A 54,358-nucleotide genomic window follows, 5' to 3' on the forward strand; every position below is an offset into this window, starting at 1 on the left:
CGCCGGTAAAAAAAGCCGCGGCGAGTTGATTTCGTGTTTTTTGCTACGGCTTGAAGACAATATGGAAAGCATCGGACGCGGCATCAACTCGGCTTTGCAGCTTAGCAAACGTGGTGGTGGTGTGGCGCTGATGCTGACCAACATCCGCGAACATGGTGCGCCGATCAAGGGGATCGAAAACCAATCCTCCGGTGTGATCCCTGTGATGAAACTGCTGGAGGATTCCTTCTCCTATGCCAACCAACTTGGCGCACGGCAAGGCGCGGGCGCGGTGTATCTCAGCGCGCATCACCCGGATATTTTCCAATTCCTGGACACAAAACGTGAAAACGCAGACGAAAAAATCCGTATCAAAACACTGAGCCTTGGTGTGGTCATTCCCGACATTACCTTTGAGTTGGCAAAGAAAAACGAGGATATGTATTTGTTCTCGCCCCACGATGTAGAAGGAGTTTATGGCGTCTCTTTCTCGGATATCTCGATCACAGAGAAATACGCCGAAATGGTAGATGACAAACGCATCCGCAAAAAGAAAATCAACGCGCGAGAATTCTTTCAGACGCTGGCAGAAATCCAGTTCGAGAGCGGCTATCCCTACATTATGTTTGAAGACACAGTTAATCGTGCAAACCCAATTGCGGGGCGGATTGCGATGTCGAACTTGTGTTCGGAAATTCTGCAGGTGAACGAGGCCAGCACGTTCAACGACGATCTGGGCTATGATCACTTGGGCACGGATATCTCGTGTAACTTGGGCTCTCTGAATATCGCCAAAACGATGGATGGCCCTGATTTTGGCGCGACGGTGGAAACATCAATTCGCGTTCTGACTGCCGTTTCTGAGATGTCGGAAATCAATTCTGTGCCCTCCGTGCGGCGCGGCAACGATGAAAGCCATGCCATCGGGCTGGGGCAAATGAACCTCCACGGCTATCTGGCGCGGGAGCGCATTCACTATGGCAGTGCAGAGGGTGTCGAGTTCACCTCTGTCTATTTCGCTGCCGTGTCCTATCACGCAATCCGCGCATCTAACCTTTTGGCACAAGAAAAGGGTGAGAGCTTCATAGGGTTTTCGGACTCGGCATATGCGACTGGCGACTTCTTTGACAAATACACCACACATGACTGGCTGCCCGTGAGTGATACGGTAAAGGCATTGTTCAAGGGCAAAGACCTACCCACAAAAGCAGACTGGACAGAACTACGCGGACTGGTGATGAAATACGGACTGTATAATCGCAACTTGCAGGCCGTGCCTCCCACCGGTTCCATCAGCTATATCAACAACTCAACCTCTTCGATCCACCCAATCGTCAGCAAGATCGAAATTCGCAAGGAGGGCAAAATCGGACGCGTCTATTACCCCGCGCCGTTCATGAACAATGACAATCTGGAGTTCTACCGGGATGCCTATGAAATAGGGCCGGAAGCGATCATTGATACCTACGCCGCCGCAACAGAGCATGTTGATCAGGGTCTGTCGCTGACCTTGTTTTTTCCGGCTGAGGCCACGACACGCGATATTAATCGTGCCCAGATCTATGCTTGGAAAAAAGGTATCAAAACCATCTATTACATCCGCCTGCGTCAGACCGCCCTAGAGGGAACGGAAGTCGACGGCTGCGTATCCTGTACATTGTGAGAACCCAAATGAAAGATACTCCCGACATCACCGCCGTTCCCCGTGCAATCAACTGGAACCGCATTCAGGACGATAAAGACCTTGAGGTCTGGAACCGCCTGACCGTCAATTTCTGGCTGCCCGAAAAGGTGCCGCTTTCCAATGACGTGCAAAGCTGGGCCACGCTGACGCCTGAAGAGCGCACCCTGACGATCCGTGTGTTCACAGGGCTGACGCTGCTCGACACCATCCAGAATACCGTGGGTGCGCCTGCGTTGATGCCCGATGCGCAGACGCCTCATGAAGAGGCCGTGCTGACCAACATTGCTTTTATGGAGGCCGTTCATGCGCGCTCTTATTCGTCGATTTTTTCGACCTTATGTTCGACCAAAGAGGTTGATGAAGCTTTTCGTTGGTCGGAAGAGAATCCGCACCTTCAAGCCAAGTCAAAGTTGATCCTGCAAGAATACAGCTCTGCAGCAGACCCGCTAAAGCGCAAGATCGCATCGGTGTTTTTGGAGAGCTTCCTTTTCTATTCGGGCTTCTATTTGCCGATGTATTGGTCAAGTCGCGCCAAGCTGACCAATACCGCCGACCTGATCCGGCTCATCATCCGCGACGAAGCGATCCATGGCTATTACATCGGCTACAAATTCCAGCGGGCCACCGAAACACTGTCGCAGACAGAGCGCGACGCCCTCAAGGATTTCGCTTTCTCTCTGATGTTCGAACTCTACGAAATCGAAGCGCAATACACCGCCGAGCTTTATGATGATCTGGGCCTCACCGAAGACGTAAAGGCATTTTTGCACTACAACGCCAACAAGGCTCTGCAAAACCTCGGCTACGAGGCGCTGTTTCCCGGACAAGTCTGCGAGGTAAATCCGGCGATCCTCGCTGCCCTCTCCCCCGACAGCGAAAATCACGATTTCTTTTCAGGGAGCGGGTCATCTTATGTCATCGGCAAGGCTGTCGCTACGGAAGATGAGGACTGGGATTTTTGAGGGAACAGAAAGGTGGATGCCGCACGAACCGATCTAACTTTTCTGATCAAGCTGGCGCTTCAAAGCTTCCGCAAGAGCTGAACCCAAGGCTCCATCGGTGCCTGCCGCTTGCGTCCGCGCCGCCTTGGGCTTCGTTTTGGCATTGGCTTTTGGCTTTTCGGGCGCACGTCGATCCTTTGTAGAATCCACGCTATTGTCTTTGCGCATGGTCAGGCCGATGCGTTTTCTCGGCACGTCAACTTCTGTGACGCGCACGCGGACGACGTCACCGGCTTTGACAACCTCATGTGGGTCTTTCACAAAGCGATCAGCAAGTTGGCTCACATGTACCAGACCGTCCTGATGCACGCCGATATCTACAAAAGCCCCAAAGGCCGCGACATTTGTCACCGTGCCTTCTAGCGACATGCCTGGTTTGAGGTCGGTAATGCTGTCAATCCCTTCGGAGAAGGTTGCCGTCTTAAACGCCGGGCGCGGGTCGCGGCCCGGCTTTTCGAGTTCCGACAGTATATCGCGTACTGTGGGCAGCCCAAAATCGCCATCGACAAACTGCTCGGCCTTCAAACCTGCAAGGGCCTTGCTATCGCCCATAATTTCCCTGACATCGCGCCCACAAGCCTGCACGATTTTGCGCGCCACACCGTAAGCCTCGGGGTGAACCGATGACGCATCCAGCGGCTCTTTCCCTTCGGTGATGCGCAAAAATCCAGCGCATTGCTGAAAGGCCTTTGGCCCCAATCCGCTGACTTTCAGTAGGGCCTTGCGGTTTTCAAAGGGTCCGTTTGCATTCCGGTGCACGACGATGCTTTGTGCCAGTGAGGGTCCAAGGCCCGCAATATGTGACAGCAGCGGCGCCGAGGCCATGTTGAGATCGACACCAACAGCGTTCACCGCGTCTTCGACAACAGCGGCCAAAGATTGGGCAAGCTGGCGCTGGTCGACATCGTGCTGGTATTGTCCCACGCCGATGGCTTGTGGTTCGATTTTCACCAGTTCGGCGAGAGGATCCTGAAGCCGCCGAGCAATTGAAACAGCCCCGCGGATCGACACATCTACATCCGGAAATTCCTGCGAGGCCAATTCTGATGCGGAATAGACAGAAGCGCCCGCTTCAGAGACAATCACAGGCGTTGGCCGCGCAACCCCTGTGGGCAGATGCTTCAACACATCAGCGACCAACCTTTCAGACTCTCGGCTCGCTGTGCCATTGCCAATCGCAATCAAGGCGACGTCATGCTTGCGGATTAAGTGCAGCAAGGTTTCCTCGGACCCGCGCAGATTGTTGCGGGGCTGGAACGGATAGATTGTGGCCGTGTCCAATAACTTGCCCGTCTCATCGACGACCGCAATTTTACAGCCAGTTCGTATACCCGGATCGAGACCCAATGTCGCGCGTGCACCTGCGGGCGCGGCCAGCAAAAGATCACGAAGATTGCGGGCAAATACCTCAATCGCTGTGGCATGTGAGCGGCGGCGTAAATCCGTCAGCAACTCCATAAACATTGTCAGGCTGAGCTTGACGCGCCATGTCCAGGCGGCGGCCTCTCGCAACCACAAGTCTCCGGGCCCTTGACCGCAGATGCCGATTTCGGCGGCAATGATAGCATTGATGCGCGCAAGGCCCTCATCATCAGCAGGCCCGATATCGACGGTGACAATTTCTTCCTTTGCAGCCCGCAAAATTGCCAGCGCGCGGTGCGAAGGGATCGTCGCCCACTTTTCGGTATGGTCGAAGTAATCCGAAAATTTGACGCCAGCCTCTTCTTTCCCTTTGCTCACGCGAGAGAACACCAGGGCTTCTTGTTGCATCACCTGCCGCAAACGGCCCAGAAGGGCGGCGTTTTCGCCCAGTTCCTCGGCCAGAATATCACGCGCGCCATTCAGCGCGTCTTTTTCGGTTGCGACCGCCTCGGACAGATAGCCGCCTGCAAGTTTGGCAGGGTCAGCAGCGCGATTGTCGAGAATGGCGCGCAAGAGTGGCTCCAACCCGTTCTCGCGGGCGATCATCGCTTTTGTGCGCCGCTTGGGCCTGAAGGGAAGGTAAAGGTCTTCAAGAACGGCCTTGGTCTCAGCGCCAGTGATGGCGCGGGACAGTGCATCGGTCAGTTTGCCCTGGTCCTTGATCTCCCCAAGAATGCTGGCGCGTCGCTTCTCTAGGTCGCGCAGATAGTCCAGCCGTTCAGCCAGAACGCGAAGCTGAGTGTCGTCGAGGCCGCCAGTTACTTCCTTGCGGTAGCGCGCTACAAAAGGAACGGTATCACCGCCATCCAGAAGCGCGACCGTGGCGGTTACCTGTTCGGGGCGCGCATTGATCTCGGCGGCTATATTGCGGGCAATGCGTTCTGCAACGGCGTTCATGACTGGCTCTCCAAAGTGTTCGAAGTGCCGTGATAGCGTCAAAGCAAAATAGCGCCAAGCCCAAGAAGTCGCTCAGAAGCTAGCAATGTAGACATGCTGGTCTTTCGGGATAGGCGCGCCAGTGTCTGTGGCTGCTGCTAAGCCAGCGCAGAGCGCGGCGAAGCGGGCCAGTCAACGCGCCGCCCTTCCCACGATAGACAGCCAGTCACGTGACTGCTTTAATGGCGGTTGTGAAACTCAACAGAAAGTCCGATATGGCCGCTCTTCCCGCTTCGATCGACGACACGATCGCAATGCTCGCCAAACAAGACTACGTCTGTGGCCGTGCATTGGGCACTGTCGCCTTCCTTTCGCTCAAGCTTGGTAAACCGCTGTTTCTCGAAGGCGAGGCAGGCACCGGCAAAACCGAGATTGCCAAGGCTCTCGCCCACTCCTTGGGCCGCCGCCTGATCCGCCTGCAATGTTACGAAGGCCTTGATGTGTCCTCCGCACTCTACGAATGGAACTTCACCGCACAAATGGTCGCGATCCGCACCGCCGAAGCAGCGGGCGAAGCTGACCGTACATCGCTGCAAACCGAGCTTTTCTCACCTGACTACCTCATCAAGCGGCCCCTGCTTGAAGCGCTCGAGCCGCACCCGGAAGGCCCCCCCGTTCTACTGATCGACGAACTCGACCGCACCGATGAGCCGTTTGAAGCCTTCCTGCTTGAAGCCCTGTCAGACTTTCAAGTCACCATTCCCGAGCTCGGCACCATCAAAGCTGGCGAGCCACCGATTGTCATTCTCACGTCCAATCGCACACGCGAAGTGCATGACGCCCTCAAGCGCCGTTGCCTCTACCATTGGGTTGATTACCCGCAGTTCGAGCGCGAGGTCGAAATTCTCAAGGCCCGCCTGCCGGAGTGCACTGAAAAGCTCACCCGTGAGGTCGTCGCTTTCGTGCAGGCCTTGCGCGGCGAAGACCTGTTCAAAAACCCCGGAGTAGCCGAAACGATCGACTGGGCGCGCTGTCTCATCGCGCTTGATGCTGTCGCGATCACGCCTGATGTCGTCGCCGACACGCTTGGCGCGCTGCTCAAGTATCAGGACGATATCGCCAAGATCACAGGCTCAGAAACCGCGCGACTGCTTGATGAAGCCCACGCCCAACTGTTGGCAGAGTAATGCAGGCGCTGCCGGACACCGAAGGCAAGCTGGCCGAGAATATTATTCACTTCGCCCGCGCTTTGCGTAAGGCGGGCGTCAATGTCGGCCCCGCGCAAGTGCTTTCGGCCATCGAGGCAGTGCAAACAGCAGGTTTCACCCGCCGGGAAGACTTTTATAACACCCTCAAAGCCACGCTCGTCTGTCGCCCCGAGCAGTTTCAAACCTTTCATCAGGTTTTCACCCTGTTCTGGCGTGACCCCGAGTTTTTGCAAAAAATGGTTCGATCCATGCTGCCTTTGTTGCAGACGATGGGCAGTGACGCTCCGGAGGCCAAAGCCGCCCAACGCCGCGCCGAGGACGCGCTTGAAGAGGGCAAGCACGAGGCGCCTGATGATATGCCCGAGCGTGACGTGCTCGAGATGGACGCGCAGATGAGCCTGTCGCAAACCGAAGTGCTCCGCAGCCTTGATTTCGAGCAGATGAGCAACGCTGAGCAGGCCGCAGCAGTCGCGGCGATCAGCAAGCTGACACTGCCCGCCAAGCCTGTCAAAACCCGTCGCACAACACCCTCGCACATCGGGCGCCAGCCCGATGTGCGTGCTCTGCTTCGAAATGCTCTGAAAAGCGGCGGTGAGTTCGGCCCGCTACCTAAAAAGGCTTTGCGCACCCGCCCGCTCAACCTCGTGGTGCTGTGTGATATCTCCGGCTCCATGGCCACATATGCGCGGATGATGATGCACTTTCTGCACACGCTTGTTTGGGCGCCTCACTCGGACTGGGGCCACGTCCACGGTTTTACGATGGGCACACAGCTCACCAATATCACCCGTGCCTTGCATCGGCGTGACGTTGATGATGCCCTCAAAGCCGTCGGACACGACGCGCCCGACTGGCAGGGCGGCACGCGGCTTGGTGACGCGCTGCATGCCTTCAATCGCGATTACTCGCGTCGTGTTCTGGGGCAAGGGGCTGTTGTGCTGCTGATCACCGACGGGCTTGAAACTGGCGGCACCGAGATGCTCCGTAAAGAAGCCGAGCGCCTATCGTTGTCGTGCAAACGCCTCGTCTGGCTCAACCCGCTTTTGCGCTTTGACGGCTTTGCCCCTAAGGCCGCAGGTGTGCGCACACTTTTGCCATTGGTCGACAGCTTCCATGCCTGCCACAACGTTGACAGCCTCGCCGAGTTGTCAAAGGCGTTGGGTGCACCCTCACAAAAGTCCGAGTTTATTGCTCAGCTTTAAGGCGAAAACAATCACTTGCTAAGAATCGCTGCAGGCTTACACTTTGAAGTCTTGATTTAGATTTTTCGGGGAGGAAAAACCTAAATGGATATGACGGGAGAGCATACCATTGCCGCACCACGCGAAGCGGTATGGGCCGCGCTCAACGACGTTGAGGTGCTTAAGCTCTGCATCCCCGGATGTGAAGAGATAGAACAAACCTCACCGACCACGATGGAAGCCAAAGTTGTCCAGAAGATCGGCCCAGTTAAAGCCAAATTCGCTGGTGCTATCGAGCTTCTCAACATAGATGCCCCCGCCAGCTATACCATCAGAGGTGAAGGCAATGGCGGCGTTGCAGGCTTTGCCAAGGGCGGCGCTGATGTGGTGCTGCAGGAGGTGCCCGAAGGCACGCTTTTGAGCTACGAGGCCCACGCTCAGATCGGCGGCAAACTGGCCCGCCTCGGCAGCCGTCTTATTGATGCCACAGCAAAAAAGTTGGCGGCGAAGTTTTTCGACAATTTTCAAGAACACTTAAACGGACCCGACACGCCGGAGGAGGGCTAGGCGGGGCCAAAAAGGGAGGACCATATGACAAAAGTAAATATGACAGTAAACGGCAAAGCCGTCTCGCGGAATGTCTCCGGCGAGACGCTTCTGTCGGAGTTTCTACGCGAAGACCTGCGCCTGACCGGCACGCATATTGGCTGTGACACATCCCAATGCGGCGCTTGTGTTGTGCATATTAATGGCAAAGCTGTGAAGGCTTGCACCACGCTTGCTGCGGCCACAGATGGCGCGGATGTCACGACAATCGAGGGCCTCGCCAACGGCGAACTGCACCCTATGCAAGCCGCCTTTAAAGAGCACCATGGGTTGCAATGCGGTTTCTGCACACCGGGCATGATCATGTCGGGCGTCGATATGGTGAACCGCTACAAAGCCGAGGGCCGCGAGCTGACAGCCGAGGCCGTGCGCCACGAGTTGGAAGGCAATATCTGCCGCTGTACGGGCTACCACAACATCGTCAAGGCTGTGCAAGACGCAGCCACAAAAATGTAATCTGACAAGGGAGGACAAGACATGGCTAATGGAGCTACCGGAATTGGCGCCCGCGTCAAACGCAAGGAAGACAAACGATTCATCACGGGGAAAGGTAAATACACCGATGATGTTCGCATGGAAAATCAGGCATACGCAGCCTTTGTGCGCAGTCCGCATGCGCACGCAAACATCAAGAGCATTGATAAGTCAGCCGCGCTGGCCATGGAGGGCGTCGTTGATGTGCTTGACGGCCACCAGCTAACAGGCGACGGCATCGGCAACATCATCTGTGGCTGGGCTGTCACTTCCAAAGACGGCTCGCCGATGAACATGGGGGCATGGTCGGCGCTGGCGACACAGAAAGTCCGCTATGTGGGCGACGCTGTCGCGGTTGTCATTGCCGATACGCAGCAACTCGCGCGCCTCGCAGCAGAAGCTGTCGAAGTCGAGTATGAAGAGCTGCCCGCTGTGGTGAAAGCCGATAAATCTCTCGCCAAAGGCGCACCGGAGATTCACGAGAACGCACCCGGCAACCTGATCTACGATTGGGAGATCGGTGATGAGGCAAAAGCGGATGCGGGCCTCGCGGCTGCAAAGCACATCACCGAAATGGAGATCACAAACAACCGTCTCTCGCCCAACCCGATGGAGCCGCGCTCGGCTGTGGCCACATATGACGAGGCCGAAGAGCACTACACGCTCTACACCACCTCGCAAAACCCGCATGTCGCACGCCTTGTCCTAAGCGCGTTTTATAACGTCGCGCCCGAGCATAAACTGCGCGTTATCGCGCCCGACGTCGGGGGCGGTTTTGGCGCGAAAATCTACATTTACCCCGAAGAGATCACCTGTCTCTGGGCGTCAATGAAAACAAACCGCTCGGTCAAGTGGACGGCGGACCGCTCGGAAGCTTTCATCACCGACGCGCATGGCCGTGACCACATCAGCACTGCCAAAATGGGCTTTGACGAAAACGGCAAGATCACCGGTTTCAAAGTCGACACAATTGCCAATCTCGGCGCTTACATGTCACTCTTTTCCAGCTCGGTTCCGACTTATCTCTATGCCACGCTTCTGTCAGGGCAATACGATATCCAGAACCTCCACGCCAACGTGCGCGCTGTCTACACCAACACCGTGCCGGTTGACGCCTACCGTGGTGCGGGGCGGCCTGAAGCTTGCTACCTCATAGAGCGGATGATGGAGACAGCGGCGCGCGAGCTTGGTATGAAGCCCGCCGAACTCAGGGCGAAGAACTTCATTCGCGAGTTCCCTCATGAGACACCCGTTATCATGACGTATGACAGCGGCGACTTTGACGCGAACCTTGCCCAAGCCGAAGAAGCCGCCGATGTGGCGGGGTTCCCGGCGCGCAAGGCAGAGGCGGCCAAACGGGGCAAGCTGCGCGGCCTCGGATACTCCTGCTACATCGAAGCTTGCGGCATCGCGCCTTCGGCGGCCGTTGGCGGCCTTGGCGCGGGCGTCGGCCTCTGGGAAAGCGCGGAAGTGCGGGTTAACCCTGTGGGAACAATCGAGATCCTTACAGGTTCACATTCACACGGCCAAGGCCATGAAACAACGTTCGCCCAGATCGTCGCCGAGCGGTTTGATTTGCCGATCGACAATGTTTCAATCGTGCATGGTGACACTGATAAGGTGCAGTTCGGCATGGGAACTTACGGCTCGCGCTCCGGCGCTGTCGGCATGTCCGCTATCGTCAAGGCGATGGACAAAGTCGAAGCCAAAGTCCGCAAGATCGCGGCACACCAGCTTGAAGCTTCCGAGGACGACATCGTCATCGAAGGCGGCGAGGTGAAAGTTGCAGGCACCGACAAGGCGCTCGGCTGGCATGAAATCGGGCTGGCGGCCTACACGGCTCACAACTTGCCGCCGGAGATGGAGCCGGGCCTCAAGGAAAGCGCGTTCTACGATCCGTCGAACTTCACGTTCCCCGCAGGCACCTACATTTGCGAGGTCGAGGTTGATCCGGAGACAGGGAGAACAGAAGTGGTGCAATTCACCGCCTCTGACGACTTCGGCACCATCATCAACCCGATGATCGTTGAAGGCCAGGTGCACGGCGGGCTTGCCCAAGGCATCGGTCAGGCGATGATGGAGCAGGTCATCTACGACGATGACGGCCAGCTCATCACCGGCTCGTATATGGACTATACGATGCCGCGCGCCGCTGATCTGCCGTTCTATTCGGTGCATCATGCGTCCACAACATGCCCGGGTAACCCGCTCGGCATGAAGGGCTGCGGTGAGGCGGGGGCCATCGGCTCTCCACCCGCCGTGATCAACGCGATCACCGATGCGATCGGCAACAACAACCTCAGCATGCCTGCGACACCGCAGAATGTCTGGAACGCGTTGCAAGCTGTCACAGCTTCGCAAGCGGCAGAGTAAGGGAGGACAGAGTATGTATCCGACAAAATACCACAAAGCCGCAAGCATCGATGACGCGGTAAAAGCGCTGGGCGCGGGCGAAGAGGCAATGATCCTCGGGGGCGGACAAACATTGATCGCAACGATGAAACAACACCTCGCCGCCCCGAGCGATTTGGTTGATGTTCGTAGTATCGAGGGTATGGTTGGCGTGTCGCTAGATGGCGACATGCTCGTCATCGGCGGGGCGACAACCCACGCAGAGGTGGCCAGCAGCAAGGAGGTGCAAAAGCACACCCCCGCGCTCGCGAGACTGGCAGGCGGTATCGGCGACCCCGCTGTCAGGCACGCAGGAACAATCGGCGGATCGGTCGCCAATAACGATCCGGCAGCCGACTATCCGGCAGCTCTTTTGGCACTCGGCGCAACGGTGGTGACAAACCAGCGCGAAATCGGGGCGGATGATTTCTTCGACGGGCTGTTCACCACAGCACTCGACGAGGGCGAAATCATCACGGCCGTGAAGTTCCCCAAAGTTGAAGCCGCAGCCTACGCCAAGTTTGCGCAACCCGCCTCTCTGTTTGCACTTGTTGGGGTGTTCGTCGCTAAAACTGCAGATGGCGTGCGCGTGACGGTTACGGGCGCGGGCGATGAAGGCGTGTTCCGCTCCGAGGCGCTCGAAGTGGCGCTGACGGCGGACTGGTCGGAAGCTTCGGCAAAAGGCGCTGACGTTTCAGCCGACGGGCTTATGTCCGATATCCACGGAGCCGCCGCTTACCGCGCGAACCTTATCAAGGTTATGGCTGCCCGCGCGGTATTGGCATCTTAAAAAGACGTCGCCACGCGCACAGCGTGGCGACGCCTCGGTAGACATTGCAACGTTCGCTACGATAAGTTCAATACGTTGGTCGTGTCCGGCATCAAGCTTCCTTAATCACTTACCACTCAGCAATTAATCTGGCGGACGCAGTCACACGAATGCACCTCACAAGATACAGGACACTGTGCCGGTAGCTTAGCTTGCTGTCCTTTTGCGTCGCGAGGCTTCACTCGGTTGAGCATAGAAATATCAGCCAATCCTATGCCGTTGAGGAGAAGTGCATGCTTAAATTTCAGAAGCTTATTTCGGCTATTAGAAGGGGGGGAATGGCGGACCGAGGAGGATTCGAACCCCCGACCCCCTGATTCGTAGTCAGGTACTCTATCCAGCTGAGCTATCGGTCCGTGAGGGTGAGCAATTAAGCCCTGTGCTTTGGCTTTGCAAGCAGCTTTTCGTAAAAAAACAAAATTTGCTTGTTCGGCCTCTCGGTGAGCTAGCAAGCGACCTTATGGTATTGTTGTTTTATCGGGGGAGGCGAATTGTGAAGCTTGTGCCGTTTTCGTCTGACCGTTCCAACAATAGTTCCCCGCCGTGTCCGCGGATCAGCTCGGACGCGATCGCAAGTCCAAGCCCGGAGCCGCCTTTGCGCGCGCCGCCGTGGAAGGCCTCAAACAGATGTTTGCGCGCCTTCTCGGGCAGCCCTGGGCCGGTGTCGCTCACGCTGATCTCCAGCATCTTGTCAGCCTCTTGCGCCGCAACGCGCACCTCGCCGCTTTGGCGGGCGCTCTCAAGTGCCTGGCGCGCGTTGCGCACAAGGTTGCTGATCACGCGATAAAGCTGTTCGCTGTCAGCCCTGACAGTAAAACCTTGCGGCACAGTGTCGATAAATATGATTTCGCCGTCGCTGCGTGTGAGTTGCTCGGCTTCAAACACATCCTCGACAAGTTCTTTCAGGTTCACTTCGCCCAGCTTGGGCGCGGGCTCCTCGGCCTTGCCGAAGGTCAGCGTGGTTTCGCAAAGCTTCACCGCGCGGCTGATCGAGTTGACGAGCTTGGGCGCCATCCGCTTTACCGCCGGGTCTTCGCTCATTTCGATACGGTCGGTAAAAAGCTGTGCGGTCGTCAGAATGTTGCGCAAATCATGGCTGACTTTGGCCACAGCCGAGCCAAGCTGCGCGAGGCGATCCTTTTGTCTCAAGGCACTGGTCAGTTGGGTTTCAAGGCTTTGCAGCGCTTCCTCGGCCTCGCGCAATTCCGAGACACTGGCGGAAGGCTGGATAATCCGGTTGGCATCTTCAGGGTTGGCTGCATAGGCCTGAATATCCCCGACAACGCGCTTGATCGGGCGCACAAGCAGCATCCGGACGGCAAGGAAAAGCAGCACCGCCGTAAATGCAGAAATCACTGCGGACATCAGCAAAATGCGCAGGCCGTAATCAATCATTGCGGTGCGCAAACCGTCGGTTACCATCGACACCTCGATGAGCAGACCGGCCTCGCGAACAGGGTTCCCGATCACGCGGATCACACGGTCTTCGGTGTCAAACAGTCGTGCCATAGCATCGCGTATGAGGACAAAGGCAGAAGCTTCGCGCAGATCATATGTTGCATGAATAGGTCTCGGCATCGGAGACGAGAGGATCAGTTGGCGCGCTTCGTCGCGCCGTAACACCACGTTAAACACCTCGGCATTGCGCAGGAGTTCTTCTTCAAGATCCGTGTCAATCATATCATCGGCCAGCAGCACCAGCGAGGCGATCTGCGCGCGCTCAAGGCGGCTCAGCAGGTAGTCTTCCCGAAACCGCGCAATCGAAGGCACAAAAATCAGGATTTCGGCCAGCATCACAAAGATGACGGTCAAAACCAGAAAGCGCCCTGACAGCGTGTTGAGCATAGCCTGTGTTACCTCTTACGGCAGAAAGCGCTGTACCGCGCTGACGACCCTTTTGATCATCTTACTCTCAAATAGCCGCGGAGAGAAATAGGCCCCTGCGACGCGCTTGTTGATTTCACCAATAGTGGGGTAGGGCGCAACCATAGCTGCGATCTGGCTCATTTTCATGTTGTTTGCCAGCGCCAATGCCCAAGTGTTGATAAGCTCGCCCGCCTGATGGCCCACAATCGTCGCGCCAACAGGGCGGCCCTTCACAATCATCACCTTGATAAACCCCGTTGTCTGCCCCTCGGCAATCGCACGGTCATTGCCAGCATACTCGAAGCGCACAACCTCAAGCTTGTCGCCGTGCTGCGCACGCGCACCTGCTTCGGTGAGGCCAACTTGTGCCAGTTCGGGTGCTGTGTAAGTCGCCCAAGGGATGTGGCTGTGCTTGGCTTTTGCAGGCAGCCCGAACAGGGCAGAGCGGATGACGATCCCCGCATGATAGCCCGCCACATGGGTAAACTGCATCCCGCCCGCCACATCGCCAATCGCATAAACACGGCGGTTGGTCGTCTTGAGGGACGCATCCACCTTGATGCCCGTTTTGGTCGGCTCAATCCCTGCGGCTTCAAGGTTCAGTTTGTCGGTGTTGGCCTTGCGCCCCACCGCCATCAGAAGGTGTGTGCCCTTGAAGATGCGGCCGTCCTTGGCCTCAACTTCAATCGCGCCTGCTTCTCCGCGAATTTCTGCTGCCAGTGCATCTTCCTCAATCACAATGCCCTCGTTACGCAGGCGTTCAATCAAAACCGTGGCCGCTTCGGGGTCATCTTTGCCCAGTGCCTTCGCGCCTTCAATCACCGTGACCTGCGAGCCAAGTCGCTGATGTGCTTGCGCCATTTCCATGCCAATCGGCCCGCCGCCGATGATCAGCAAGCGCTCGGGCCTCTCGCGCAGTTCAAAGATGGTCTCGTTGGTCTCGTAAGGCACGCTTTCAAGCCCCGGTATCGGCGGCACAAGCGGGCTGGACCCCGTGGCAATCACAATCCGTCGCGCGCTGATCTCGTAGTCGCCCGCCTGCACTGTCTCGGCCCCCGTAAACGTTCCGTAGGCTTCAATCACCCGCACACCGAGGCCTTCAAACCGCTCCACAGAATCATGTGGCGCAATCGTGTTAATCACGGCGCGCACATGGTCCTTTGCAGCCTCGTAAGCCTTGGCCGGTGCACGGCCCTTGGCAAAAGCCGCCTTGGCCTCGGAGAGCAGCGCTTTGGAGGGCACACACCCATAGTTAAGGCAATCCCCGCCCATCTTGTGTCCTTCCAGAAGCACAACGCTTGCACCCATCTGCGCAGCACCCGCCGCAACAGACAGCCCGCCAGAACCCCCACCAATGACCAGCAGGTCTGTTTTGATCTTTTCCATGGAGATGTCCTTTCAGGGGAGGGCTGGCTTAAAATGCCTTGCCGCCGCGTATCGCCTTGATGCCAATCGGGAGCGCCGCCAGTACCGCAAGGCCGAGAATCGGCAAGAGAATATGTGGCTCGAAAATAATGCCCAAATCGGGGGTCTCACCGCGGGCAAACACCTCGCCCAGCCCCGCTCCAACCGAAGTGTAAACAACTGCACCGGGGATGATCCCGAAGAACGTGCTGATCACAAAGCGCCTGAGCGACACATCAAGGAAGGCTGGTAGTAAGTTGGCCACAAAAAACGGCACAGCCGGCACAAGGCGGATGAGAAACAGCATCGACCATTGGTTTTCGTCAATTCCGTCCTTGATCGCTTTGATCTTGCCGTCACTAGCCTCAAGCTTGGCCCCAAGTCGCGCACCAAGGCCCCAACGGGCCGCGAGAAAAATGAGGGTCGCGCCCAGAGTTGCTCCTGTCACATTGAACAATGCGCCGGGGAAGGTGGCAAAGAGAAACCCGCCGGTGAGTGTGGCAATCGTCGCTCCGGGAAGGGAGAAGGCAACAATCACAACATAAGCCGCAATAAAAACCAAAGCAGTCAAAAGATAGTTGGCATCGCGGAACGCAATCAGCGCCTCGCGGTTTTGTTGCAGTGCTTGAAAGCTGAGATAATCGCGCAAATAGACCGCGCCAAATATGGCTGCGCAGACAATAACCGCCAAAGGCAAAAGCCGTGCGGCAGAAGATTTCTGCATATCCGCGTCATTTGACATGTTTGTCATTGTCCATTTCCGGCTTTTTACTTGTAGAGCGCAACCTGCGCAGGTTTGCCGCAAAACCCAAGAGGACTCACAGGGCGTTGATCTTGTCATTGCGATTTTGTGAACATATCGGGTAAATCCTGCAAAACTGTAACATAGCACGTCAGGCATTCGCGGTTTTTGTTGCAATTTCCGCTGAATCCCTGCTCTACGGGTTTGACAGCCCCTAAACTGCCGCCTATAGAGCGGGCTTCAAGTATTCACCAAGCATCCGTGCGACTCGCACGCCTGCCTGACAATTCGGAGACGGAGCGATGAAACGCACCTACCAACCAAGCAACCTCGTCCGCAAGCGGCGCCACGGTTTTCGCTCACGCATGGCCACAAAAGCTGGTCGCAAAATCCTGAACGCGCGCCGCGCGCGTGGCCGCAAGTCGCTTAGCGCGTAAGCTGGCCTTGCCCTTTTTACAGGGCATAGGATTGCGAAAAAGAGATCAAACCGCTTGAGAGCCTCTCAGGCGGTTTTCACTTGTTCTGCCCTCACTTTGGCGCGAAAACCTCTCTCATGACAGCACCGCTCATCATCCTCAAAAAACGGTCCGAGTTTCTGGCCGCTGCCCGCGCGCAAAAGTGCGGCACAAAGGGCCTGATGCTTCAAGCCCGTTCGCGGGGCGATGAGGCTCCGATGCGTGTTGGCTTTACCTGCTCCAAGAAGGTTGGCAATGCCGTAGCGCGCAACCGCGCCAAGCGCCGCCTGCGCGAAGCTGCGCGCGCGGTCCTACCCGTCAATGGCCGCAGTGGGTATGATTACGTCTTGATCGGCCGCTTTGAAACAACAGCCAACCGCGATTTTGAGGCGCTCAAAGGCGATCTGGCCTATGCGCTCGGAAAGGTGCATGCATCATGACACCCCTTGCTTTCGTCATATCGCTGCCGGTGCGCTTTTATCGTCTCGTGTTCAGCCCGTGGGTTGGCCACGGCTGCCGTTATCATCCGACATGCTCGGCCTACGGCATGGAAGCCCTGCGCAAGCACGGCGGCATCAAAGGCACATACCTCATGGTCCGCCGCATCCTGCGCTGTCACCCGTGGGGCGGCAGCGGCATCGACAATGTGCCGGATTGAAGCGTCTCAATATCGCCTGTGAACCCGTTTCTTGATCATCGGGCGGCTCTTGATGCGCTCGCGCACAAAGACAAACAAACCTGACACCATAATCAGAGCGATTCCCGCCAAAACCAGCGGGGTAGGGAACTCGGCCCAGACCATCCAGCCCCAAAGTACAGCCAATGGCAGCCCCAAATATTCAAACGGTGCAACCGTGGCCGCACTTGCAAGGCGGTAGGCCTGCCCAAGGCAATAGCCGATGATTGCCGAGTTGAGTCCAAGCCCGAGAAATAGCCAGCGGTCTGTGCCCTCGGGCATAACCCATGCCCTTAACAGAAAGATCACGCTTTCATTGCTCGCGCCTTCCGTAAACCGCCCATCGCCTGCGACAAGGAAAAATCCGAGCGAGACAATGAGAAATATCCCCTGAATATAGACAGCCATCGCGCTGGCTTTGCTGGCCACACCCAGCTTACGGGTCATCAACTGGTTGAGCGCATAGGTCAGCGCGGCAAATATTGGTAGCGCCAGAACAACCAATGACACATCCGCTGGCGCGTTCTCTCCGCGCCACGCCAGCATCATCAGAATCACCCCGCCAAAGCCGATGACAACCGCGCCCAGCCGCCACGGCCCGACCTTTTCTCCAAGGATTGGGATCGATAAAAGCGTGATCATCAGAGGTGCAACAAAGAACAGCGCGGTGGCGTCCGCCAGCGGCAGCACAGCCAGCGCCGCAAAGTAACTCAGGTTTGAAACAACCACAAAAAGCCCACGCAGCAGGTGCAAGCCGGGGGTTTTAGTTCTCAAAATCCCCCAGCCGCCTTCGATCTGTACCAAAACAAGGCTAAAGAAAATTCCGATACCTGAGCGGATGAAAACCATCTCGTGCAGAGGGTAGCCACCCGAGAGAAGCTTGATCAGCACGTCATTCACGCTGATCGCCGTAATCCCTGCGATAACAAATAAAATACCCGCAGCAGGGCGGTTCAAAGCTTCCGTCATGACATGTCCTTTTGATAACCTGTTAACAGACCGCAAGCGACACCGCGCGCCGTTTAGCGACAAAAGCGCTTTCGCGGTTTCGCTCGGGTCAGCCGCGCAGTAGTGTCGGCACGCGAACAGGAGGGCAGGCCATGGCCATTGTCGAGATCAACGATCTGAAAAAAATCTACGAGGGCGGTTTTCAGGCGCTCAAAGGGGTGACCCTTGAAATTGGAGAAGGCGAGATCCTTGCCCTTCTCGGCCCCAATGGTGCCGGCAAAACCACACTTATCTCTGTGCTCTGCGGCCTCGTGTCGCCCACAGGCGGGCACGCGCGCATTGGTGGGTATGACATTGTTGCAAACTACCGTGAAGCGCGCCAGCTTGTCGGGCTTGTCCCGCAAGAAATTGCGCTGGAGCCGTTCACCAAAGTTATCGACGCGGTCCGCTTTTCGCGTGGCCTCTTTGGCCTCAAGCGCGATGATGCCCATATAGAGCGTATCCTCAAACAGCTCTCCCTATGGGACAAACGCAACAACCGCACCATGCAGCTTTCGGGCGGCATGAAACGCCGTGTGCTCATCGCCAAGGCGCTCGCCCACGAGCCGCGCGTGCTGTTTCTGGATGAACCCACAGCAGGTGTCGATGTCGAGCTGCGCCGCGATATGTGGGAAACGGTCGCCCAGCTCAAGGCCGATGGCGTCACCATTATTCTAACAACGCATTATATCGAGGAAGCCGAAGCCATCGCCGATCGCATCGGCGTGATCAACAAAGGCGCTCTTTTGCTGGTTGAAGACAAGACCGCGCTGATGGAGCGGATGAGCAGCAAAGAGCTGCGCATCTCCCTGCGCGCACCGGTTCAATCCGTGCCCGAGGCGCTCGCCGGTTACGGGCTTGATCTGGCCGATGACGGCGAAACTCTTGTTTATACCTACGATACAAAAGGCGAGGGCACAGGCATCACCGCGCTCTTGGCCGACCTTGCAAGCGCGGGCCTCAAACTCGCCGATCTCAAAACAAACCAGTCGAGTCTGGAAGACATCTTCGTAGGCCTCACAACTGATAAAGCGGAGGACGCCGCATGAACTGGTCAGCCGTCTGGACAATCTACACCGCCGAGATGACCCGCTTTTTCCGCACCTTCGTGCAAAGCTTCATCTCGCCGGTGATCTCTACATCACTCTACTTTGTGGTCTTCGGCACAGCCATCGGCAGCCGCATCCAGGAGGTTGAGGGCGTCAGCTACGCTGCCTTTATCGTGCCGGGGCTTATCATGCTCTCGGTCATGACACAGGCAATCTCCAACGCAAGCTTCGGGATCTATTTCCCCAAGTTCACGGGCACAATTTACGAACTTCTCTCTGCGCCCATCAATTTCTTTGAAATCGTGCTTGGCTATGTCGGTGCCGCTGCCACCAAGGCGCTGTTCATCGGGCTGGTCATCCTCGCAACAGCTTCATTTTTCATTGATCTTCAGATCGCGCATCCCTTCGCCATGGTTGCATTCCTCCTGCTCACCTGTCTCAGCTTTGCGCTTTTCGGCTTCATCATCGGTATCTGGGCGGGTAATTTCGAGCAGCTCCAGCTCATCCCGCTTCTGGTGCTCACGCCGCTCATCTTTCTCGGTGGCGCGTTTTATTCGATAACCATGCTGCCGGACATCTGGCAGAAGCTCTCACTCTTCAACCCAGTGGTTTACCTAATCTCCGGCTTCCGTTGGTCATTCTATGGCGCGGCAGATGTGCCCATCGGCCTCTCGCTTTTGGCCATTGCGGGCTTCACGGGGGCGTGTCTTCTCATCATCGGCTGGATCTTCAAGTCAGGCTACAGGCTCAAGCCTTGAGGCGTTAAAACCACATGCCACCCGCTTTTTTCACAAATCTTTTGCAGCGCGCAGGGGGGCTCCCTTGTTTACCCCTGCGCGCAGCTTTACATGCGACTGTATGATCATAAAACTGCCCTTCCTCAAAAAGCAGCCCCGCGTGGCCGTGATACGGCTCGCAGGCACTATCGCTTCAGGCACGCGCGGTTCTTTGTCAGACGAGGTTTTGGCCCCGCTGATCGAGAAAGCCTTTCGCAGAGGCAAACCCAAAGCCGTCGCGCTTATTCTTAATTCACCGGGCGGCTCGCCCGTGCAATCAGGGCTCATAGCCGCGCGCATCCGCAGGTTGGCCGATGAAAAAGAAATCCCCGTGCATGCCTTTGTCGAGGATGTGGCTGCCTCGGGCGGTTACTGGCTCGCAGCCGCAGCCGATGATATCTGGGCCGACGGCGGAAGCATCATCGGCTCGATAGGGGTCATCTCGGCAGGCTTCGGTGCGCATGAGTTGCTAGAGCGCCAAGGCATCGAGCGCCGCGTTTACACAGCGGGCAAATCCAAGTCGACACTGGACCCTTTCCAAAAGGAAAAGCCCGAAGACGTGAAGCGCCTCAAGTCACTCCTGGGGGATATGCACGCGCTGTTCATCGAGCATGTCAAAACCCGCCGCGCAGGCAAACTTGACGAAAGCGCAGACCTTTTCACAGGGGAGTTCTGGCTCGCGGGCCGTGCGCTTGAGCTGGGCCTGATTGATGGCATCGGCCATATCGAACCCAAACTCAAAGAGCTTTACGGCGAAAAGGTCCGCCTCATTCGCTACGGCCGCAGAAAGCCGCTGCTCGCACGCTTTGGTGCTCAGGTTGTCAATGACGGCTTGGCAGCTATAGAAGAGCGGGCCGAATACGCCCGCTTCGGGCTGTGAGCAGATGATTTTCAAGATAGTCACTCTCTTCCTTGTGGCCATGGGCGTTCTGGCCATGTTCGGTAAGCTGAAGGTTCCGGGTGCCAAAACAATCGCCGACAAGCGCTGTCCCAAATGTAAGCGCTTTCGCATCGGCAAGGGGCCATGCCCCTGCAAAACAAAAGGGTAACTCATGGATTGGCTACTTGCGGCTCTCGGTCTGGTGATTTTGCTTCTGGCAGGTGACAGCCTCGTGCGCGGCGCGGTCAATCTTGCGCTGCGTGTCGGTATTCCCGCTCTCATCGTCTCGCTCACTATCGTGGCTTTCGGCACATCCGCACCCGAGCTGCTTATCGCGATCAAAGCGGTGTTCGACAATGCGCCCGATATCGCCATGGGCAACGTCGTTGGCTCCAACACGGCCAACATTCTTATGGTTCTCGGCTTTCCGGCCCTTTTGGCCTGTATGCACACGTCAGAGTGCGACACCCGCAAAAATTACCTCTACATGATCGCCGGCACAGTGCTGTTTATTGCGCTTGCCTTCCGTGGCGTGTTCGATGCCTTGGCGGGCCTTGTGCTTTTGGCCGCCTTGGCCGCCGTTCTCGCTGACAGCTTTCTTCACGCCCGCAACCACCGCCGCGAAACCCGCGCCGCCGAAGCCGCCTTGGAAGAGGCCGAGCTTGAAGAACTCGAAGGCGCCGACCCTGATCTGCCCTGGTGGAAAATCATGGTCTTTCTCGTGCTCGGGCTTGTCGGCCTGCCGCTCGGTGCGGACATTCTTGTCAAAAGCTCGGTCAACATCGCGCGTGATTTCGGTGTCACCGAAACGGTGATCGGCCTCACGCTTGTGGCTCTCGGCACATCGCTTCCCGAGTTGGCAACAACAGTCATGGCCGCGCTGCGCCGTCAGGCCGATGTGGCCTTGGGCAACGTCATCGGCTCCAATATGTTCAACCTTCTGGCCATCATCGGTATTACCTCGCTGTTGGGGCCGATCCCTGTTGATAGCCAGTTCCTTCAATTTGACCTTTGGGTCATGCTGGCTTCATCACTCCTGCTGATACCTTTCGTCTTTCTCAAACGTGACATCACACGCAACTGGGGCATTCTGCTGGTGGCACTTTATGTCGTCTATATCGTGATTGTGGTCATGGCATGAGCGGGGCTGCTCTTGTCACAGGGGGCGCACAGCGCCTCGGCGCCGCCATGTCGCGCTATCTTGCCACACGCGGATATGCGGTTGCAGTGCATTACAACACATCGTCTGACGAGGCCGACACGCTCGTAACAGAGCTCACAGGGCAGGGCGTGCGCGCCGTGGCACTTGGCGCTGACCTGCTTGATGAAGCAGCCACAGAAACGCTGGTGGCGCGTGCGTCCAAAGCCTTGGGCCAGCCGCTCACCTGCCTCATCAACAACGCCTCGATTTTTGAATACGACACGATCCACACAGCCACCCGCGAAAGTTGGGATCGCCACATCGGTTCCAATCTGCGTGCACCCTATGTGCTCACGCAAGCCTTTGCCGCTCAGGCACCTGTAGCCCTTACGGATGAAAACGGTGAGGCGCTCGCCAGTTCTCTTGTGATCAACATGGTGGATCAGCGCGTGCGCAAGGTCACGCCCGAGTTCAGCACCTACACCATTGCCAAGATGGGGTTGTGGGCGCTCACCCAAACCGCCGCGCAAGGCCTCGCGCCGGCGGTCCGTGTCAACGCAATCGGCCCGGGTCCGACACTCATAGGCGCGCGCCAAACCGAAGCTCACTTCGCCAGACAGCGCGAAAATACAGTGCTCGGGCGTGGGGCAAATCCTGCCGATGTAACGGCTGCTCTTGGCTATTTTCTCGATGCGCCAGCCGTAACCGGCCAGCTTCTCTGCGTCGATGGCGGGCAGCATCTCGGCTGGAAAACCCCTGATGTTCTGGGCGTTGAGTAAGCACAAATGCTGCATGTGCAATGCAAGTTTTGCACTGACCTAAGGTCATGTCATAAAAGCTTAAGAAAAACTTAACAAAACCAAAGAGTTGCCAAATTGCAATAAAAAACATAAGCAAAATCAATACCTTGAGAAAAAGCCTATTTTTTAGGCAGATCAAGCAAGGGGGCCAAAAACAAGGGAAAATCCCGCTTCGCCCTAGGTTATACGCAGACTTATCCACAGGAATAGTGGACAGCTTTCCTCTTGCCCCCAACGGGTTAACATTGCAGCACAACAGGCGAATCGAGACAAAGCAGAGATGAACGAAACAGAGCCGCAAAATACCCCGACAGGCCATAAGGTCATCGCTGATTACGTGAAGTCGCTCAGCGGTGCGCCGGGGGTTTACCGCATGCTCGATGCCCAGGCGCGGGTGCTCTATGTCGGCAAAGCGCGCAACCTCAAGGCGCGGGTTTCCAGCTACGCGCGTCTTTCCGGTCACTCTGGCCGCATCGCACGGATGATCTCCGAAACCGCGACCATGATGTTTCTCACCACCAAAACAGAAACCGAAGCGCTGCTGCTTGAGCAAAACCTCATCAAACAGCTCAAACCCAAATACAATGTGCTCCTGCGCGACGACAAGAGCTTCCCCAACATCCTTGTGACCGATCATGCTTTCCCGATGATCAAAAAGCACCGCGGTGCCAAAAAGGAAAAGGGTCATTACTATGGCCCCTTCGCCTCCGCCGGGGCCGTAACACGCTCGCTTGCGCAGCTTCAGCGCGTCTTTCTGTTGCGCAACTGTTCGGATGCCGAGTTTGAGGGCCGCACGCGCCCCTGCCTGCAATACCAGATCAAGCGCTGCTCCGCCCCCTGCGTGGGCAAGGTTACAGCCGTCGAATACCGCGAGCATGTGAAAGATGCCGAGCGCTACCTCTCGGGCCGCTCGACCGACCTTCAGGAGAAGCTCGCCGCCGATATGCAAACCGCTTCCGATGCACTGGAGTTTGAAAAAGCCGGCGCTCTGCGCGACCGCATCAAAGCACTTACCCAGGTGCAAAGCACCCAAGGGATCAATCCGCGCGCCACGGCCGAGGCTGATGTCATCGCGCTGCATATGGACAAGGGGCAGGCCTGCGTGCAGGTCTTCTTCATCCGCGCCAACCAGAACTGGGGCAACCGCGACTTCTACCCCCGTGTCGGCTCCGAAGAGATCGAAGCCTCCGAAGTGCTCGAGGCCTTCATCGGCCAGTTTTACGACAGCAAAGAGCCACCCCGCCTGCTTCTCCTTTCCCATCCGATCGAAAACAAAGAGCTTATGGAAGAAGCCTTAAGCGAAAAAGCAGAACGCAAGGTTGAGATTATGCTCCCGCAGCGCGGCGAAAAGGCCGAGCTCGTCGAGTTCGCTCTGCGCAACGCCCAGCAAAGTCTCGCGCGTAAATCTGCCGAAACCGCCACCCAGGCCAAGCTGCTCAAAGGGCTGGCTGAAGCCTTCTCGCTGCCCGCACCTCCGCAGCGCATCGAGGTTTACGACAACTCGCATATTCAAGGTGCACATGCTGTCGGCGCAATGATCGTTGCCGGGCCAGACGGGTTTATGAAAAACCACTACCGCAAGTTCAATATCAAGGGCGATGATCTTACGCCCGGAGATGACTTCGGTATGATGAAAGAGGTGCTCGAGCGCCGTTTCAAACGTCTGATCAAGGAGGATCCGCTCAAAAAGGAAGGCCTCTGGCCCGACCTTTTGTTAATCGACGGCGGCATAGGGCAAGTCTCCGCCGTGCGCGCGATCATGGACAAGATGGGCGTGTCAGAAATTCCCATGGTCGGCGTCGCCAAGGGGCTCGACCGTGACGCTGGCAAGGAAGAGTTCTATCGGACAGGCAAGCCGCCGTTTGCTCTCAGGCACAATGACCCCGTGCTTTACTTTGTGCAGCGGATGCGAGATGAGGCCCACCGCTTCGCCATCGGAACCCACCGCGCCAAGCGCAGCAAAGCCATAAGCGCCACTCCGCTTGATGATGTACCCGGCGTCGGAGCAACCCGCAAACGCGCGCTGCTCACCCACTTCGGCAGCGCCAAGGCCGTGAGCCGCGCAGCGCTGGCCGATCTTAAGGCCGTGGACGGCATCTCCGATACCATCGCCGAAACGATCTATGATTTCTTTCACGAAAAGGGCTAGTCTTCCCAAGCCTCTTTTGCGCGTGCCTCACGTTCAAGTCGACCAAGCTCGGCCTTGCGCAAGATCATCTCCTGAAACATGGGAGTCACCTGTTCGTCGTCATAATGCGAGCGGACCATGCCGCAAATGATTCCGGTCCAATATATCCTCAGGATCTTGTTGATCTTGGCCTGATAGCCGGGCCCCAGACTGCGAAACCACCGGAGCATATCCTCATCCAGCCGGATCGAAATTTTCTCTTTGCGGGAGGTCTGGCCAAATGCACTGATCGAGCCGGACCAGTCCTTCGGCAAAGAGCGCTCCACCCAGTCGCGGCGCAATTCCTCTTGCAAGGATTTAAGCTCGTCAAACATCTCGATGCGGGCGGTTGCCTTTGTCAGTCTTGGCATTCTCGGGCCTCCTTATGCGGTGCTTTCGCCACTCTGGCGCGCAAAGGTTAACAAGCACACAGCGCTGCGATCTGCCCTATGCGCTGTCCATACTGGCGTATATACAGCTTGCCCTACAGGTTGCCCCACGGTTGCCCGCAGCGAAGATTGCAGCTTTTCCCCTGCTTTGAAACGGGCTAGAAGGTTGGTTAATATGATCTGGAATATTCCAAATATCCTCACGGCTCTGCGCCTGCTCGCCGCCCCGGCCGTGGCGGTGATGTTTCTATATTTCACAAGGCCTTATGCGGATTGGTTCGCGCTTATCCTTTTCGTGACGGCTGCCGCAACCGACTGGTTTGACGGCTATCTGGCCCGCATGTGGAAGCAGGAGACAAAGCTCGGCGCGATGCTTGATCCGATCGCTGACAAGGCCATGGTCGTCATCGCCCTGATGATCATTGTAGGGTATTCCGACACAAGCTGGACACCATGGCTTGTGTTACCCGCTACCTTTATTCTCTTCCGTGAAGTCTTTGTTTCAGGCTTGCGCGAGTTCCTCGGAGATACAGCAGGAACGCTCAAAGTTACCAAGCTTGCCAAGTGGAAAACCACCTTACAAATGGTTGCAATCGCTGTGCTTTTCTCACGAGAAATCTTCGAGCATTACTTCGGCATGGCTACAATGGGCATGAATGATGAAATCATCGGTCAGGTGCTTTCCGGCAGTGAAGAAGATGTGTTTGGCATCCGCTGGAAGGCCTTTGGCGCCGCATGGGCCGGGCCTATCGGCATGATCTTGCTTTGGCTCGCGGCAATCCTTACGATGATCACAGGATGGGATTACTTTCGTAAATCAATCCCTTACCTGAAGGATTAAGCCATGGATGTGCTTTATTTTGCATGGGTGCGCGAACGGATAGGACTGCCACGCGAGGTGGTTGAGACAAAAGCAAACACTGTAGCCGAGCTTGTAACAGAACTAAGCGCGCGTGAAGAGCGCTACGCCGCTGCTTTTGAAGACCTTTCCGCCTTGCGCGTGGCCGTTGATCAGGAGTTGGCTGATTTTGACGCTCCCTTGAAAGGTGTGCGCGAAGTTGCGTTCTTCCCGCCGATGACGGGTGGATAAATGGATATTCGCGTGCAGGAAAACCCGTTCGATCTGGGTCAGGAAGCAAGCACCTTCTCCAGCAAAACAAGTGCTTCCGGCGCGGTCGTCACCTTCACAGGTATCGTGCGCGATAACGCCCGGAATTCGCTGGACTACATGGATATCGAGCACTACCCGGGCATGACAGAAAGCGCTCTGCGCCAGATTGCGGATGATGCGTTAACCAAATGGTCACTGGAAGACGCAATGATCATTCACCGAATTGGCAAAATGCGCGCGGGTGAAATGATCATGATGGTCGCCACCGCCGCGCGTCATCGGAAGGATGCGTTTGAAGCGGCCGAGTTTTTGATGGATTTCCTCAAATCCCGCGCGCCGTTCTGGAAGAAAGAAGTTTCAAAAGACGGCTCCGAATGGGTCGATGCCCGAGATGAAGACGAAGCCGCGCTTACGCGCTGGCAAAAATGAGTGTGTTAACGCTTTCTAACCGCACCGCACGCATTCTCTGGCTCGAGCGGCACGGGTTGCTGAAGGCTCCGACAGGCCCTCTTGATGTCCGCCAAATCGGTGAAGATCTTGGGTTCATCCAGCTTGACTCTATCCGCCATATCGAGCGCGCGCATGATCATATCATCTGGTCGCGCAATCAGAAGTATCGCCGCGGCATCCTAGATAAGTCACTGAAGAAAAGAGATTTCTTTGAGCACTTCACGCATGATGCCAGCCTTATTCCAATGGCTTTCCTACCGATGTGGCAGCGGCAGTTCCAGCGCCGTGCTGACAAAATTGTGCAAGCAGGCTGGTGGAAAAACATGCCCGACGCCGAAGGCCGCGCCGCTATCAAAGCCCGCATTGCTCGGGAAGGTCCGCTATCCACCAAGGATTTTGAAAGCGAGGGGCCACGCCCAAAAGAAATGTGGCAGCGCCCGCCGCACAAGCTCGCTCTGGATTTCATGTGGTATGCAGGCGAACTCGCAACATGCCATCGTGAGAAATTCGTAAAATATTATGACCTCGCCGAGCGGGTCTTTCCCGAGCATCTACACGCGCAGCGGCTTGACCATGAAGACCAAATCGACTGGCTCTGCCGCGCAGCTCTGGAGCGCCTCGGTTTTGCAAGTGCAGGAGAGATTCAGCGGTTCTGGGATGCTTGCAGCGCGGCTGAGGTGAGGGGCTGGCTGGCCCAAAGCGGGACAGAGCTTGTCCAGGTCAGCGTCGAACTGGCCGATAAAAGCAAGGCCCTGCTCTGGGCTATGCCAAGTATCGAAGCGCACCTTGAGACACTTGGTTCGGCCAGCGGCGGGCTGCGTATTCTCAATCCGTTTGACCCTGCCATCCGTGACAGAACACGTTGCAACAAGCTCTTCGGATTTGACTATCGCAACGAGATATTTGTGCCTAAAGCCAAGAGAAAATGGGGGTATTATGTCTATCCTATCCTTGAAGGCACAAGGTTCGTTGGCCGCGCCGAGCTGAAGGCCGACCGCAAGTCAGGTATGCTAAAAGTGGCTCAGCTCTGGCCAGAAGCGGGCGTCAAATGGGGCGCCGCACGTCAGCAAAAATGGGTTGCTGAACTGACAAGGTTTGCACGGTTTGCAGGGCTGGAGTTAGCTGAAGCTTAGGTATTGGCTGAGCTGATCCGCTCGACATAAGCGCGCATTTCTTCGGCTTCATGACGCGCATCGCGTAGGCCTTCCATGGCAGCTGCAAGCTCGGCTTCTGTCTGGGAGAGCTGGTTTGTCAGCTCCGCTTCGCGCTGCTGCAAATAGGTAATCGCCTGATCGCGGGTCTCTTCGGCCTCGTGCAACTCTTGTGCCATCTTCTCCAGCTCCTCCATGTCGCCACGCGACACCCGCGTGAAGCGGTGGACAAGCCAATTGACGAACCAACCCATGCAAAAGGCAATAAACAGGATGATCGCTGTCGCGATAATAAACTCGGTGCGTGTCATTCGTCTTGGCCCTCGCTCGATGCCGCTTCTTCATCGGCTTGTTCGTCGGTGTCTGATGCACCAGTTTGCTCGATGCTTTCAAGCGTTGTTTCCGTGCTTGCCTCAGGCTCGGGGCGCACGAGCTTAAACTCAATGCGACGATTTGCTTCACGGCCTTCTTCAGTGTCGTTCGAAGCAATGGGCTGCATCTCGCCATATCCAACAGCTTCAAAGCCGCTTGTAATAATGCGCCTGTCGCGCAGGGCGTTCAACACGGCCTGCGCACGTGATTTCGAGAGGGTCTCGTTCATCTCTTCGCCACCTTGGCTATCGGTGTGGCCCGCGATCTCCATTGTCAGTTCCGTGCAATTCTTCAGAACTTCCGCAATCTCGTCGAGGGTGGCTCCGGAGCCCGCATCAACAGTCCCGCTGCCGGGCTCAAAGGAGATTTTCTTGATACGCAGGATTTCAGCGATTTTGGCTTCGCATTCATCAGGCGTCAGCATACTCGCGATTGGGTCAAGCTTTTCCAGATAGGTGACTTCAACAGAAAACCGTGCACCTTCCCCCAGCTTTTCGGAAAGCAGTTTGGTAATTTCGGAGCGGGCATTTTTGTTACCCGTGTTGCCGGCGAGGGTGATGTCTTCGGCTGTTACGGTTGCTGATCCGTTTGACAGGAGTGAAAGCGCCTCAAGCCCCGACAAGACCCGTAGGGGCCAATCGCCGGGCAGTGTTTCATCGGTGCGGGCACGGTTGCTGACCGTTGCACTCCCGAAGCGCGCGGTTGCAAAACTCTCGGCAGTTTGAGCGACGATTTCGTCGTTCAGGCGGCCGTTGAGCTGCACAAGGCCTTCGGGGCTCAAAGTCGCGACAAACTCGGCAGGACCCTGACTTGGGTCGGAGGGGTCAGGTGTGAGAACGGCGTGTAATGCAAAGACATCAGGCAAGCTGTTTTCCAGCGCTCCAACGATACGATCAAACTCGCGCTGATCTGTTCCCGCTGGAGAAATCAACGTGACATCCGCGTCAGAGAAAGTCACCGAGCCGCCCTTAAGCTCGGCAACAGCTGCTATTGCGAGAGATGCCGCATCCGCCCAATTCGGAGAGGGAACGCCTAGGCCCACACGGCATTCCACCTCGCCCTCAATCCCGGCTTTGCGGGCTGCCCCGATAATTTTGGAGCGGGATTCTTCTGTGTCGGCTGAACAGTTGTCAAAGCGGGGTCCGGCATCGTCTTGTAAATAACGTAGAGAAAACGGGGTAATGACAGGGCGTGGAGAAGATATATCAAAGCCCAGACGCAAGCCCGATGGCGCATTGCGCTTGAGCTGGCTTTCGATGCGCTGTTTCTTCTCTTCGCTCTCGGCCATTGCCGTAATCATCACGCGGCGCGCATCAATCGAGATTTTGGATCGGGGCAGAGCCTCAAGGGCTTCAAGGCCAAAATCGACAGCATTCTCCCAGCCGTCAGGGATGTCGTAATCGGCACTTTCGAGGAGATCGGCGATTTCGTCATCGCTCGAGATGCGCCCGAGGCGTTTGAGCAGGTCTTCCCGGTCTGCCCCTGTCGGGATCAGGCCAATGAGCGAAACTTCGTTGTCATTGCGCAAAATTTCGATTGAAAAGCGCGGAGCGGCGAGGGCTGCCAAAGCCTCAACATCCATTTCGTCAATCACTCGGGCGGCATCAACCACGCTGCCCGCTGTGCTGATCGCAATAAAGCGTTTTGCCTCGGAGGGCGCTGTTCCGATGAGCAGAACCTGAAGGCCGTTCGCCTCGACTTCCGCCCATGTAAGCTCTTTAGAATCAAGTGCTTGACGCACGCTGTATTCAGACGTTTCTTCAACCAGCGTTACAGCAAAAGTTGCCGCAAAGAAGGACAAAAGCGCCGCGCCTACGAACGTTCCGGAAAGAATGAGTATGGATGATACGCGCATTAGACCTATTAATCAGAGGTTACCCGAACTCTCTTAAGCCGTGAGAACAGGGGTTTCAATCACACTAAGAGCGCTACGGCGAAAAACAGCAAGGGGATGAGCCCTGCATCGCGGTTTGAGCGGAAGAGTTTGAGTAGAATTGCGTTATCTTCAGCGTCAAAAAGGCGCAGCTGCCAAAGCATGTGCCAACCCATAGCGCAGGCCCCGGCCAGAGCGACTGTCATGGAAAAAGGGCTGCTCGCACTGCTCAGCATCGCACCGATGATCGCGATGCCCAAAAGCGTGACAGTGGCGGCAAGGAAGCGGCTGAGCCACATGGGGCTCTGGCTGCCAAAAAGCCGCGCGGTTGATTTTATGCCGATGAGGGCGTCATCTTCGGTGTCTTGATGGGCATAGATAGTGTCATAGAACAGAGTCCACACAATCCCTGCAACATAGAGGTAGAGTGCGGGGGCTTCGAGTTCACCGCGGTGAGCTGTCCATGCGAGCAGGGCGCCCCAGTTAAACGCAAGCCCGAGAAAGATTTGCGGCCACCATGTGAAGCGCTTGGCAAAGGGATACACGGCCAATGGCACAAGCGCGAGTATGCCGAGCAATACGGCTGCTGTGTTGAATGTGAGGAGGATGAAAAAGGCGATAAGGGCTTGTAAGCACATCCAAATGGCGGCTTGGCGGGTGGTCACCTGCCCCGAGGGGATAGGCCGCGAGCGGGTTCGTTCAACTGCGCCATCAAAGTCGCGGTCGGTGATATCGTTCCATGTGCAACCCGCGCCGCGCATAAGCCACGCTCCCGCCCCGCAGGCGGCGAATATCCAGAGGTCATGCCAGGTGACGAGGCGGTCGTGCAGCATAGCCAACAGCAAGCCCCACCAGCAGGGGATGAGCAAAAGCCATGTGCCGATGGGCCTGTCGGCGCGCGAGAGGCGCAGGTAAGGGCGGGTGGCTATGGGGGCGTAACGGTCAACCCAATTGCCTTTCACGGCATCGGCAACTTGTCCGTTCTGCTCTGGCGTATTCTTTTCGCTGCTCATATGTTTTGGCCCATGACAGATGTAAAAATCAGATTGTTTGTAGATCACCCGCTGGGGGCGGGGCAATCGCTGGCTTTGGATAAAGCGCAGTCGCATTACCTTTTTGGCGTGATGCGTCAGCAGATTGGTGCGCAACTTGCTGTTTTCAATGGCAAAGATGGCGAGTGGTTGGCGGAAGTTTCCACAGCCAGCAAGCGAGGTGGCGAGCTTTTGTGCAAAGAGCAGCGCGGGCCACAGGTGAATCCGCCTGATCTTTGGTTGCTGTTTGCACCGATTAAAAAAGCGCGTACGGATTTTATTGTCGAGAAAGCCGCCGAGATGGGCGCGGCACGGATTGTGCCTGTGCAGACGGATTTCACCAATGCGGAGCGGATTAGACAAGACCGTTTGCAGGCGCATGCGTTGGAAGCGGCAGAGCAATGTGGCGGAACATTTGTTCCGGAAGTAGCTGATTTAATGAAGCTTTCTACCTTACTCGACAAGTGGCCTGCCGAGCGCAAGCTTATGTTTTGTGATGAAGGCATTGCGGGACAGACGGGCGCGCAAGAGGCTTTGCAGGCTACCGGGGCGGGGCCTTGGGCGGTGCTGATCGGGCCTGAGGGAGGCTTTTCTCAGGCCGAGCGCGCGCGGCTTCATGGTTTGCCATTTGCTTATCCAGTGAGCCTTGGGCCGCGGATTTTGCGGGCTGATACTGCGGCTGTTGCGGCACTGACTGTTTGGCAACAAGTTTTGGGGGATTGGGCATGAGTTTCATCAGACCAGAGGCCGAAAAATTCCTCAACAAATACAAAGAAGTGCTTGTCGCCACTTTTGCTTTTCTGTTGGGCGCCTACTGGGCGGCTTTCTCCTTTGGGTTGCTGCCATGGCTTGGCTACATAGTGATGGCAGCTTCGGGATTGTTGCTGTTTTCCTTCCTTCAGCGGGCCTGGTTTGCCCGTGGAGAAGGCGGGCGCGGGTTTGTCGAAGTGGATGAAGGCCAGATAAGTTATTTTGCGCCGGAAAGCGGCGGGATGATTGCAGTGCGTGAACTCACCGAGCTCACCTATGATGCGCGGCCCAATCCGCCTGTCTGGACACTTAGGCAGGCAGGGCTGCCGGAGCTCGTTATTCCTGCGAATGCCAAGGGCGCACCACAGTTGTTTGACGCCTTTGCCGCTTTGCCGGGCCTTTCTGCCGACAGGTTGCTTACGGCGCAGCGCGGCGCGAAGGATCACGCACGCGTGATTTGGCGCAAAGATGCGCTGACGCGCATTGACAGCCCGCGCCCGCGCCTGCACTCCTAACCCCTCACGCGAACATATCGGAGCTTACACATGTCTATCCCTCAGTCCGGCGGCGGCCCGATCGAACATTACGCGCAATTGGCCGAGTATATGGCCGAGGGGTGCAAACCCAAGAGCGAATGGAAAATCGGCACCGAACACGAGAAGTTTGGCTACTGTAAGGATACTCTCTTACCAATTCCTTACGAAGGTGAGCGTTCTGTGCGCGCCGTGCTGGAAGGCTTGCAGCACAAGCACGGCTGGAACCCTGTCTTTGAAGGCGAAAATATCGTTGGATTAGAAAAGGATGGGGCGAATGTGAGCCTTGAGCCGGGGGGGCAGTTGGAGCTTTCCGGTGCGCCTTTGGAGAATATTCACCAGACATGCGACGAGGTTAACATCCATCTCAAGGAAGTTAAGGATGTGGCCGACGCTGTTGGCGTGGGCTTTATCGGGCTGGGCGCGGCGCCTATTTGGACTCATGAGCAAATGCCGCTGATGCCCAAGGGCCGCTACAAGCTGATGAACGATTACATGCAAAAAGTCGGGACGATGGGCCGCGATATGATGCGGCGCACTTGCACTGTGCAGGTGAACCTTGATTTTGCCTCGGAAGCCGACATGGTGAAGAAAATGCGCGCGGCGATTGCGCTGCAGCCTGTGGCCACCGCGCTGTTCGCGAACTCGCCGTTTTTTGAGGGCAAGCCAAACGGCCACAAAAGCTGGCGTAGCCGCGTCTGGCGTGATCTGGATGATGCGCGAACCGGGATGGTTCCGTTTGTTTTTGAAGAGGGCTTCGGCTTTGAACGCTGGGTGGAATATGCGCTCGATGTGCCGATGTATTTTGTTTATCGCGATGGCAAGTATATCAATGCTTTAGGGCAGTCTTTCCGTGATTTTCTGAAGGGCGAACTGCCCGCTATGCCGGGTGAGATGCCGACACTTTCAGATTGGGCAGATCACCTGACAACCCTGTTTCCCGAGGCGCGGATCAAGAAATATATGGAGATGCGCGGGGCCGATGGCGGGCCGTGGCGCAGGCTCTGTGCGCTGCCTGCTTTCTGGGTGGGCCTCATGTATGATGACGGCGCGCTTGACGCGGCGCTGGACCTCACCAAAGGCTGGGATGCAGAGACCCGTGAGGCGCTGCGTGTGGCCTCGTCCGAGCAGGGTTTGCAGGCCGAAACCCACGGTGTGAAGATGTATGATCTGGCGCGTGAAGTGGTGACTATTTCGGAGGCCGGATTGAAGGCGCGAGGCCAAGCCGGGGCTGGTGGGATGATTCCAGATGAGACCCATTTCCTCAATGCGTTGAAGGAATCTCTTGAAAGCGGAGAAGTGCCTGCGGACGAGCTTTTGCGCCGATACGAGACAGATTGGGACGGAGATTTGAGCAGTATTTACGCTGATTATTCATACTGATTAAGGCAGCGTTCAGGCTGGTTAACACGCTTGAAAACCACCGATTCCGGGGGGGGTGAAATACGTGCACCACGCGTGCACGAAGCGTGCACCGGTTGAATCGCGTTGTTGTTAAGGGAAAATTAGGTAACGCACCGTACGGTATTCCGCACGGTGCGTTACATTTTTCAGGCGGTTTTTTCTGCGAGCACGTGGCGCAGGGTTGTGACGGCTTGGGTGAAGCCCAGGCCGAGGCAGAGGGCGGCGAAGCCGAGCATCGGCAAGAGCACGAGGTTGCCGGCCTCTTGAAACAGGGGCAAGGCCGCGCCGATGAGGAGGACTGAGCCCGCGCCGATTGCGGCGTAGCCTGTGGCCACGGTCACGGAGGCGGTGCGCGCGCGAAATCCTGTTTCGGGGCAGTCGCCGAGCATTTTGCCGATCTTGAGGATCATCAGGCTGAGCACGAAGACTGTGCCGAGGGAGGCTGCGAGATAGATGAGGGATGTTGCAAACATAGCGTTTCCTTTCAAGCTGCGTTGCGGGTGAAACGGTTGTAGAGCAGGCCGAACATCCAGCCCCAGAGGGGGGCGAATATGAGCCCGAAACCGAAGTAGAAAATTGTGGCCTCGACGATTTGCTCTTTGCCAAGGGCAAAGGCGGCGAAGGTTGTGAGGCATAAAGCGGTGAAGTTGCTGACGAAGGCGAGCGCGGCGATTTCGCCAGCGTTGCAGGGGGCGCGCGACAGATGCCAGATCAAGAGCGGAAGACCGAGCCCGAGATAGGCGGGCGCGCCTATGACAACTGCAAAAACCGGAACAACGAGCCAGAAGGTTGCGCCTGTTATGATGATCGGCGCGAGAACGAGCGCCGCGAAGAAGGCGGGCATGTGGATGCGCTGTGTCGGGTAAAGTAAGTGGCTTTTTGTGAGTGCGGACATTTCTGTAATCTCCGAAATTAGTAGGCAAAATTTTTGAACGTCAGGAGCCTTTCGGCAGGAAACGGGCGATTTTTGCGCCGAGCTTGAGGAGGGCTGTCTGGGTGCCACGCGGTAGTTTGGCGATCTCGGAATACCAGTCATCAAACTGTTGCATGGTATCGAGCGTTTCCGCGTAGCGGGCGCGGATGTGTTCGGGAGTTCCGTCGCTCCCGGCCTCGGCGGCGACGATGCGCAGGGCCTCAAGCGTCGGGACGTATTCGCGCTCGCGGCGGCCTTCGACCACGGTGTTGACCAGATCAAACATATCGCGGACGGAGTGAAAGTGATCCCGTCTGTCGCCAAGCTGACGGGAGGTTTTGACGAGCTTCCAGCCTTGCAGCTCTTTGAGCGCGGTCGAGACATTGGAACGCGCGAGGCTGAGTGTGTCGCAGATTTCCTCGGCGGTCATCGGATCGGGGGAGAGGTGCAAGAGCGCGTGGATCTGGGCAACGGAGCGGTTGACGCCCCATTTTGCGCCCATCTCTCCCCAGTGAAGGATAAAGTCTTGCATGGAGGGGGTGAGCTGCATGGCGAGTCGCTTGCTTCTGAAGTTTCTGTTGTGACAGAAATAAGTGACTAGACAGAAACTTGCAAGAGATTTGTAACTTTATTTTTTGCTGCCGAATTTGGGCTCTGTGCCGGCGCGGAGGCGGTCGATGTTGGCGCGGTGCGTGAAGAAGACCAGAACTGTGAGCATGATCCCGAGAAGCAGGACGGGTTGTGCGCCGAGCAGGGCCATCCAGACTGTCGAGGTGCTGGCGGCGGCGACAGCAGCGAGCGAGGAAATCCGCCAGATTGCGAAAGTGGCGAGCCATGTGGCGCAGCAGGCAAGACCCACGGGCCAGCTGAGCGCGAGCAAAAGGCCGAAGAACGTGGCAACGCCCTTGCCGCCTTTAAAGCCGAGCCAGACGGGGAAGCAATGGCCGAGGAAGGCGAAAAGGCCAGCGAGCTGAGCCGCATCTTCGCCTGCCAGAGCGCGGGCCAGAAGCACGGCCACGGCCCCTTTTGCGCCATCGAGAACAAGCGTGAGTGCGGCGGCGGTTTTGTTGCCTGTGCGCAAGACATTGGTTGCGCCGATGTTGCCCGAACCGATGGCTCGGACATCGCCGAGGTTCATCACACGGGAAATGAGCAGGCCGAAGGGAACCGAACCAAGAAAATAGCCGATGAGCGCCCAGAGGGCGAGGACGGCGGCGGAGTGTTCAATCAGGGGCATCAGCCGAAGACCTTTTTGCCAGCAACATACGTTGCGAAGACCTTACCTTGCAGGCGCTGCCCGTCAAAGGGGGTGTTCTTTGATTTGGAATGGAGTGTGGTTCTGTCGAGCACAAAGGGTTTGTCTGGGTCAAAGAGCATGAGGTCGGCGGGCGCACCTTTGGCAAGGCGGCCGGATTTTAGGCCGAGGCGATTGGCCGGATTGAGCGCCAGTGCCCGGAACAGTTGCGCCAGCGTGAGCCCGCCCGCATGGACAAGGCGCATGGCAGCGGGCAGCAGGGTTTCGAGCGCGACGGCGCCAGAGGCGGCTTCCTCATAGGGCAGGCGCTTGCTTTCTTCGTCTTGCGGCGTGTGCATTGAGCTGATGGTGTCGATGAGCCCGCTGGCAACGGCTTCAACCGTGGCGAGGCGGTCATCTTCGCTCCGCAACGGAGGCTTGAGCTTGAAGAAGCTGCGGTAGTCGGCCACGTCAAGCTCGTTGAGCGTGAGGTGATGGATGGATGTGCCTGCCGTGATATCAAGGCCGTTGTTCTTTGCGCGCTCAAGGGCGGGCAGGGCGCGGGCGGTTGTGATCTGGTCGGCGTGATAGCGTGCGCCGGTCATTTCAAGCAGCGCGATATCGCGGTCAAGGCCCATGCGCTCGGCCATCGGAGATACGGCGGGGAGCCCCCGAAGTGTGGCGAACTTGCCCGAGGTGACAGCGGCCCCTGCCGAGAGGATTGGCTCTTGCGGATGCGCGATGACGAGCGCGCCGAGGGAGCGCGCATAGGTGAGGGCGCGCTGGAAAACCTTGGTGTTGGTAACGACTGCGTCGCAATCGGAGAAGCCCACGGCGCCTGCATCGAGCAGGAAGCCGAGTTCTGTCATCTCGCGCCCCTCGCGGCCTTTGGTGAGGGCCGCGAGATGCAGGACATTCACGGCGCTGTCTTCATTGGCGCGGCGCTTGACGAATTCGAGCGCTTCGGGGGTGTCGATTGCGGGGGAGGTATCGGGGCGGATGACCATTGTGGTGACACCGCCGGCAGCGGCTGCGCGGGCAGCGGAGGCGTAGCTTTCTTTGTGGCGCTCGCCCGGCTCGCCGACTTTGACACCGATATCGACAATGCCCGGTGCGAGGCAGAGGCCTTTGCCGTCGGTGATTTCGTCGGCTTGGGGGGGCTCATTCCGGCCTGTGGCAGCTATTTTGCCGTTTTCAACGAGGAGCCAGCCTGTGATCTCGGTCTGGGCCTCGGGGTCGATGAGCCTGGCGTTGGTGAATAGGGTTTTCATATCAGCTCCTTGCGCTCAGGGCGGCGTCGCGGGTGCGCAGGATCTGGGCTGCGCCGGCGGCGGGGTCGGATTGGTATTTGATGAGGTATTTGTCGCCCGTCCTGGTGATGACTTGTAGCGCGGAGAGCATGGTGCGCGCGTCGGCGACATCGGCGAGCGGGATGATGCGCCCGTCAGGGCCGACGAGTTTGCTGTCGGTGAGTTTCCAGACCATGCCGAGTTGTTCGCTCATGGCATATGCGCCGCGCGCGCCGATGGCGAGGACGGAGCCGACAACGCCTGTCCACGGGTGCGGATTGCCGATGTAGAAGAGAATGCCGGACAGCAGCAAGGAGCCGATGGCGGCGAGCATGATGTGCTCACGGATATAGGTGCTGCGGGCGGGCGGGAACTCGGCGACTACAGTGCTCATTCGGCGTTCTCTTCGGCTGGAATATCGGCTTCGTCGGCGATCGTGCCCATAAGGGCGAGGCGCGCCATATCAATATCACGCTCGACCGTGCGGGGGCGGGTGAGGTATTTCATCAACACGGATTGCCCTATCTCGAGATCAATGCGCAGGTTTTTATAAAGCATACGCTTTGTGGCATGAATGTCGGCGAGATTGACAGCTGCGTTTTGCTCGGGTGCGTTGGTGTTTTCATAAATGAGGCGCAGGGAGGTGAGATGCCAGACATCGGTGCGGTGGCGTAGCCAGCTTGTGTAATCATCAAAGATGAAAGCCGAGAAGATGGTGGTGAATGCCATGATGGGCATCCATGTCTGTGGTGGCAGGCCGATGATGGGGCCGAAGAACAGGGCTGTGACAAATCCGATGAGAAGCGAGCGCTGGATAAAGGTCCAGATGTCGGGGGTGTAGGTTCCGAGGAAGGCCTCGTCATCCAGAAGTGTGGTGACGGGGGCGGGAAGATCGCGCTTAGACATAGGTGTCTTTCGGCGGCTTCTGGCGCAGGTTGCGGGCCAGTAGGTCCATAGCGGCCATGCGCACGGCGACGCCCATTTCGACCTGTTCCTGAATAACCGAGCGGGTGACATCATCAGCGATGTCGCCGTCAATTTCGACACCGCGGTTCATCGGCCCCGGGTGCATAACGATGGCATCGGGTCTGGCAGCGGTGAGCTTGTCGGCGGTGAGGCCGAAGCGGTGATAATATTCGCGCTCCGAAGGGATGAAACCGCCGTCCATACGCTCTTTTTGCAGGCGGAGCATCATCACCACGTCAACATCCTGAAGGCCTTCGCGCATATCATCAAAGACTTCGACGCCGAACTCTCTGATTTCGCTCGGCATCAGTGTGGGCGGGCCGATGAGGCGGACGCGGTTCTCCATTTTGCCGAGCAGCATGATGTTGCTGCGGGCCACGCGGGAGTGCGCGATATCGCCGCAGATGGCAATGCTGAGGCGGTGCAGGCGGCCTTTGGCGCGGCGGATTGTGAGCGCATCGAGCAGTGCCTGAGTCGGGTGTTCGTGGCTTCCATCGCCTGCGTTGAGGACAGCGCAGTTGACCTTTTGGGCGAGCAGATCGACTGCGCCTGAATTGGGGTGACGGACCACAAGCAGATCGGGGTGCATGGCATTGAGCGTCAGCGCCGTATCGACCAGCGTTTCGCCTTTTTTGATCGAGGAAGCGCCCATTGCCATGTTCATCACATCGGCCCCGAGACGCTTGCCTGCCAACTCGAAGCTGGCCTGCGTGCGGGTCGAGTTTTCAAAGAACATGTTGATCTGGGTGAGCCCTGCAAGGGCATCGGAGTGTTTGTGCGCCGAGCGGTTGAGTGCGACATATTGATCGGCCAGATCAAGCAGGGAAGTGATATCGGATTGGGAGAGCTGTTCGATCCCTAAAAGGTGACGATGTGCAAAGCTCATGCTCTCAGCTCCCTTTAAAACTGTGTGGCGTTATAGGCGCTGGGCTTTGCTTGCGCAATCGGTCATTCGCTGTTTTGGCGGCGCTTGTGATGGGGTAGGCTTGGCACATGGAATCGGCTCAGGATTATTACGCGATGCGCGCGGCGCTCGAATGGCAGGTAGAGCTTGGCGCGAATGAGGCGCTGAGCGAGGCGCCTGTGAACCGCTTCGAACTTGTCGAGAAGGTGAAGGCCAAGCCCGCTGTGGCGGCGGCTGCCCCCCAAGTGCAGAATGTGCATGTTGAAGCGCTGAAGGTGGATGCTGTGGCTGTGGCCCGCGCTGCGGCGGAGGCTGCGCAGGACTTGGCGCAGCTACGGGTCAAGCTTGAGGGCTTTGAGCATTGCGAGCTGAAACGCGGGGCGCGCAACCTTGTGTTTGGTGATGGCGCTGCTGACGCACGGGTGATGATTATCGGGGAAGCACCCGACCGTGAGGGAGACCGCGAAGGCAAGCCTTTTGTCGGGCAGGCAAATGCGCTTTTGGGCAAGATGCTGGGGGCGATTGGCCTGAGCCTTGAGGAGAGCGTTTACGCGACCACGGTGATGCCTTGGCGGCTTTTGAACCAGTCGGGGCCGAGCCCTGAAGAAGTTTCGATGATGCGGCCGTTTATGGCGCGGCATGTGGCGCTGGCAAAGCCCGATCTGGTGATATTGATGGGCAATATTTCATGTGATGCTGCTCTTGGGCAGCGTGGGATCACGCGGCTGCGCGGGACCTGGGCGGAAGCTTACGGTGTGCCGGCAATGCCGATGTTTCCGCCGGAGACGCTTTTGCGCCAGCCGCATTTGAAGCGTGAGGCATGGGCGGATTTGTTAGAGATTAAAGCGAGGCTGACATGAGCAGAATTGACGAAAACCGCGAGTTTATCCCTGTGCGGATCGCAGTTTTGACGGTGAGTGACACGCGCGAGCTGGCCGAGGACCGCTCGGGTAATATTCTGGCGGGCAGGATCGAAGAGGCGGGGCATGTGCTTGTCGCGCGCAAGATTGTCCGCGACGAGCGCGCCGATATTGCCGCCGAGCTGCGCGCCTGGGTGGCGTCTGGCGAGGTTGACGTGATTATCTCGACGGGCGGCACGGGGCTGACGGGACGGGATGTGTCTGTGGAAGCCCACAGGGACGTTTACGAGAAAGAGATCGACGCGTTCGGCACGTTGTTTACCATGATCAGCTTTGGCAAGATCGGCACGAGCGCTGTGCAGAGCCGCGCGACTGCAGGTGTAGCGGGCGGATGCTATTTGTTTGCACTGCCGGGCAGCCCCGGGGCGTGTAAGGACGGCTGGGACGAGATACTGAAGTGGCAGCTCGATTACCGCCATATGCCCTGTAACTTCGTCGAGATCATGCCACGGCTTGAAGAGCACAAGCGACGAAAATGAGCGATACTTTCGAGCCTGTCGGAGAGCAACCCGAGGTGATCGCCGTGCGGGTTGTCGCGCTTTTTGTGCGCGACATGAAGGGGCGTATCCTTTGCCAGTTGCGCGATGACCTGCCGCATGTGGCGGGAGCAGGGCTTTGGAGCTTTTTTGGCGGGCGCGTGGAGGCGGGCGAAAGCCTGCGCGCGGCTGCTGTGCGCGAGTTTCACGAGGAGACGGGAATGCGCATTGCCGAGGCCGATTTGAGCCCGCGTTCTATGATTGCGTCGAGTGTTTCTCCCGACTGGATGATCCATATTTTCGAGTTGGGCCAGCGCGTTGAACCGGGTGATGTTTGCCTTGGGGAGGGGCGGGTTTTGCCTTTTTGACCGAGGCGCAGGCGAAGGATTTTTCATTTGTGCGCACCTATGAACAGTTTTTTGAAAGTATTTTCGACTGAAATGCGCAGCAGAGGCGTATAAGTTCAGAGCGCGCTCTTTTTGTGGGGGCGATCAGGTATACAGAGGATGGTGGATGCGGTTTTTGCGGCGTGGATTGACGGGGCTTTTTATTCTGGCTGTGACACTCGGCTTTCTGGCCTATGGCGCGATATTGGTGCGGGGTGCTATCAATGACCGCATGAGCCGTGAAGCACGGGCGCCGCAGGCGCAGGAAAGGGTTTTTTCTGTGAATGCCCAGCGGGTTACGGGCGAAACACTGGTGCCTGTGATCACCGCATATGGCGAGGTGCAAAGCCTGCGCACGCTTGAAGTCCGCCCCGCTGTGAGCGGGACTGTTGTCATGATGAGCGAGAATTTCATCGAAGGCGGACGCTTTGCCAAGGGCGAAGTGATGCTCAGAATTGACGAAGCGGACGCGCAGTCTGCTTTCGAGCGGGCCGAGGCCGATGTGATGGACGCCGAAGCCGAGGCGCGGGACGCGGCGCGCGCGCTGGAACTGGCGCGGGACGAGCTTGTGAACAGTGAAGAGCAGGTTGCCTTGCGCGAGCGGGCTTTGGTGCGCCAGCAAGACCTGAAGGCGCGCCGTGTTGGCACGGATGCGGCAGTGGAGACAGCCGAAATTGCCGCGAGCACGGCCAAGGCGGCGGTGTTGACCCGGAGGCAGGCCATGGCGCAGGCCGAGGCGCGGGTGGACAGCTCGGCAACGCAGCTTGCGCGGGCGCGTATTGCATTGAATGAGGCGGAGCGCCGCCTTGCCGAGACGGAAATTACGGCCCAGTTTGAGGGTGTGCTTTCAGATGTGAGCGCAGTTGAGGGGCGGCTTGTAAGCACAGGCGAGCGGCTGGCCGAGCTTGTGGACGCGGAGGCGCTTGAAGTGGCCTTTCGCATTTCAACGCAGGATTACGCGCGGCTTCTGGACGACAGCGGACAGTTGAAGCGCGCTGCAATTCTGGCTGTGTTGAGCGATTTTGGCATCGACCTTTCGGCAAAGGGAACGCTGAGCCGCGCGGGCGCTTCCAACGCGAGTGGAGAGACAGGGCGTGTGCTTTTTGCACGGCTGGAGGCAGCCAAGGGCTTCAAGCCCGGTGATTTTGTGACAGTGAAGATCAGTGAAGAACCGATGGAAAATGTTTCGCTGATTGCCGCAACGGCGCTGGGTGCGGGTGACACTGTATTGGCGATTGGTGAGGACAACCGGCTTGAGCTTGTCTCTGTCGAGCTTTTGCGCAGGCAGGGCGACGATGTTATCATCCGTGCGCCCGCGCTGGACGGGCGGCTTATCGTTTCAAAGCGCACACCTTTGTTGGGTGCGGGAATCCGCGTGACCCCTGTTGAGGCCGCGGCCGCTGTGGAGGCGCCTGCTGCGCCCGAGCTTATCGAACTGACGGATGAACGCCGCGCGAAGCTTGTGGCCGCTATCGAGGCCAACAGCCGTATGCCCAAGGACGTGCAGGAGCGGATGCTGGCGCAGCTCAAGGAGCCGAAAGTGCCGGCAAGAATGGTTGAGCGGATTGAAAGCCGCATGGGGGGGTAGGATATGCGCGAGGTGGGGCTTATCGGCGGGATCATCTCGTATTTTACGCGCCACAGAACCGTGGCCAACCTGCTATTGGTGGCGATGATTGTTGCAGGGCTTGTGGCGACGCCACGGATGCGGGCGCAGTTTTTTCCTGATGTGGTTGTGGACAACGTGTCTGTCTCGGTGACATGGGACGGCGCAGGCGCCGAGGATGTTGACGCGGGCATTGTGCAGGTGCTCGAACCGGCTCTTCTGGCGGTTGAAGGTGTGGCCGAGGCCAATTCGACTTCACGCGAGGGTGTTGCGCGCATTGCGCTGGAGTTTGAGCCCGGTTGGGACATGGCACGTGCCGCCGATGATGTGCAGGCGGCGGTGGATTTTATCACGCTGTTGCCCGAGGAGGCCGATGAACCTCAGGTCAGCCGTGGTGTCTGGCGTGATCGTGTGACGGATGTTGTGATTACGGGGCCTGTGGGGGCCGAGCAGCTTGCGCGCTTTGCCGACGAATTTGTGGCGCGGCTTTTTGAAGGTGGCGTGACGCGCACAACCATCAGGGGGGTCGCGGGGCAAAAGACCAATGTGATTGTTGCCACACGCGAACTGATCAAGCATGACATCACCTTTGCCCAGATCGCGGCCGCGATTGGGGAAGAAGTGAAGACCGACCCTGCGGGAACTGTCACCGGAGCCAATGCGCGGGTGCGAACCGGTGTTGAAAAACGGAGCCCCGAGCAGATTTCGCAGATTGTGCTGAAGGCGCTTGAGGACGGCTCAAAGCTGACTGTCGGTGATGTGGCACAGATCGAGGTTGAGGGCGCTTTGCGCGGCGAGACGTATTTTGTAGGCGCGAACCCTGCAATTTCGGTGCGGGTGGACCGTTCGGCGAACGGGGATGCGATTGGCATCCAACACGCGGTTGAGGAGGTTGCCGAGAAGCTTGAGGCGACGCTGCCGCCCGGTGTTTCGATTGATCTGATCCGCACGCGGGCCGAGGCCATTACGGGGCGGCTTGATATATTGCTCGACAACGGGCTTGTCGGGCTTTTCCTTGTGGTGGGGCTGTTGTTCCTGTTTCTGAATGCGCGCACGGCGTTTTGGGTGGCGGCGGGGATACCCGTTTCGATGCTGGCAGCGATTGCGCTGATGTATGCCTTTGGGCTGACATTCAATATGATCTCGCTTTTTGCGCTCATTATCACACTGGGGATTGTTGTTGATGACGCCATTGTGGTGGGCGAACACGCCGATGCGCGCTTGCGAAAGCTGCGTGAAGGGCCTGTGGAGGCAGCAGAAAACGCCGCCAAGCGCATGGCGATGCCGGTGTTTTCGGCAACGCTGACAACCGTGATTGCCTTTTTTGCACTGACCATGGTTGGCGGGCGCTTTGGCGATATGATTTCGGATATTCCGTTTACGGTTGTTGTTGTGCTTCTGGCGAGCCTGGTGGAGTGCTTTCTCATTCTGCCAAACCACATGGCACATTCTCTCAAACACGCGTTTGAAACGCATTGGTATGACATGCCGAGCCGTGTTGTGAACCGTGGGTTCGAGCACGTCCGCGAGCGCCTTTTCCGCCCTGTCATGGCTTGGGTCGTGAAGCTGCGCTATCCTGTTATGGCAGCGGTTGTGTTGGTTCTGGCCTCGCAGGTTGCGATGCTTGTGCGAGGCGATGTGCAGTGGCGGTTTTTCAACGCGCCCGAGCAGGCTTCGATTTCGGGGAATTTTGCCATGGTTCCCGGGGCAACCCGCGAAGACACCTTCGAGATGATGCGGCTGTTTCAGCAAGTGGTCGAAACCCTCGGCGCGGAATATGAGGAAAAGTACGGGGCCAACCCGATTGATTATGTTATTGCGCAAGTGGGCGGCAACACAGGGCGCGGGCTGGCGGGGGCCGACACCAAAGACCCGGACGAGCTTGGCGCGGTTGCGATCGAGCTGATTGATGCGGACCTGCGGCCCTATTCGAGTTTTGCCTTTCTGGCCGAGCTGCAAGAGCGTTTGCCAACCCATCCGCTGCTGGAAACCGTGAGCTTTCGCGGGTGGCGATCGGGGCCGGGGGGCGACGCGCTTGATGTGCAGTTTTACGGCGCGGATGCGAACACTTTGAAAGCTGCAAGCGAGGCCTTGAAAGAGGCGGTTGCACAATATCCTGAAGTGAGCGCGGTGGAGGACGACCTTGCCTATGACAAGGGTGAGTTTGTGCTGGACCTGAATGCGCGCGGGCAGGCGCTTGGCTTTACCATTGACGGGGTTGGCCGCGAGCTGCGCCACCGCCTCAGCGGGCTTGAGGCGGCGACATACCCCGAGGGCGCGCGCTCGGCCGAGATCCGTGTCGAGCTGCCTGAAGACGAGCTGACGGCTGATTTTATTTACCGCACGCAGATGCGTGCGCCGGGCGGGCAGTATGCGGCGCTGTCCGATATTGTGAGTGTGCGCGAGCAGGCGGGGTTCTCGACCATCCGGCGCGAGAACGGGCTGCGCACGGTTTCTGTCACGGGGGACATTTCCGAGGATGATGCCGCGCGGGCGGCCGAGATTATGACAGTGCTTGAGCAGACGATTTTGCCTCGGATTGCCTCGCGCTTTCAGGTTGAGTGGCGCCTGGCGGGATTGTCAGAGCAGGAAGACGAATTTCTCAACGATGCTTTGACAGGGTTTATCCTCTGTCTGGTCGGGATTTACCTTGTGCTGGCGTGGGTTTTTGCCAGCTGGACGCGGCCTGCCGTTGTGATGGCGATCATCCCCTTCGGCCTTGTCGGGACGATTTATGGCCATGCGGCATGGGATGTGCCTTTAAGCATGTTCACGGTTGTCGGATTGCTCGGGATGACGGGAATTATCATCAACGATTCGATTGTTCTGATCACCACGATTGACGACTATGCCGAAGAACGCGGGCTGGTCCCCTCTATTATTGACGGGGCGGTCGACCGTTTGCGGCCTGTGCTTTTGACCACACTCACAACTGTGCTTGGCCTTGCGCCTTTGCTTTACGAGAAGAGTCAGCAGGCGCAGTTCCTCAAACCCACGGTGATTACTCTGGTTTACGGGCTTGGCTTTGGCATGGTGCTTGTGTTGCTGGTTGTGCCGGCGCTTATTGCGATGCAGGCGGATTTTGCGCGCCAGACAACCGGTTTGCGCCGTGCGGTGAAGGCCAAAGGCGCGCGCGGGGTTCAATTGCCGGTGGGCATTGGTGCGGCTTTGATTGGTATATGGTTTGCGCTGAGCATCGGCTGGTTTGCAGCGTTTGGCAGCCTGTCGCCTGCGATTGCGCCAGTGTTAAGCGCGACAACAGCGCTTGGAGCGCTCGGGCTTTTCCTTGCGGGGAGTGTGGTAATTCTGGTGCTGGTGGCGGCCGTGGGCTTTGGTGCGGCGCTGAAGATGCGTCAGTCGCAGCCCTGAATATCGACAGCTTCGCGCGAACCGATGAGGGTGAGGCGCAGAGCCGAGCGGTTGAGCGCAAACGCGCCGCCGAGGGCATGAACAAACTCGGTTTCAAGCTTTAGGCTGCGGCCTATGCGGCTGACTTTCGGATCGGTCGCCCAGACCAAGGGATCACCTGTTTCGACAGCGGCATTCTCGGGGCTGCCGAGCCGGGGCACATCGGCCAGAACCGTGAGTATGATACCACGTGTGCCTGCGCTCGTTGTGCATCGGATGTTTTCGGCCGCTTTGTGCGGCACAGTGGCGAGCGCTTGTTTGATATCGCTTGTGGCGTTGGTGCTGTCGGGGGAGATGATCTCGTTCAGATTGACCTGAAGTGGCACGCAGATGTCTTTACAGATGCCGATGTCGAGCGTGGCCTTGAAGCGGATCGGCTTGCCCGCATTTTGCGGGCTGAGCGCCATGGGCAGCACGAGGCGGTTTTTGTAGATGATCGCACGCATGCCGTTCTGGTCGTAGACCATCGGACGCGGCCAGCTGAAGGTGACGGCCGAGAGATTGCGTGAGGCTTGCCAGCTGAGCTGTGGCGGGATGCCTGCATCGCCCGGAGCGCGCCAGTAGGTGTGCCACCCGTCAGCGAGGCTGATTTCGATGGCGGCCATGCGTGTTCCGTCGGGTTCTGTCCAGCCGTGCAAAATGCGGGTCTGGGCTTTGCTGGCGTATTGATTGGCCAGCGCGGGGAGGGCGAAAGCCAGAAGCGCGGCTGAAAGGGCGATAAGTTTTTTCATGAAACTGACATGGGGCAAAGGCGGTGAAACGGCAACTCACAATGCGGAGAGAAAGATTTCGCTCGCGGGGCTTGTGATGCGCGGGGGCGCTTGGCTAAGGTGAGGTGAAGGCAACGAAGGGGTGCGGTTATGAGCGACATGAGCGATCTGACAGGGCAGCTTCTGATTGCCATGCCCGATATCGGTGATCCGCGGTTCGAGCGCTCGGTTATTCTGGTTTGCGAGCATTCCAAAGACGGCACGATGGGGCTTATTTTGAACAAGCCTTCTGACGAGATTTCTTTTGCCGAGCTCACCGAACAGCTCAATCTCGGGGCGTCCGAACGTGCGCATCAGGTGCATTTCGGCGGGCCCGTCGAGATGGGCCGGGGCTTCGTGCTGCATTCCGGCGAATATGTTTCGGGGCTGTCCTCGCATCTGGTGCTTGAGGATGTGCGCTTGAGCGCTTCGCTTGATGTGCTGGAAGATATGGCACAGGACACAGGGCCGGCACGCGCCTTGCTGATGCTGGGGTATACCGGTTGGGGTGTAGGGCAACTTGAGAGTGAAATATTGGCGAACGGCTGGTTGAGCGGGCCTGCGGACGCGGAGTTTGTGTTTTCGGGCGGGGGCGAGCAGATGTGGAGCGCGGCTTTGAAGCGGCTGGGAATTGATCCTTTGTTGCTATCCGCTGCAGCAGGGCACGCTTGAAAACAGACTCTTATCGCTTCCTCTTTCTAAAAATATCCTGGGGGGGGGCGGGGGGCTAGCCCCCCGCCACGATCGGATTTGCGAAGCAAATTCGATACCTGCACAGTTGACCAAACATCAACGGGGTGCCGCTGCGCGGATAAGCCTGTCGTTTATGGCAAGGCCTATCCCGTGTGCAGGGATCGGCGAGACGGCGATTTTAACCTCCGTTGCATCAAGTTCGCGCAACATGGCGAAGAGGTTCGCGGCGGCTTCGCGCAAGTCCCCTGCGGGCGAGAGATTGAGCGTGGCGTTTTCAACAGGGCCGAACCCAAGGAGCGCTTCGCCTTGTTCCGTCGCTGTGACATTGAGGCGCAGGGCTGCGTCGGGTGCGTAGTGCGAGGCTAGCTGGCCCGGGGCGGTGATGGCTGCGGGTGTCGTGGCCTCATGGAGTTCTGCGCCGAGAGCGGCTTCGAGCATCTCACGGGTGATGGAGCCGTGGCGAAGCAAGGTTGGTGCGCCCGTCTGCCCCAAACCCGTCAGGCCGACAATTGTGCTTTCCAGCCCGATCTCGGTAGAGCCACCATCCAGCACGGCGTCTATTTTGCCGCTTAGGCCTTCGAGGACATGGGCGGCTGTTGTTGGGCTGATCTTGCCCGAGGGGTTGGCCGAGGGAGCCGCTATTGGTCCGTTGAAGGCCGTGAGCAGGGCTTGTGCAACAGGGTGCGCAGGGCAGCGCACGGCCAGACTATCAAGGCCCGCCGTAACGAGGCTCGCGATACCGTGGCCCTCACACAAAGGTAAAACGAGCGTGAGCGGTCCGGGCCAAAAGGCGGATGCGAGGCGCTCGGCGGCATCATTCCATTTTACGTAGGTCTGCGCGGCGGCGGAGTTCGGGACATGGACGATGAGGGGGTTGAAACCGGGGCGGCCCTTGGCGGCGTAGATGCCTGCCACGGCCTTGCCTGCGCGTGCATCGGCGCCGAGGCCATAGACCGTCTCGGTGGGCAGCGCGACGAGCCCGCCATCGGCCAGAAGAGCGGCGGCTTGGGCTATGCCTGCCTTGTCAGACGGCAAAAGAAGGGTGTTGAGTGATGTCATGACGCCGCGTTATTGCAGAATTGAAGTTTGAAAGCTTGTATGTCAGGGGGACGTTTTTGCCAAGCGGCCCATTAACCCGTTGAGGAGATTGCCATGAGCTTTCGTGCCCCCGTAAATGACTATCAGTATATCATGCACCATGTTGTCGGTTTTGACAAAGTGAGCGGAACAGAACGGTTTGCGGAGGCGAGTGACGATGTGACGGCCGCTGTTCTGACGGAAGCGGGCAGAATGTGTGACGAGGTGCTTTTCCCGTTGCAGCGCAACGGTGATCTGGACCCGGCACGGCTTGAAAACGGGGTCGTGCGCACCTCCAAGGGCTTTGCCGACGGCTATAAAGCGATCCGCGAGGGCGGCTGGGTGTCGGTTGCGGCAAGCCCCGAGCATGGCGGGATGGGCCTGCCTATGACGGTGACAACGGCAGTGAACGAGATGATGAGCGCGGCTTGTTTGAGCTTGCAGCTTAACCCGTTGATGACGCAGGGGCAGATTGAAGCGCTCGAGCATCATGCGAGCGAGGAGCTTAAGGCGATCTATCTGCCCAAGCTTGTTTCGGGCGAGTGGTGCGGGACAATGAACCTGACCGAGGCGCAGGCGGGCAGCGATGTTGGCGCGCTTTCCAGCAAGGCCGTTGCGAATGGTGACGGGACATATGCCATTTCGGGGCAGAAGATATATATCAGCTGGGGCGACAACGACTTTAGCGATAATGTTTGCCACCTTGTGCTGGCGCGATTGCCTGATGCGCCTGCGGGCACCAAGGGGATCAGCCTGTTTCTGGTTCCGAAATTTTTGCCGGACAACAACGGCGAGGCAGGTGTGGCCAATACGCTGAAGGTTGTGAGCCTTGAACATAAGCTTGGCCTGCACGGCAGTCCGACCGCTGTAATGCAATATGACGGCGCGACAGGCTGGCTTGTGGGCGAGGAAAACAAAGGTATGGCCGCGATGTTCACGATGATGAACAACGCGCGGCTGGGTGTGGGGTGTCAGGGGATTGGCGCGGGCGAAGGCGCTTACCAGAAGGCTCTGGCCTATGCGATGGAACGCAAACAGGGGCGCACGCCCGTTGAGGGCGGCACCGGCACGATTGTTGACCATGCCGATGTGCGCCGCATGTTGGCGACGATGCGTGCGGAGCTGTTTGCAGCACGGGCCATTGCTCTGGCCAATGCGGTTGCGATTGATATGGGCACCGCCACAGGCGAGGCCGACTGGGCCGCGCGGGCGGCTTTGCTGACACCTATCACCAAGGCGTTTGGCACGGACACGGGTATCAAAGTAGCAGAAATGGGCGTGCAGGTGCATGGCGGTATGGGCTTTATTGAAGAAACAGGTGCCTCGCAATACGCCCGCGATGTGCGTGTGACGGCGATTTACGAGGGCACGAACGGCATCCAGTCCATGGACCTTGTCGGCCGCAAGCTGATGGACGGTGGCGAGGCGGCGCATGCGCTGATTGACGAGATGCAGGGCTTTGCCGAGGAAGCGCGCGCGACGCGCCCCCGTATGGCAGGGCTTGTCTGGGATGCGACCGAGAATTTGCGCGAGGCGACAGAATGGATGGTGGCGCAGAAGGATATGACGGCGCGTTTTGCGGGGTCGGTTCCGTTTCTGGCGGCGTATGCGCGTGTCTTGGGCGGATATTTCCACCTGCGCGCTGCTGTGGCTGAGGGGGGCGAAGGGCCGCGCACGAAACTTGCGCGGTTTTACATCAACCGGCTGCTGCCCGAACATAAGGCGCAGTTGGGCCACGCCATGCAGGGTGCTGACGATCTTTATGCGCTGGGCATCGAGGATTTGGAAAGCGCATGAGAGACGAGATGCATGGCATAAGGTATCCTTGGGGTGAGGCGCCCGAGCCGGGCGGCTGGCTTGAAGTTGCCGAGGGTGTGCTCTGGATACGCTTGCCGCTGCCTATGGTGCTGGATCATGTGAATGTCTACGCGCTCGACGAGGGCGACAGCTGGACACTCATTGACACGGGCTTTCATACCAAGCGCTCTGTTGCCATGTGGGAAGAGCTACTTAAGACGGCCCTCAAGGGCAAGCCTGTGAGCCGCGTTATTCTCACGCATCATCACCCTGATCATATCGGTATGGCGGGTTGGTTTATGGAGCGCGGCGCGAGCCTTTGGGCCTCGCGCACAGCTTGGCTTCTGAGCCGTATGCTTATTCTGGATGTGGAAGAGGCCGTGACGCCGCAGGCGGTGCAGTTCTGGCGGGAAGCGGGGATGGACCCTGACATTCTGGCCAAGCGTATAGCGGAGCGGCCCTATAACTTTGCCGACGTTTGCGCACCTATCCCGACAGGCTACACGCGGCTGAAGGATGGCGATGTGCTGCATGCGGGCGGGCGCACATGGGATGTGCTGGAGGGCAACGGGCATGCCCCCGAGCACCTCACTTTCTGGAGCCGTGAGGACGGTCTGGTGCTGTCGGGCGACCAGATTATCTGCTCGATCAGCCCCAACATCGGGGTTTATCCGACCGAGCCGGAGGCGGACCCTGTGGGCGAATGGATTGAAAGTTGCGAGAAGTTCTCCGAGGTTGCGCGAGAGGATCATATCGTGCTGGCGGGGCACAAGCGGCCCTTTACGGGGCTGCCTTTCAGGATGCGCCAGCTGAAAGAGAATCACGTTCACGGGCTTGACCGTTTGGCCGAGTATATTGCCGAGCCGAAGACGGCTGTTGAGTGTTTTCCTGTGCTGTTCAAACGAAAAATTGACCAAGGCACATATGGATTGGCCCTTGTGGAAGCTGTCGCGCACCTTAATCATTTGTTCCGGGAAGGCCGTGCCACGTGCAAAATGAGCGAAAGTGGCGCGTGGTTGTGGAACAAAAAGGGGTAGGATATGGATGACGAAATTCTGACATCGGCGGAAGCATTGGAGGCTGAGGCCCTGCCCAAACGCTATGAGGCGCATTGTGCGGAGCAGAGCAAAGCGGGCGAAATGCCCAAAGCCGTGACGCAAAAACCTGTCGCCCAGAAGAGCCCTGCGGAATGGGCGCATGAGCGGCTGATCCTTTATATACAGAACTTCGAGGCGCAGCTTGATAACGAGCATGAGGTTGCCATGGGCTTTACCGGCGGCGACGCGGGCGTCATGCGCATCGAAGGGATGGGCTTTTTTGACCCTGATATCGTGACCTTTTACGGCAGTGACGCAACTGGGGCGAAAACCCAGCTTGTGCAGCATGTAAGCCAGCTCAGCGTGCTGTTGCGCGCGCTTCCAAAAGAGGTCGAGACGGCGGCGCCCAATCGCATCGGTTTCAGGCTTGCCAAGGCGCTTGAAGAGGGCGAGGCCTAAAAATGCGAAGCTTGCACGGCAAGATAGTGACAGGCTCCGGCAAATAAAGTATTTAGCTGCAAACGCGAATTAGGAGACAGACATGAGCGATCACAAACACGGCGAAATGGACATCCAGGTTCAGGAAGATACATTTGCCGGCTTTATTACAGCGGTCACACGCACGGCCATTGTGATTATTCTGGTGCTGCTCTTTGCCTATATGATCAACGGCTGATCTAATGCACATTTTTTTGAAGGTTTTTCTGGCGCTTGGCCTGGCGCTAACAGTTTCTGCATGTGCCAAAGAAGCGGTTTGGGCGCCAGATGAAGTCATCGATAAAGTGAAATACCGTGACACGGGGCCAAACAAGCTCACGTTGTTCACGATGATCAACAACCGCAGCGGACAGGGCGCGCACACTTCGCTGATGATCAGCGGCAGCCAGCGTGTGATCTGGGACCCTGCGGGAAGTTTTTACCATCCGGCGATTCCCGAGCGCAACGATGTGCTTTTCGGGATCAGCCCGCGGGTGGCTGATGTTTACACGCGCTACCACGCACGCGAGACGTTTCATGTGATTGTGCAGGAAGTTGAAGTGAGTCCTGCCGTGGCAGAACGCGCGCTTCAGCTTGCCATGAACAAGGGCAATGTCGGTGATGCGCAATGTGCGCTTTCGACATCGGGTATTTTGAGCCAGCTGGCAGGATTCGAGAGCATCAATGTGGGCTGGTATCCGAAAAAGCTTGCAGAGCAGTTCGGTGCTTTGCCGGGTGTGACCGAGCGCAAGCTTTACGAGTATGACAACGCTGATCTGGGTGCTTATGACCCCTCGAAAGTGAAGATCAACTGATCTTATCCGAGTAGGTAGAGCGCCAGATAGAGCGTGGTTGCGCCTGCTGCTATGGATATCAGAACATTTCGGAACCAGAAGCCGGCGGCCAGTGTTACGAAGGCTGCGAGGCCGCGGGGCAGATCGAAGCTGCCGCCTGTGGCTGCAGGCCAGAGCACCATGGGTGCAATGAGGGCGGGTAGAACCGCAACGGCTGTGTAGCGCAAATGGCGCAGGAGCCACTCGGGCAGCGGCCTGTCACCGACAAAGCCGAGAAACGTGAAACGCAGCAGGAAGCTGCCTGCGGCGAGGCCTGCGATGACATACCAAAGTTCCGGGCGTTCGATCATTTGAAAAGCCCCCGTTTTGTGAGCATGAGCTCAACTTGCGCGCCTGTGACCATGCCCAAAGTGGCCGCGATCATGAGGCCCAAGTTGTAGGGAACCCATGTGAGGCCGAGCGCCATGAGGCTGGCCACGAGCGCTGCCGCGAGGTGGGCTGGCGTGCGCATCATGGGCGCGATGAGGGCGAGAAAAGTGATCGGCACGGCAAAGTCGAGCGCTGCACTTTCGGGGATACTTTCACCGATGAGGGCGCCGACGAGCGACATGAGATACCACATCGGAATGACGGGCAGGCATGTTGCGAAGAAATAGGTGGTGCGCTGTTTCAGGTTCCAGCCGGGGTTGCGCTCGAATGCTGCGACGGAGCAGGCGTAGGACTGGTCAACCGTGAGATAGGCGACCAGCGCGCGTTGCCAGAGGGGAGCTGCGCCAAGGTAGGGTGTAAGGGAGGCCGAATACATCGCCATGCGCAGATTGACCGCGAGACCCGAGAGCAGGGCAATTACGGCGGGGGCATTTTCATTGAGCAGTTGCAGTGTGGTGAACTGGGCCGCGCCTGCGATGACGGCGATAGAGAAGAGCAAGGTCTCGGCGATGCTGAGGCCAGCTTCGGTGGCGACCACACCAAAGACCAGCGCGAAGGGCGAAACCACCAGAATAAAGGGGGCGGCGTCGCCTATCCCCTGCCGAAGCGGCGTTTTTGATGTGGTTGCGCGCATGTCTTGCCCCTACATTGGTAGCGAATGGGCTACCGCGTTTTGGGGGGAGAGGTAAATGGGCAAAGAGACTGAGACAGACAGCTATATCCTCGCGCCTGACCCTGACGCGGTGCGGCTCACGCGATCTGTGCAGGGGCGCGACCAGAACGGCGATGTGACCGAGATCAACGTGGTCGAGGAGCGGCCGCTGACGATTTTCCTCAACTCCCGCGAGATTGTGACGGCGATGACCATCGGGGACTACCCCGAGTATCTGGCGCTCGGGTTTCTGCGCAATCAGGGGATGATCACCGACGCCGACACGGTGCTGGGTGTGGACTATGACGAGGAGTCTGAAGCTGTTGTTGTGCGCACCAATCAGCGCACGCGGTTTGAGGACAAGCTCGAGAAGAAAACGCGCACATCGGGCTGTGCCGTGGGCACTGTGTTTGGCGATATGATGGAAGGACTTGAGGGGCTGGTGCTGCCTGCGGGCGAGGTGAAACTGTCTGACCTTTATGCACTGAGCGCGAAGATCAACCGCACGCCTTCCATTTACTTGAATGCGGGGGCCATTCACGGCACGGTGCTTTGTGAGGGGGGTAAGCCATTGGTTTATATGGAGGATGTGGGGCGGCACAATGCGGTTGATAAGGTGGCCGGCTGGATGCTTTCCGAAGGGGTCGGCCCCGAGGGCAAGCTTTTGTATACCACGGGCCGCCTGACGAGCGAGATGGTGATCAAGACGGCGCTTATGGGGATACCTGCGCTTGTGTCGCGCTCGGGGTTTACCGCCTGGGGCGTTGAAATTGCGCGGCAGGTGGGGCTGACACTTGTGGGGCGGATGCGCGGGCATCGGTTTGTCTGTCTGTCCGGCGAGGAGCGACTTCTTTGGGATGCAGACCCTGCGAGTGTGCCTGAAGAGTCGAGGA

Annotated in this window: 58 protein-coding genes and 1 tRNA gene (2 of these 59 cut by a window edge); 37 read left to right on the top strand and 22 right to left on the bottom strand. The window is 57.9% G+C overall.

Annotated features, from left to right (window positions below; translation table 11 throughout):
• Together nrdE and nrdF are read left to right on the top strand one after the other, a co-directional pair.
• Positions 1-1,642, top strand: partial view of a class 1b ribonucleoside-diphosphate reductase subunit alpha gene (gene nrdE / locus OE750_RS07155; protein ID WP_263762974.1) — the 3' portion only. It extends 485 nt beyond the left edge of the window; 1,642 of the gene's 2,127 nt are visible here — the last part of the coding sequence; its start codon lies beyond the left edge, outside the window; the stop codon is at positions 1,640-1,642.
• 8 nt (positions 1,643-1,650) lie between these two features.
• Positions 1,651-2,625, top strand: coding sequence for a class 1b ribonucleoside-diphosphate reductase subunit beta (gene nrdF, locus OE750_RS07160; RefSeq protein ID WP_263762975.1), 975 nt, complete (start codon positions 1,651-1,653; stop codon positions 2,623-2,625).
• 33 nt (positions 2,626-2,658) lie between these two features.
• On the opposite strand, the gene OE750_RS07165 is transcribed toward nrdF, so the two are convergent.
• Complete coding sequence (locus tag OE750_RS07165) at positions 2,659-4,983, bottom strand: Tex family protein (RefSeq protein WP_263762977.1); 2,325 nt, start codon at positions 4,981-4,983, stop codon at positions 2,659-2,661.
• Between the two features lie 254 nt (positions 4,984-5,237).
• On the opposite strand from OE750_RS07165, the gene OE750_RS07170 reads away from it, so the two are divergent.
• The 6 genes from OE750_RS07170 to OE750_RS07195 all read left to right on the top strand — a co-directional run bounded on the left by OE750_RS07170 (position 5,238) and on the right by OE750_RS07195 (position 11,612).
• Entirely contained in the window at positions 5,238-6,149 is a 912-nt protein-coding gene (locus tag OE750_RS07170; RefSeq protein ID WP_263763212.1) for an AAA family ATPase, read from the top strand.
• Positions 6,149-7,372 (top strand): vWA domain-containing protein, encoded by a 1,224-nt coding sequence (locus OE750_RS07175; RefSeq protein WP_263762979.1) that lies wholly within the window; start codon positions 6,149-6,151, stop codon positions 7,370-7,372. The genes OE750_RS07170 and OE750_RS07175 overlap by 1 nt, the downstream gene beginning before the upstream one ends.
• An 84-nt stretch (positions 7,373-7,456) precedes the next feature.
• On the top strand, positions 7,457-7,918 hold the full coding sequence (locus tag OE750_RS07180; protein ID WP_263762981.1) for a CoxG family protein: 462 nt from the start codon (positions 7,457-7,459) through the stop codon (positions 7,916-7,918).
• Between the two features lie 24 nt (positions 7,919-7,942).
• Positions 7,943-8,413 (top strand): (2Fe-2S)-binding protein, encoded by a 471-nt coding sequence (locus tag OE750_RS07185; protein WP_263762983.1) that lies wholly within the window; start codon positions 7,943-7,945, stop codon positions 8,411-8,413.
• A gap of 21 nt (positions 8,414-8,434) precedes the next feature.
• Positions 8,435-10,804 (top strand): xanthine dehydrogenase family protein molybdopterin-binding subunit, encoded by a 2,370-nt coding sequence (locus OE750_RS07190; RefSeq protein WP_263762985.1) that lies wholly within the window; start codon positions 8,435-8,437, stop codon positions 10,802-10,804.
• 13 nt (positions 10,805-10,817) lie between these two features.
• On the top strand, positions 10,818-11,612 hold the full coding sequence (locus tag OE750_RS07195; protein WP_263762987.1) for an FAD binding domain-containing protein: 795 nt from the start codon (positions 10,818-10,820) through the stop codon (positions 11,610-11,612).
• 318 nt (positions 11,613-11,930) lie between these two features.
• Here the strand turns inward: OE750_RS07195 and OE750_RS07200 are convergent.
• The 4 genes from OE750_RS07200 to OE750_RS07215 all read right to left on the bottom strand — a co-directional run bounded on the left by OE750_RS07200 (position 11,931) and on the right by OE750_RS07215 (position 15,672).
• A tRNA-Arg gene (locus OE750_RS07200) sits at positions 11,931-12,007 on the bottom strand.
• Positions 12,008-12,125: 118 nt separating this feature from the next.
• Complete coding sequence (locus tag OE750_RS07205) at positions 12,126-13,496, bottom strand: sensor histidine kinase (protein WP_263762989.1); 1,371 nt, start codon at positions 13,494-13,496, stop codon at positions 12,126-12,128.
• 15 nt (positions 13,497-13,511) lie between these two features.
• Positions 13,512-14,903 carry a dihydrolipoyl dehydrogenase family protein gene (locus tag OE750_RS07210; protein WP_263762991.1) on the bottom strand — a complete coding sequence of 464 codons (1,392 nt, stop codon included), beginning with the start codon at positions 14,901-14,903 and terminating at the stop codon, positions 13,512-13,514.
• Positions 14,904-14,931: 28 nt separating this feature from the next.
• Positions 14,932-15,672 (bottom strand): TVP38/TMEM64 family protein, encoded by a 741-nt coding sequence (locus OE750_RS07215; RefSeq protein ID WP_263762993.1) that lies wholly within the window; start codon positions 15,670-15,672, stop codon positions 14,932-14,934.
• A gap of 293 nt (positions 15,673-15,965) precedes the next feature.
• Here OE750_RS07215 and rpmH point away from each other — a divergent pair, with 293 nt between their 5' ends.
• The 3 genes from rpmH (at position 15,966) to yidD (ending at position 16,776) form a co-directional block, all read left to right on the top strand.
• Positions 15,966-16,100 carry a 50S ribosomal protein L34 gene (gene rpmH, locus OE750_RS07220; RefSeq protein ID WP_048599009.1) on the top strand — a complete coding sequence of 45 codons (135 nt, stop codon included), beginning with the start codon at positions 15,966-15,968 and terminating at the stop codon, positions 16,098-16,100.
• 116 nt (positions 16,101-16,216) lie between these two features.
• Entirely contained in the window at positions 16,217-16,558 is a 342-nt protein-coding gene (rnpA, locus tag OE750_RS07225) for a ribonuclease P protein component (protein WP_263763006.1), read from the top strand.
• The gene (gene yidD / locus OE750_RS07230) at positions 16,555-16,776 is read left to right on the top strand and encodes a membrane protein insertion efficiency factor YidD (protein ID WP_263763008.1); all 222 of its coding nucleotides are present in this window, start codon (positions 16,555-16,557) and stop codon (positions 16,774-16,776) included. Before rnpA ends, yidD begins: the two co-directional genes overlap by 4 nt.
• Positions 16,777-16,782: 6 nt before the next feature.
• On the opposite strand, the gene OE750_RS07235 is transcribed toward yidD, so the two are convergent.
• On the bottom strand, positions 16,783-17,763 hold the full coding sequence (locus tag OE750_RS07235; protein WP_263763010.1) for a DMT family transporter: 981 nt from the start codon (positions 17,761-17,763) through the stop codon (positions 16,783-16,785).
• 131 nt (positions 17,764-17,894) lie between these two features.
• Here OE750_RS07235 and OE750_RS07240 point away from each other — a divergent pair, with 131 nt between their 5' ends.
• From OE750_RS07240 to uvrC, 7 genes are all read left to right on the top strand, one after another.
• Positions 17,895-18,830, top strand: a complete 936-nt coding sequence (locus OE750_RS07240; RefSeq protein ID WP_263763012.1) for an ABC transporter ATP-binding protein — start codon at positions 17,895-17,897, stop codon at positions 18,828-18,830.
• Positions 18,827-19,588: an ABC transporter permease gene (locus OE750_RS07245; protein ID WP_263763015.1), complete on the top strand. Its 762-nt coding sequence runs from the start codon at positions 18,827-18,829 to the stop codon at positions 19,586-19,588. Before OE750_RS07240 ends, OE750_RS07245 begins: the two co-directional genes overlap by 4 nt.
• 100 nt (positions 19,589-19,688) lie before the next feature.
• On the top strand, positions 19,689-20,486 hold the full coding sequence (locus tag OE750_RS07250; protein ID WP_263763018.1) for a S49 family peptidase: 798 nt from the start codon (positions 19,689-19,691) through the stop codon (positions 20,484-20,486).
• A 4-nt stretch (positions 20,487-20,490) separates the two neighbouring features.
• On the top strand, positions 20,491-20,655 hold the full coding sequence (locus OE750_RS07255; RefSeq protein ID WP_263763020.1) for a hypothetical protein: 165 nt from the start codon (positions 20,491-20,493) through the stop codon (positions 20,653-20,655).
• Between the two features lie 3 nt (positions 20,656-20,658).
• Positions 20,659-21,627: a calcium/sodium antiporter gene (locus OE750_RS07260; protein WP_263763022.1), complete on the top strand. Its 969-nt coding sequence runs from the start codon at positions 20,659-20,661 to the stop codon at positions 21,625-21,627.
• On the top strand, positions 21,624-22,406 hold the full coding sequence (locus OE750_RS07265; protein WP_263763024.1) for an SDR family oxidoreductase: 783 nt from the start codon (positions 21,624-21,626) through the stop codon (positions 22,404-22,406). The genes OE750_RS07260 and OE750_RS07265 overlap by 4 nt, the downstream gene beginning before the upstream one ends.
• Before the next feature lie 301 nt (positions 22,407-22,707).
• Positions 22,708-24,576 (top strand): excinuclease ABC subunit UvrC, encoded by a 1,869-nt coding sequence (gene uvrC / locus OE750_RS07270; RefSeq protein ID WP_263763026.1) that lies wholly within the window; start codon positions 22,708-22,710, stop codon positions 24,574-24,576.
• Here uvrC and OE750_RS07275 read toward each other — a convergent pair.
• Entirely contained in the window at positions 24,573-24,965 is a 393-nt protein-coding gene (locus tag OE750_RS07275) for a BrnA antitoxin family protein (RefSeq protein ID WP_263763028.1), read from the bottom strand. The genes uvrC and OE750_RS07275 overlap by 4 nt on opposite strands.
• Positions 24,966-25,158: 193 nt before the next feature.
• Here OE750_RS07275 and pgsA point away from each other — a divergent pair, with 193 nt between their 5' ends.
• Genes pgsA through OE750_RS07295 form a run of 4 tightly spaced genes read left to right on the top strand, consistent with a single transcriptional unit; the run spans position 25,159 to position 27,677 of the window.
• The gene (gene pgsA / locus OE750_RS07280; protein ID WP_263763030.1) at positions 25,159-25,824 is read left to right on the top strand and encodes a CDP-diacylglycerol--glycerol-3-phosphate 3-phosphatidyltransferase; all 666 of its coding nucleotides are present in this window, start codon (positions 25,159-25,161) and stop codon (positions 25,822-25,824) included.
• A gap of 3 nt (positions 25,825-25,827) precedes the next feature.
• On the top strand, positions 25,828-26,073 hold the full coding sequence (gene moaD, locus OE750_RS07285; RefSeq protein WP_263763032.1) for a molybdopterin converting factor subunit 1: 246 nt from the start codon (positions 25,828-25,830) through the stop codon (positions 26,071-26,073).
• Entirely contained in the window at positions 26,074-26,523 is a 450-nt protein-coding gene (locus OE750_RS07290) for a molybdenum cofactor biosynthesis protein MoaE (protein WP_263763034.1), read from the top strand. It begins immediately after the preceding gene.
• Positions 26,520-27,677, top strand: a complete 1,158-nt coding sequence (locus OE750_RS07295; RefSeq protein WP_263763036.1) for a winged helix-turn-helix domain-containing protein — start codon at positions 26,520-26,522, stop codon at positions 27,675-27,677. The genes OE750_RS07290 and OE750_RS07295 overlap by 4 nt, the downstream gene beginning before the upstream one ends.
• Here OE750_RS07295 and OE750_RS07300 read toward each other — a convergent pair.
• Genes OE750_RS07300 through ubiA form a run of 3 tightly spaced genes read right to left on the bottom strand, consistent with a single transcriptional unit; the run spans position 27,674 to position 30,953 of the window.
• The gene (locus tag OE750_RS07300) at positions 27,674-28,006 is read right to left on the bottom strand and encodes a hypothetical protein (RefSeq protein ID WP_263763038.1); all 333 of its coding nucleotides are present in this window, start codon (positions 28,004-28,006) and stop codon (positions 27,674-27,676) included. The genes OE750_RS07295 and OE750_RS07300 overlap by 4 nt on opposite strands.
• Entirely contained in the window at positions 28,003-29,922 is a 1,920-nt protein-coding gene (locus OE750_RS07305; protein WP_263763040.1) for an OmpA family protein, read from the bottom strand. Before OE750_RS07305 ends, OE750_RS07300 begins: the two co-directional genes overlap by 4 nt.
• 59 nt (positions 29,923-29,981) lie before the next feature.
• Positions 29,982-30,953 carry a 4-hydroxybenzoate octaprenyltransferase gene (gene ubiA / locus OE750_RS07310; protein WP_263763042.1) on the bottom strand — a complete coding sequence of 324 codons (972 nt, stop codon included), beginning with the start codon at positions 30,951-30,953 and terminating at the stop codon, positions 29,982-29,984.
• Between the two features lie 12 nt (positions 30,954-30,965).
• Here ubiA and OE750_RS07315 point away from each other — a divergent pair, with 12 nt between their 5' ends.
• Genes OE750_RS07315 through OE750_RS07325 form a run of 3 tightly spaced genes read left to right on the top strand, consistent with a single transcriptional unit; the run spans position 30,966 to position 33,637 of the window.
• Positions 30,966-31,700, top strand: a complete 735-nt coding sequence (locus tag OE750_RS07315; RefSeq protein ID WP_263763044.1) for a 16S rRNA (uracil(1498)-N(3))-methyltransferase — start codon at positions 30,966-30,968, stop codon at positions 31,698-31,700.
• Positions 31,697-32,236 (top strand): hypothetical protein, encoded by a 540-nt coding sequence (locus tag OE750_RS07320; RefSeq protein ID WP_263763046.1) that lies wholly within the window; start codon positions 31,697-31,699, stop codon positions 32,234-32,236. The genes OE750_RS07315 and OE750_RS07320 overlap by 4 nt, the downstream gene beginning before the upstream one ends.
• Before the next feature lie 30 nt (positions 32,237-32,266).
• Entirely contained in the window at positions 32,267-33,637 is a 1,371-nt protein-coding gene (locus tag OE750_RS07325) for a glutamate--cysteine ligase (protein ID WP_263763048.1), read from the top strand.
• A gap of 167 nt (positions 33,638-33,804) precedes the next feature.
• Here the strand turns inward: OE750_RS07325 and OE750_RS07330 are convergent, their stop codons facing one another.
• The 8 genes from OE750_RS07330 to OE750_RS07365 all read right to left on the bottom strand — a co-directional run bounded on the left by OE750_RS07330 (position 33,805) and on the right by OE750_RS07365 (position 38,946).
• Positions 33,805-34,131: a hypothetical protein gene (locus tag OE750_RS07330; RefSeq protein WP_263763050.1), complete on the bottom strand. Its 327-nt coding sequence runs from the start codon at positions 34,129-34,131 to the stop codon at positions 33,805-33,807.
• 11 nt (positions 34,132-34,142) lie between these two features.
• Entirely contained in the window at positions 34,143-34,553 is a 411-nt protein-coding gene (locus OE750_RS07335; RefSeq protein ID WP_263763052.1) for a hypothetical protein, read from the bottom strand.
• A gap of 40 nt (positions 34,554-34,593) precedes the next feature.
• The gene (locus tag OE750_RS07340; RefSeq protein WP_263763054.1) at positions 34,594-35,121 is read right to left on the bottom strand and encodes a GbsR/MarR family transcriptional regulator; all 528 of its coding nucleotides are present in this window, start codon (positions 35,119-35,121) and stop codon (positions 34,594-34,596) included.
• 78 nt (positions 35,122-35,199) lie between these two features.
• A complete protein-coding gene (gene plsY / locus OE750_RS07345; RefSeq protein ID WP_263763056.1) occupies positions 35,200-35,808 on the bottom strand; it encodes a glycerol-3-phosphate 1-O-acyltransferase PlsY in 609 nt (202 codons plus the stop codon).
• A complete protein-coding gene (gene pyrC / locus OE750_RS07350; RefSeq protein WP_263763058.1) occupies positions 35,808-37,076 on the bottom strand; it encodes a dihydroorotase in 1,269 nt (422 codons plus the stop codon). Before pyrC ends, plsY begins: the two co-directional genes overlap by 1 nt.
• Position 37,077: 1 nt before the next feature.
• A complete protein-coding gene (locus tag OE750_RS07355) occupies positions 37,078-37,488 on the bottom strand; it encodes a hypothetical protein (RefSeq protein ID WP_263763060.1) in 411 nt (136 codons plus the stop codon).
• Entirely contained in the window at positions 37,485-38,000 is a 516-nt protein-coding gene (locus tag OE750_RS07360; RefSeq protein ID WP_263763063.1) for a hypothetical protein, read from the bottom strand. Before OE750_RS07360 ends, OE750_RS07355 begins: the two co-directional genes overlap by 4 nt.
• A complete protein-coding gene (locus tag OE750_RS07365) occupies positions 37,993-38,946 on the bottom strand; it encodes an aspartate carbamoyltransferase catalytic subunit (RefSeq protein ID WP_263763065.1) in 954 nt (317 codons plus the stop codon). Before OE750_RS07365 ends, OE750_RS07360 begins: the two co-directional genes overlap by 8 nt.
• A 107-nt stretch (positions 38,947-39,053) precedes the next feature.
• Between OE750_RS07365 and OE750_RS07370 the strand changes: the two genes are divergently transcribed.
• The 5 genes from OE750_RS07370 (at position 39,054) to OE750_RS07390 (ending at position 45,721) form a co-directional block, all read left to right on the top strand.
• Positions 39,054-39,824 carry a uracil-DNA glycosylase gene (locus OE750_RS07370; RefSeq protein WP_263763066.1) on the top strand — a complete coding sequence of 257 codons (771 nt, stop codon included), beginning with the start codon at positions 39,054-39,056 and terminating at the stop codon, positions 39,822-39,824.
• Positions 39,821-40,363 (top strand): molybdenum cofactor biosynthesis protein B, encoded by a 543-nt coding sequence (gene moaB / locus OE750_RS07375; RefSeq protein WP_263763068.1) that lies wholly within the window; start codon positions 39,821-39,823, stop codon positions 40,361-40,363. Before OE750_RS07370 ends, moaB begins: the two co-directional genes overlap by 4 nt.
• Positions 40,360-40,728: an NUDIX domain-containing protein gene (locus OE750_RS07380; protein WP_263763070.1), complete on the top strand. Its 369-nt coding sequence runs from the start codon at positions 40,360-40,362 to the stop codon at positions 40,726-40,728. Before moaB ends, OE750_RS07380 begins: the two co-directional genes overlap by 4 nt.
• A 145-nt stretch (positions 40,729-40,873) precedes the next feature.
• Positions 40,874-42,334 carry an efflux RND transporter periplasmic adaptor subunit gene (locus OE750_RS07385; protein WP_263763072.1) on the top strand — a complete coding sequence of 487 codons (1,461 nt, stop codon included), beginning with the start codon at positions 40,874-40,876 and terminating at the stop codon, positions 42,332-42,334.
• 3 nt (positions 42,335-42,337) lie between these two features.
• Positions 42,338-45,721 carry an efflux RND transporter permease subunit gene (locus OE750_RS07390; RefSeq protein WP_263763074.1) on the top strand — a complete coding sequence of 1,128 codons (3,384 nt, stop codon included), beginning with the start codon at positions 42,338-42,340 and terminating at the stop codon, positions 45,719-45,721.
• On the opposite strand, the gene OE750_RS07395 is transcribed toward OE750_RS07390, so the two are convergent.
• On the bottom strand, positions 45,706-46,491 hold the full coding sequence (locus tag OE750_RS07395; RefSeq protein ID WP_263763076.1) for a protein-disulfide reductase DsbD domain-containing protein: 786 nt from the start codon (positions 46,489-46,491) through the stop codon (positions 45,706-45,708). The genes OE750_RS07390 and OE750_RS07395 overlap by 16 nt on opposite strands.
• 129 nt (positions 46,492-46,620) lie before the next feature.
• Between OE750_RS07395 and OE750_RS07400 the strand changes: the two genes are divergently transcribed.
• The gene (locus OE750_RS07400; protein ID WP_263763078.1) at positions 46,621-47,181 is read left to right on the top strand and encodes a YqgE/AlgH family protein; all 561 of its coding nucleotides are present in this window, start codon (positions 46,621-46,623) and stop codon (positions 47,179-47,181) included.
• A 117-nt stretch (positions 47,182-47,298) separates the two neighbouring features.
• Here the strand turns inward: OE750_RS07400 and OE750_RS07405 are convergent, their stop codons facing one another.
• Complete coding sequence (locus OE750_RS07405) at positions 47,299-48,261, bottom strand: L-threonylcarbamoyladenylate synthase (RefSeq protein WP_263763080.1); 963 nt, start codon at positions 48,259-48,261, stop codon at positions 47,299-47,301.
• A 93-nt stretch (positions 48,262-48,354) separates the two neighbouring features.
• Here OE750_RS07405 and OE750_RS07410 point away from each other — a divergent pair, with 93 nt between their 5' ends.
• The 5 genes from OE750_RS07410 (at position 48,355) to OE750_RS07430 (ending at position 52,405) form a co-directional block, all read left to right on the top strand.
• Complete coding sequence (locus OE750_RS07410; RefSeq protein WP_263763082.1) at positions 48,355-50,076, top strand: acyl-CoA dehydrogenase; 1,722 nt, start codon at positions 48,355-48,357, stop codon at positions 50,074-50,076.
• Entirely contained in the window at positions 50,073-51,113 is a 1,041-nt protein-coding gene (locus tag OE750_RS07415; RefSeq protein ID WP_263763084.1) for an MBL fold metallo-hydrolase, read from the top strand. Before OE750_RS07410 ends, OE750_RS07415 begins: the two co-directional genes overlap by 4 nt.
• Before the next feature lie 3 nt (positions 51,114-51,116).
• On the top strand, positions 51,117-51,572 hold the full coding sequence (locus OE750_RS07420; RefSeq protein WP_263763086.1) for a DUF6173 family protein: 456 nt from the start codon (positions 51,117-51,119) through the stop codon (positions 51,570-51,572).
• An 82-nt stretch (positions 51,573-51,654) separates the two neighbouring features.
• Positions 51,655-51,789 (top strand): aa3-type cytochrome c oxidase subunit IV, encoded by a 135-nt coding sequence (locus OE750_RS07425; RefSeq protein WP_263763088.1) that lies wholly within the window; start codon positions 51,655-51,657, stop codon positions 51,787-51,789.
• A 4-nt stretch (positions 51,790-51,793) separates the two neighbouring features.
• On the top strand, positions 51,794-52,405 hold the full coding sequence (locus OE750_RS07430) for a hypothetical protein (RefSeq protein WP_263763090.1): 612 nt from the start codon (positions 51,794-51,796) through the stop codon (positions 52,403-52,405).
• 2 nt (positions 52,406-52,407) lie between these two features.
• Here OE750_RS07430 and OE750_RS07435 read toward each other — a convergent pair whose 3' ends face one another.
• Positions 52,408-52,734 carry an AzlD domain-containing protein gene (locus OE750_RS07435; RefSeq protein WP_263763092.1) on the bottom strand — a complete coding sequence of 109 codons (327 nt, stop codon included), beginning with the start codon at positions 52,732-52,734 and terminating at the stop codon, positions 52,408-52,410.
• The gene (locus tag OE750_RS07440) at positions 52,731-53,447 is read right to left on the bottom strand and encodes an AzlC family ABC transporter permease (RefSeq protein WP_263763094.1); all 717 of its coding nucleotides are present in this window, start codon (positions 53,445-53,447) and stop codon (positions 52,731-52,733) included. The genes OE750_RS07435 and OE750_RS07440 overlap by 4 nt, the downstream gene beginning before the upstream one ends.
• Before the next feature lie 55 nt (positions 53,448-53,502).
• On the opposite strand from OE750_RS07440, the gene OE750_RS07445 reads away from it, so the two are divergent.
• Positions 53,503-54,358, top strand: partial view of a formate dehydrogenase accessory sulfurtransferase FdhD gene (locus OE750_RS07445; RefSeq protein WP_263763096.1) — the 5' portion only. Its footprint extends 26 nt past the window's final position; the window shows 856 of its 882 coding nt (coding positions 1-856); the start codon lies at positions 53,503-53,505; its stop codon lies off the right edge, out of view.

Origin of the sequence: Lentibacter sp. XHP0401 (assembly GCF_025751535.1) — a bacterium.
In the GTDB taxonomy this organism is placed as follows: Bacteria; Pseudomonadota; Alphaproteobacteria; order Rhodobacterales; family Rhodobacteraceae; genus Lentibacter.

Coding starts and splice junctions, on each gene's coding strand:
- nrdF (WP_263762975.1), top strand. CDS start 1,651: ATGAAAGATACTCCCGACATCACCGCCGTTCCCCGTGCAATCAACTGG.
- OE750_RS07165 (WP_263762977.1), bottom strand. CDS start 4,983: ATGAACGCCGTTGCAGAACGCATTGCCCGCAATATAGCCGCCGAGATC.
- OE750_RS07170 (WP_263763212.1), top strand. CDS start 5,238: ATGGCCGCTCTTCCCGCTTCGATCGACGACACGATCGCAATGCTCGCC.
- OE750_RS07175 (WP_263762979.1), top strand. CDS start 6,149: ATGCAGGCGCTGCCGGACACCGAAGGCAAGCTGGCCGAGAATATTATT.
- OE750_RS07180 (WP_263762981.1), top strand. CDS start 7,457: ATGGATATGACGGGAGAGCATACCATTGCCGCACCACGCGAAGCGGTA.
- OE750_RS07185 (WP_263762983.1), top strand. CDS start 7,943: ATGACAAAAGTAAATATGACAGTAAACGGCAAAGCCGTCTCGCGGAAT.
- OE750_RS07190 (WP_263762985.1), top strand. CDS start 8,435: ATGGCTAATGGAGCTACCGGAATTGGCGCCCGCGTCAAACGCAAGGAA.
- OE750_RS07195 (WP_263762987.1), top strand. CDS start 10,818: ATGTATCCGACAAAATACCACAAAGCCGCAAGCATCGATGACGCGGTA.
- OE750_RS07205 (WP_263762989.1), bottom strand. CDS start 13,496: ATGCTCAACACGCTGTCAGGGCGCTTTCTGGTTTTGACCGTCATCTTT.
- OE750_RS07210 (WP_263762991.1), bottom strand. CDS start 14,903: ATGGAAAAGATCAAAACAGACCTGCTGGTCATTGGTGGGGGTTCTGGC.
- OE750_RS07215 (WP_263762993.1), bottom strand. CDS start 15,672: ATGACAAACATGTCAAATGACGCGGATATGCAGAAATCTTCTGCCGCA.
- rpmH (WP_048599009.1), top strand. CDS start 15,966: ATGAAACGCACCTACCAACCAAGCAACCTCGTCCGCAAGCGGCGCCAC.
- rnpA (WP_263763006.1), top strand. CDS start 16,217: ATGACAGCACCGCTCATCATCCTCAAAAAACGGTCCGAGTTTCTGGCC.
- yidD (WP_263763008.1), top strand. CDS start 16,555: ATGACACCCCTTGCTTTCGTCATATCGCTGCCGGTGCGCTTTTATCGT.
- OE750_RS07235 (WP_263763010.1), bottom strand. CDS start 17,763: ATGACGGAAGCTTTGAACCGCCCTGCTGCGGGTATTTTATTTGTTATC.
- OE750_RS07240 (WP_263763012.1), top strand. CDS start 17,895: ATGGCCATTGTCGAGATCAACGATCTGAAAAAAATCTACGAGGGCGGT.
- OE750_RS07245 (WP_263763015.1), top strand. CDS start 18,827: ATGAACTGGTCAGCCGTCTGGACAATCTACACCGCCGAGATGACCCGC.
- OE750_RS07250 (WP_263763018.1), top strand. CDS start 19,689: ATGATCATAAAACTGCCCTTCCTCAAAAAGCAGCCCCGCGTGGCCGTG.
- OE750_RS07255 (WP_263763020.1), top strand. CDS start 20,491: ATGATTTTCAAGATAGTCACTCTCTTCCTTGTGGCCATGGGCGTTCTG.
- OE750_RS07260 (WP_263763022.1), top strand. CDS start 20,659: ATGGATTGGCTACTTGCGGCTCTCGGTCTGGTGATTTTGCTTCTGGCA.
- OE750_RS07265 (WP_263763024.1), top strand. CDS start 21,624: ATGAGCGGGGCTGCTCTTGTCACAGGGGGCGCACAGCGCCTCGGCGCC.
- uvrC (WP_263763026.1), top strand. CDS start 22,708: ATGAACGAAACAGAGCCGCAAAATACCCCGACAGGCCATAAGGTCATC.
- OE750_RS07275 (WP_263763028.1), bottom strand. CDS start 24,965: ATGCCAAGACTGACAAAGGCAACCGCCCGCATCGAGATGTTTGACGAG.
- pgsA (WP_263763030.1), top strand. CDS start 25,159: ATGATCTGGAATATTCCAAATATCCTCACGGCTCTGCGCCTGCTCGCC.
- moaD (WP_263763032.1), top strand. CDS start 25,828: ATGGATGTGCTTTATTTTGCATGGGTGCGCGAACGGATAGGACTGCCA.
- OE750_RS07290 (WP_263763034.1), top strand. CDS start 26,074: ATGGATATTCGCGTGCAGGAAAACCCGTTCGATCTGGGTCAGGAAGCA.
- OE750_RS07295 (WP_263763036.1), top strand. CDS start 26,520: ATGAGTGTGTTAACGCTTTCTAACCGCACCGCACGCATTCTCTGGCTC.
- OE750_RS07300 (WP_263763038.1), bottom strand. CDS start 28,006: ATGACACGCACCGAGTTTATTATCGCGACAGCGATCATCCTGTTTATT.
- OE750_RS07305 (WP_263763040.1), bottom strand. CDS start 29,922: ATGCGCGTATCATCCATACTCATTCTTTCCGGAACGTTCGTAGGCGCG.
- ubiA (WP_263763042.1), bottom strand. CDS start 30,953: ATGAGCAGCGAAAAGAATACGCCAGAGCAGAACGGACAAGTTGCCGAT.
- OE750_RS07315 (WP_263763044.1), top strand. CDS start 30,966: ATGACAGATGTAAAAATCAGATTGTTTGTAGATCACCCGCTGGGGGCG.
- OE750_RS07320 (WP_263763046.1), top strand. CDS start 31,697: ATGAGTTTCATCAGACCAGAGGCCGAAAAATTCCTCAACAAATACAAA.
- OE750_RS07325 (WP_263763048.1), top strand. CDS start 32,267: ATGTCTATCCCTCAGTCCGGCGGCGGCCCGATCGAACATTACGCGCAA.
- OE750_RS07330 (WP_263763050.1), bottom strand. CDS start 34,131: ATGTTTGCAACATCCCTCATCTATCTCGCAGCCTCCCTCGGCACAGTC.
- OE750_RS07335 (WP_263763052.1), bottom strand. CDS start 34,553: ATGTCCGCACTCACAAAAAGCCACTTACTTTACCCGACACAGCGCATC.
- OE750_RS07340 (WP_263763054.1), bottom strand. CDS start 35,121: ATGCAGCTCACCCCCTCCATGCAAGACTTTATCCTTCACTGGGGAGAG.
- plsY (WP_263763056.1), bottom strand. CDS start 35,808: ATGCCCCTGATTGAACACTCCGCCGCCGTCCTCGCCCTCTGGGCGCTC.
- pyrC (WP_263763058.1), bottom strand. CDS start 37,076: ATGAAAACCCTATTCACCAACGCCAGGCTCATCGACCCCGAGGCCCAG.
- OE750_RS07355 (WP_263763060.1), bottom strand. CDS start 37,488: ATGAGCACTGTAGTCGCCGAGTTCCCGCCCGCCCGCAGCACCTATATC.
- OE750_RS07360 (WP_263763063.1), bottom strand. CDS start 38,000: ATGTCTAAGCGCGATCTTCCCGCCCCCGTCACCACACTTCTGGATGAC.
- OE750_RS07365 (WP_263763065.1), bottom strand. CDS start 38,946: ATGAGCTTTGCACATCGTCACCTTTTAGGGATCGAACAGCTCTCCCAA.
- OE750_RS07370 (WP_263763066.1), top strand. CDS start 39,054: ATGGAATCGGCTCAGGATTATTACGCGATGCGCGCGGCGCTCGAATGG.
- moaB (WP_263763068.1), top strand. CDS start 39,821: ATGAGCAGAATTGACGAAAACCGCGAGTTTATCCCTGTGCGGATCGCA.
- OE750_RS07380 (WP_263763070.1), top strand. CDS start 40,360: ATGAGCGATACTTTCGAGCCTGTCGGAGAGCAACCCGAGGTGATCGCC.
- OE750_RS07385 (WP_263763072.1), top strand. CDS start 40,874: ATGCGGTTTTTGCGGCGTGGATTGACGGGGCTTTTTATTCTGGCTGTG.
- OE750_RS07390 (WP_263763074.1), top strand. CDS start 42,338: ATGCGCGAGGTGGGGCTTATCGGCGGGATCATCTCGTATTTTACGCGC.
- OE750_RS07395 (WP_263763076.1), bottom strand. CDS start 46,491: ATGAAAAAACTTATCGCCCTTTCAGCCGCGCTTCTGGCTTTCGCCCTC.
- OE750_RS07400 (WP_263763078.1), top strand. CDS start 46,621: ATGAGCGACATGAGCGATCTGACAGGGCAGCTTCTGATTGCCATGCCC.
- OE750_RS07405 (WP_263763080.1), bottom strand. CDS start 48,261: ATGACATCACTCAACACCCTTCTTTTGCCGTCTGACAAGGCAGGCATA.
- OE750_RS07410 (WP_263763082.1), top strand. CDS start 48,355: ATGAGCTTTCGTGCCCCCGTAAATGACTATCAGTATATCATGCACCAT.
- OE750_RS07415 (WP_263763084.1), top strand. CDS start 50,073: ATGAGAGACGAGATGCATGGCATAAGGTATCCTTGGGGTGAGGCGCCC.
- OE750_RS07420 (WP_263763086.1), top strand. CDS start 51,117: ATGGATGACGAAATTCTGACATCGGCGGAAGCATTGGAGGCTGAGGCC.
- OE750_RS07425 (WP_263763088.1), top strand. CDS start 51,655: ATGAGCGATCACAAACACGGCGAAATGGACATCCAGGTTCAGGAAGAT.
- OE750_RS07430 (WP_263763090.1), top strand. CDS start 51,794: ATGCACATTTTTTTGAAGGTTTTTCTGGCGCTTGGCCTGGCGCTAACA.
- OE750_RS07435 (WP_263763092.1), bottom strand. CDS start 52,734: ATGATCGAACGCCCGGAACTTTGGTATGTCATCGCAGGCCTCGCCGCA.
- OE750_RS07440 (WP_263763094.1), bottom strand. CDS start 53,447: ATGCGCGCAACCACATCAAAAACGCCGCTTCGGCAGGGGATAGGCGAC.